46 protein-coding genes and 1 pseudogene (2 of these 47 running past the window's edge) are annotated in these 57,198 nt (G+C 74.7%); 22 read left to right on the forward strand and 25 right to left on the reverse strand.

Annotated elements, in window-relative coordinates; translation table 11 throughout:
* From lanKC to IF30_RS0117965, 3 genes and pseudogenes are all read right to left on the reverse strand, one after another.
* Positions 1-2,144, reverse strand: the 5' portion of a protein-coding gene (gene lanKC, locus IF30_RS0117955; protein WP_030239044.1) for a class III lanthionine synthetase LanKC. The gene continues 394 nt to the left of window position 1, outside the view; 2,144 of the gene's 2,538 nt are visible here — the first part of the coding sequence; the start codon lies at positions 2,142-2,144; its stop codon lies off the left edge, out of view.
* Positions 2,145-2,155: 11 nt separating this feature from the next.
* Positions 2,156-3,452: pseudogene (locus IF30_RS0117960) on the reverse strand (MFS transporter); the annotation flags it as partial.
* 172 nt (positions 3,453-3,624) lie between these two features.
* A complete protein-coding gene (locus tag IF30_RS0117965; protein WP_030239050.1) occupies positions 3,625-3,822 on the reverse strand; it encodes a hypothetical protein in 198 nt (65 codons plus the stop codon).
* 437 nt (positions 3,823-4,259) lie between these two features.
* On the opposite strand from IF30_RS0117965, the gene IF30_RS0117970 reads away from it, so the two are divergent.
* The 3 genes from IF30_RS0117970 to IF30_RS0117980 are packed head-to-tail and all read left to right on the forward strand — an operon-like array spanning position 4,260 to position 8,762.
* Complete coding sequence (locus IF30_RS0117970; protein WP_030239054.1) at positions 4,260-7,373, forward strand: adenylate/guanylate cyclase domain-containing protein; 3,114 nt, start codon at positions 4,260-4,262, stop codon at positions 7,371-7,373.
* On the forward strand, positions 7,370-8,221 hold the full coding sequence (locus tag IF30_RS0117975) for a S8 family peptidase (protein ID WP_030239056.1): 852 nt from the start codon (positions 7,370-7,372) through the stop codon (positions 8,219-8,221). The genes IF30_RS0117970 and IF30_RS0117975 overlap by 4 nt, the downstream gene beginning before the upstream one ends.
* Positions 8,205-8,762 (forward strand): GAF domain-containing protein, encoded by a 558-nt coding sequence (locus IF30_RS0117980; RefSeq protein WP_030239059.1) that lies wholly within the window; start codon positions 8,205-8,207, stop codon positions 8,760-8,762. Before IF30_RS0117975 ends, IF30_RS0117980 begins: the two co-directional genes overlap by 17 nt.
* Here IF30_RS0117980 and IF30_RS0117985 read toward each other — a convergent pair.
* The 6 genes from IF30_RS0117985 to IF30_RS0118010 all read right to left on the reverse strand — a co-directional run bounded on the left by IF30_RS0117985 (position 8,753) and on the right by IF30_RS0118010 (position 14,578).
* The gene (locus IF30_RS0117985; protein WP_030239063.1) at positions 8,753-9,631 is read right to left on the reverse strand and encodes a virginiamycin B lyase; all 879 of its coding nucleotides are present in this window, start codon (positions 9,629-9,631) and stop codon (positions 8,753-8,755) included. The genes IF30_RS0117980 and IF30_RS0117985 overlap by 10 nt on opposite strands.
* A 46-nt stretch (positions 9,632-9,677) precedes the next feature.
* A complete protein-coding gene (locus tag IF30_RS0117990; protein WP_234322740.1) occupies positions 9,678-10,811 on the reverse strand; it encodes an AI-2E family transporter in 1,134 nt (377 codons plus the stop codon).
* Between the two features lie 96 nt (positions 10,812-10,907).
* Positions 10,908-12,074, reverse strand: a complete 1,167-nt coding sequence (locus IF30_RS0117995; protein ID WP_063752685.1) for a winged helix DNA-binding domain-containing protein — start codon at positions 12,072-12,074, stop codon at positions 10,908-10,910.
* Positions 12,071-12,781 carry a glycerophosphodiester phosphodiesterase gene (locus tag IF30_RS0118000; protein ID WP_030239072.1) on the reverse strand — a complete coding sequence of 237 codons (711 nt, stop codon included), beginning with the start codon at positions 12,779-12,781 and terminating at the stop codon, positions 12,071-12,073. Before IF30_RS0118000 ends, IF30_RS0117995 begins: the two co-directional genes overlap by 4 nt.
* A 9-nt stretch (positions 12,782-12,790) precedes the next feature.
* Entirely contained in the window at positions 12,791-13,207 is a 417-nt protein-coding gene (locus IF30_RS0118005) for a TOBE domain-containing protein (protein ID WP_030239076.1), read from the reverse strand.
* A 186-nt stretch (positions 13,208-13,393) separates the two neighbouring features.
* Positions 13,394-14,578: an ROK family transcriptional regulator gene (locus IF30_RS0118010; RefSeq protein WP_030239080.1), complete on the reverse strand. Its 1,185-nt coding sequence runs from the start codon at positions 14,576-14,578 to the stop codon at positions 13,394-13,396.
* A gap of 114 nt (positions 14,579-14,692) precedes the next feature.
* On the opposite strand from IF30_RS0118010, the gene IF30_RS0118015 reads away from it, so the two are divergent.
* The 7 genes from IF30_RS0118015 (at position 14,693) to IF30_RS0118045 (ending at position 21,223) form a co-directional block, all read left to right on the forward strand.
* A complete protein-coding gene (locus tag IF30_RS0118015) occupies positions 14,693-15,934 on the forward strand; it encodes an MFS transporter (protein WP_051710538.1) in 1,242 nt (413 codons plus the stop codon).
* Between the two features lie 232 nt (positions 15,935-16,166).
* On the forward strand, positions 16,167-16,721 hold the full coding sequence (locus tag IF30_RS0118020; RefSeq protein WP_030239085.1) for an RICIN domain-containing protein: 555 nt from the start codon (positions 16,167-16,169) through the stop codon (positions 16,719-16,721).
* A 94-nt stretch (positions 16,722-16,815) separates the two neighbouring features.
* On the forward strand, positions 16,816-17,511 hold the full coding sequence (locus IF30_RS0118025; RefSeq protein ID WP_037900345.1) for a TVP38/TMEM64 family protein: 696 nt from the start codon (positions 16,816-16,818) through the stop codon (positions 17,509-17,511).
* A 127-nt stretch (positions 17,512-17,638) separates the two neighbouring features.
* Positions 17,639-18,154, forward strand: coding sequence for a DinB family protein (locus tag IF30_RS0118030; protein ID WP_030239091.1), 516 nt, complete (start codon positions 17,639-17,641; stop codon positions 18,152-18,154).
* A 282-nt stretch (positions 18,155-18,436) separates the two neighbouring features.
* Positions 18,437-18,829 (forward strand): cell division protein SepF, encoded by a 393-nt coding sequence (locus IF30_RS0118035; RefSeq protein WP_051710541.1) that lies wholly within the window; start codon positions 18,437-18,439, stop codon positions 18,827-18,829.
* 144 nt (positions 18,830-18,973) lie between these two features.
* Positions 18,974-19,669 carry a TetR/AcrR family transcriptional regulator gene (locus tag IF30_RS0118040; protein WP_107054432.1) on the forward strand — a complete coding sequence of 232 codons (696 nt, stop codon included), beginning with the start codon at positions 18,974-18,976 and terminating at the stop codon, positions 19,667-19,669.
* A 3-nt stretch (positions 19,670-19,672) separates the two neighbouring features.
* Positions 19,673-21,223 carry an MFS transporter gene (locus IF30_RS0118045; RefSeq protein ID WP_037900347.1) on the forward strand — a complete coding sequence of 517 codons (1,551 nt, stop codon included), beginning with the start codon at positions 19,673-19,675 and terminating at the stop codon, positions 21,221-21,223.
* A gap of 84 nt (positions 21,224-21,307) precedes the next feature.
* Here IF30_RS0118045 and IF30_RS0118050 read toward each other — a convergent pair whose 3' ends face one another.
* The 3 genes from IF30_RS0118050 to IF30_RS0118060 all read right to left on the reverse strand — a co-directional run bounded on the left by IF30_RS0118050 (position 21,308) and on the right by IF30_RS0118060 (position 26,245).
* On the reverse strand, positions 21,308-23,788 hold the full coding sequence (locus IF30_RS0118050; RefSeq protein ID WP_063752686.1) for a SpoIIE family protein phosphatase: 2,481 nt from the start codon (positions 23,786-23,788) through the stop codon (positions 21,308-21,310).
* Between the two features lie 148 nt (positions 23,789-23,936).
* Positions 23,937-24,557, reverse strand: a complete 621-nt coding sequence (locus IF30_RS0118055) for a TetR/AcrR family transcriptional regulator (protein ID WP_030239107.1) — start codon at positions 24,555-24,557, stop codon at positions 23,937-23,939.
* An 89-nt stretch (positions 24,558-24,646) separates the two neighbouring features.
* The gene (locus tag IF30_RS0118060) at positions 24,647-26,245 is read right to left on the reverse strand and encodes a 4-coumarate--CoA ligase family protein (RefSeq protein WP_030239110.1); all 1,599 of its coding nucleotides are present in this window, start codon (positions 26,243-26,245) and stop codon (positions 24,647-24,649) included.
* A 224-nt stretch (positions 26,246-26,469) separates the two neighbouring features.
* Between IF30_RS0118060 and IF30_RS0118065 the strand changes: the two genes are divergently transcribed.
* Together IF30_RS0118065 and IF30_RS0118070 are read left to right on the forward strand one after the other, a co-directional pair.
* Positions 26,470-27,096 (forward strand): hypothetical protein, encoded by a 627-nt coding sequence (locus tag IF30_RS0118065; protein ID WP_234322741.1) that lies wholly within the window; start codon positions 26,470-26,472, stop codon positions 27,094-27,096.
* Positions 27,083-27,781, forward strand: coding sequence for a class F sortase (locus IF30_RS0118070; protein ID WP_030239115.1), 699 nt, complete (start codon positions 27,083-27,085; stop codon positions 27,779-27,781). Before IF30_RS0118065 ends, IF30_RS0118070 begins: the two co-directional genes overlap by 14 nt.
* 22 nt (positions 27,782-27,803) lie before the next feature.
* Here IF30_RS0118070 and IF30_RS0118075 read toward each other — a convergent pair whose 3' ends face one another.
* From IF30_RS0118075 to IF30_RS0118090, 4 genes are all read right to left on the reverse strand, one after another.
* A complete protein-coding gene (locus IF30_RS0118075; RefSeq protein ID WP_030239118.1) occupies positions 27,804-28,985 on the reverse strand; it encodes an acyl-CoA dehydrogenase family protein in 1,182 nt (393 codons plus the stop codon).
* 13 nt (positions 28,986-28,998) lie between these two features.
* The gene (locus IF30_RS0118080; RefSeq protein WP_030239122.1) at positions 28,999-30,945 is read right to left on the reverse strand and encodes an acetyl/propionyl/methylcrotonyl-CoA carboxylase subunit alpha; all 1,947 of its coding nucleotides are present in this window, start codon (positions 30,943-30,945) and stop codon (positions 28,999-29,001) included.
* Positions 30,946-31,063: 118 nt separating this feature from the next.
* Entirely contained in the window at positions 31,064-32,662 is a 1,599-nt protein-coding gene (locus IF30_RS0118085; RefSeq protein WP_030239124.1) for an acyl-CoA carboxylase subunit beta, read from the reverse strand.
* A complete protein-coding gene (locus tag IF30_RS0118090; protein ID WP_037900353.1) occupies positions 32,659-34,434 on the reverse strand; it encodes an acyclic terpene utilization AtuA family protein in 1,776 nt (591 codons plus the stop codon). Before IF30_RS0118090 ends, IF30_RS0118085 begins: the two co-directional genes overlap by 4 nt.
* Before the next feature lie 232 nt (positions 34,435-34,666).
* Between IF30_RS0118090 and IF30_RS0118095 the strand changes: the two genes are divergently transcribed.
* From IF30_RS0118095 to IF30_RS0118110, 4 genes are all read left to right on the forward strand, one after another.
* Positions 34,667-35,896, forward strand: a complete 1,230-nt coding sequence (locus IF30_RS0118095) for a hypothetical protein (RefSeq protein ID WP_030239130.1) — start codon at positions 34,667-34,669, stop codon at positions 35,894-35,896.
* Positions 35,880-36,650 carry an alpha-ketoglutarate-dependent dioxygenase AlkB gene (locus IF30_RS0118100; protein WP_030239131.1) on the forward strand — a complete coding sequence of 257 codons (771 nt, stop codon included), beginning with the start codon at positions 35,880-35,882 and terminating at the stop codon, positions 36,648-36,650. The genes IF30_RS0118095 and IF30_RS0118100 overlap by 17 nt, the downstream gene beginning before the upstream one ends.
* 115 nt (positions 36,651-36,765) lie before the next feature.
* Positions 36,766-37,179, forward strand: coding sequence for a VOC family protein (locus tag IF30_RS0118105; RefSeq protein ID WP_030239133.1), 414 nt, complete (start codon positions 36,766-36,768; stop codon positions 37,177-37,179).
* 127 nt (positions 37,180-37,306) lie between these two features.
* A complete protein-coding gene (locus tag IF30_RS0118110) occupies positions 37,307-39,694 on the forward strand; it encodes an ATP-binding cassette domain-containing protein (protein WP_030239136.1) in 2,388 nt (795 codons plus the stop codon).
* 62 nt (positions 39,695-39,756) lie between these two features.
* Here the strand turns inward: IF30_RS0118110 and IF30_RS0118115 are convergent, their stop codons facing one another.
* The 4 genes from IF30_RS0118115 to IF30_RS0118130 form a co-directional block, all read right to left on the reverse strand.
* Positions 39,757-40,266 (reverse strand): GNAT family N-acetyltransferase, encoded by a 510-nt coding sequence (locus IF30_RS0118115; protein ID WP_030239140.1) that lies wholly within the window; start codon positions 40,264-40,266, stop codon positions 39,757-39,759.
* Positions 40,267-40,365: 99 nt separating this feature from the next.
* Positions 40,366-42,234 carry an endonuclease/exonuclease/phosphatase family protein gene (locus IF30_RS0118120; RefSeq protein WP_107054433.1) on the reverse strand — a complete coding sequence of 623 codons (1,869 nt, stop codon included), beginning with the start codon at positions 42,232-42,234 and terminating at the stop codon, positions 40,366-40,368.
* A 225-nt stretch (positions 42,235-42,459) separates the two neighbouring features.
* Positions 42,460-43,413, reverse strand: coding sequence for a Gfo/Idh/MocA family protein (locus tag IF30_RS0118125; RefSeq protein WP_030239145.1), 954 nt, complete (start codon positions 43,411-43,413; stop codon positions 42,460-42,462).
* An 81-nt stretch (positions 43,414-43,494) separates the two neighbouring features.
* Entirely contained in the window at positions 43,495-44,037 is a 543-nt protein-coding gene (locus IF30_RS0118130; protein WP_030239148.1) for a TetR/AcrR family transcriptional regulator, read from the reverse strand.
* A 107-nt stretch (positions 44,038-44,144) separates the two neighbouring features.
* Here IF30_RS0118130 and IF30_RS0118135 point away from each other — a divergent pair, with 107 nt between their 5' ends.
* A complete protein-coding gene (locus tag IF30_RS0118135) occupies positions 44,145-44,348 on the forward strand; it encodes a hypothetical protein (protein WP_030239151.1) in 204 nt (67 codons plus the stop codon).
* Between the two features lie 155 nt (positions 44,349-44,503).
* On the opposite strand, the gene IF30_RS0118140 is transcribed toward IF30_RS0118135, so the two are convergent.
* A complete protein-coding gene (locus IF30_RS0118140) occupies positions 44,504-45,415 on the reverse strand; it encodes a LysR family transcriptional regulator (RefSeq protein WP_030239155.1) in 912 nt (303 codons plus the stop codon).
* 264 nt (positions 45,416-45,679) lie between these two features.
* Between IF30_RS0118140 and IF30_RS0118145 the strand changes: the two genes are divergently transcribed.
* Positions 45,680-47,122 carry a PD40 domain-containing protein gene (locus IF30_RS0118145; protein WP_030239158.1) on the forward strand — a complete coding sequence of 481 codons (1,443 nt, stop codon included), beginning with the start codon at positions 45,680-45,682 and terminating at the stop codon, positions 47,120-47,122.
* 365 nt (positions 47,123-47,487) lie between these two features.
* Here IF30_RS0118145 and IF30_RS0118150 read toward each other — a convergent pair whose 3' ends face one another.
* Together IF30_RS0118150 and tdh are read right to left on the reverse strand one after the other, a co-directional pair.
* Positions 47,488-48,681: a glycine C-acetyltransferase gene (locus IF30_RS0118150; RefSeq protein WP_030239161.1), complete on the reverse strand. Its 1,194-nt coding sequence runs from the start codon at positions 48,679-48,681 to the stop codon at positions 47,488-47,490.
* Between the two features lie 30 nt (positions 48,682-48,711).
* A complete protein-coding gene (gene tdh / locus IF30_RS0118155) occupies positions 48,712-49,740 on the reverse strand; it encodes an L-threonine 3-dehydrogenase (protein ID WP_030239164.1) in 1,029 nt (342 codons plus the stop codon).
* Positions 49,741-50,208: 468 nt separating this feature from the next.
* On the opposite strand from tdh, the gene IF30_RS0118160 reads away from it, so the two are divergent.
* Positions 50,209-51,630 carry a serine hydrolase domain-containing protein gene (locus tag IF30_RS0118160; protein WP_078891482.1) on the forward strand — a complete coding sequence of 474 codons (1,422 nt, stop codon included), beginning with the start codon at positions 50,209-50,211 and terminating at the stop codon, positions 51,628-51,630.
* 77 nt (positions 51,631-51,707) lie between these two features.
* Here IF30_RS0118160 and IF30_RS0118165 read toward each other — a convergent pair whose 3' ends face one another.
* Positions 51,708-52,769 (reverse strand): ATP-dependent DNA ligase, encoded by a 1,062-nt coding sequence (locus tag IF30_RS0118165; protein ID WP_030239169.1) that lies wholly within the window; start codon positions 52,767-52,769, stop codon positions 51,708-51,710.
* A 66-nt stretch (positions 52,770-52,835) separates the two neighbouring features.
* Between IF30_RS0118165 and ligD the strand changes: the two genes are divergently transcribed.
* The gene (gene ligD / locus IF30_RS0118170) at positions 52,836-53,843 is read left to right on the forward strand and encodes a non-homologous end-joining DNA ligase (protein WP_030239171.1); all 1,008 of its coding nucleotides are present in this window, start codon (positions 52,836-52,838) and stop codon (positions 53,841-53,843) included.
* Positions 53,844-54,033: 190 nt separating this feature from the next.
* On the forward strand, positions 54,034-54,684 hold the full coding sequence (locus IF30_RS0118180; RefSeq protein ID WP_030239175.1) for a GNAT family N-acetyltransferase: 651 nt from the start codon (positions 54,034-54,036) through the stop codon (positions 54,682-54,684).
* 270 nt (positions 54,685-54,954) lie between these two features.
* On the opposite strand, the gene IF30_RS0118185 is transcribed toward IF30_RS0118180, so the two are convergent.
* Positions 54,955-56,154, reverse strand: a complete 1,200-nt coding sequence (locus tag IF30_RS0118185) for an 8-amino-7-oxononanoate synthase (protein ID WP_051710543.1) — start codon at positions 56,152-56,154, stop codon at positions 54,955-54,957.
* 171 nt (positions 56,155-56,325) lie between these two features.
* Here IF30_RS0118185 and IF30_RS0118190 point away from each other — a divergent pair, with 171 nt between their 5' ends.
* On the forward strand, positions 56,326-57,198 hold the beginning of the coding sequence (locus IF30_RS0118190) for a DEAD/DEAH box helicase (protein WP_420791145.1). Its footprint extends 1,620 nt past the window's final position; the window shows 873 of its 2,493 coding nt (coding positions 1-873); the start codon lies at positions 56,326-56,328; the stop codon falls past the right edge of the window.

Here is a 57,198-nt window from a genome sequence, read left to right on the forward strand (position 1 = left end):
CGCCCCGCCTCCAGCACCTGCACCGAGCCGTCCGGCACCCGCACGCACTGCGCCGTGGCCCGCTCCAGCGCGGTCCGCGCCGAGTCCAGCAGCCACCGCTCGCCGGTCCGCCGGTACAGCCTCAGGTGGAGGAGCGCGATGCCCGCCAGGCCGTACAGCAGGCCGGCCGCGGTCGGCGCGTCCAGCCCGGCCACCGCCTCGCCCCGGACCACCGCCGCCAGCTCGCAGGCGTCGGCCAGCGCGTCCGCCGAGGCCCGCCGGCTGCCCAGCGCCTCCGCCAGCCGCAGCCGGGCGAGCGCGGCACCGGCCCGGCCGCCGAACAACCCGACCCCGCGGGCCGGTCGGGCCCCGCGCGCCCGTTCGAGCAGTTCCTCCGCCGCCTCCGGCCGCCCCACCCGGGCCAGCACCACGGCGGTGCCCAGCGGGCCCTCGTACAGCCCGCCCGTGCCGGGCCGGGCACCGCGCCGGCGCAGCGCCGCGACCAGCCAGTCCGCGTACTCCTGCGGCCAGTCGGCGCCCGCCCGGTGCAGCGCGTACAGCACCCCGGCCGCACCGTGCGCGACGCCCGTCCCGCCGTCGGCGAACCCGGCCACGTCCCCCGGGAAGAGCCGGTCCGGCCGGTCCGGGGTGGCGCCCGCGTGGATCCCCGCGGCCAGTTCCCGCCGCGCCGGCGCCCAGGACGGCCCGGCCAGCAGCTCCCGGCCCCGCCGCTCGCTCACCGACTCCGCCGCCGCCATCGCCGCCGATGTCCCCGGTCGCACCGGCCCCTCCTCCGGTCCGAGCCCGAACCACTCCCGTGCCCGCCGCTCCAGCGCCGGCAGCTTGCCGGGGTCGCGGTCGGCCAGCTCCAGCACCGGCATCAGCAGCATCAGCCACGTGGTCCACAGCATGTGGCGGTCCGCCCCGGCACCGTCGAGCCCGGCCGGGATCCCCGGCCCGCCCGCGCCGGCCGTCGGCACCCGCCGGTCGTCCAGCGGCGCCGCGTACTCGAAGTCCACCAGCACCACCGACCCGTCCGGCCGGAGCACCACGTTGGCCGGGTGCAGGTCCCCGAACCGCACGCCCCGCGCGTGGAGCGCGTCGAGCGCCGTCTCCAGGCCGGCGACCACCCCGCCCACCCAGGCGGCGTACTCGGCACGCTGCTCGGCGGTGCAGTCCTGGTGCACCAGCGGGTAGCGCCGGATCGCCTCGGCGAACAGCTGGACACCCTCGATGTGCTCCTGCACCAGGAAGGTGTGCTCCCACACCGTCCGCACCTCGTGCAGCCGGGGCACGCAGTCCAGCCCGGCGAGCCGCTCCAGCGCCCACCGCTCGCGCCGCAGCCGGGTCAGCGCGTCCGCGCCGGCCGCGTCCAGCCCGGCGTACGGGCGGGCCTCGCGCAGCACCACCCGCTCCCCGGTGTCCCGGCGCTCGGCCAGGTAGATCCCGCCGGCGTTGGAGAACTGCAGCACGTCGAGGATCCGGTACGGCAGCTCCCCGACGGCCGCGTCCCGCGCGGCCAGGTGCGGGCGCAGCGCCTCGGGGAGCCGCACCCACGCCGGCAGCCGGAAGGCCGGCTCGCGCGAGTCCGGCACCAGGGCGCCGGACCGGTCCCGCAGGGCGGGTACCGGCCGACCGGCCCCGTCCTCGCACCACAGTTCGACGAACGCCCCGTAGCGGGCGTACACCGGGGCGGTGCCGATCCGCAGGTCGGTCAACACGTACGGCCCCGGGCGGCCGTCCAGCGCCGTCGACAACTCCCCGGCCAGTTCGAGGAACTGCTCCTCGGAGCCCGGGTACACGGTGACGAACTTGCCACTGCTCCCGCGCCCCGCGAACTTGCCGTTCGCCACCCGCAGCGCCGCCGGGCCGCGCAGGAACTTGAACGCCACCCGCCGCGCGGCACAGATCCGCGCGACCACCTCCAGCGTCTCCTCGGCGCCCTCCTCGACCGCCGACACGTGCAGCTTCCAGCCCTGTTCCGGCTGGTGGACCCCGTCGGGCCGCAGCACCGTCCACAGGCCCCGGTGCTCGCGGCGCCAGCCGTCGGCCGGCTCGCCGAGCCCCAGCGCGTAGCGGCTCGTCCGGTCGCGCAGCCGGCCGGGGGTGTCGTAGTACGTCGGGTCGGCGAGGCAGTACAGCTGGGTCTCGTGGGCGCCGGCCATGGCGCGCCTCCTTCCGGAGCGGTTCGGACGGCCGGCTCGGACGCGGAGTCGGCCGGCTGGGCTCGGACGCGGGGCGGACGGCCGGGCTCAGACCGCCGGCCCCGGCGCCGGTCCGCGCCGCACCGGCGGCGCCCAGGTCACCACCGCCGCGCAGAGCGCGATGGCGAGTGCCAGCAGGGCGAAGGTGCGGGTGCCGCCGACCGAGCCGAGCAGGGTGCCGCCCACCAGCGGGCCGAACGGCTGGACCAGGGTGGAGAGGAAGGCGGCGGCGCTCTGCACCCGGCCGATCCGGTCGGGCGGCGCGGCGAGCAGCATGCCGGAGACGAAGCCGATGCTGGCGACGGTGGACAGGCACATGCAGGCCGCGCAGAGCAGCCCGATCAGCAGGGGCACCCTGGTCAGCACCAGCACGCCGGCCGTCAGCGCGCAGGCCCAGCACGCGAGCGCCACCAGGCTGCCGTCCCGCGCCCGTGCGCCCAGCCTCGGGGCGAGCAGCGCGCCGGCCAGGGCGCCGGCCGCGGTGCAGGAGACCACCGTGCCGCCGCCGACGCCGGAGCGGCCGCCGTCGGAGGCGACGGCCAGGGTGGCGAACATCAGCGCGCTGAACGCGAAGTTCATCCCCAGGCCGAAGACCAGCAGCAGGGTCCGCAGGTAGGGCTGGTGCCAGACGAAGGACAGGCCGGCGGTCAACTCCCGTCTGCTGAAAACCGATCCGCTCTTCTCGCCGGGCGCCGAGCGGGTCCGCATCAGAGCCACGCAGACCGTGGACAGCAGCAGCCCGATGCCCTCGGCGAGGAACGGCAGCACCGGGTGCCAGGCGAACAGCGCGCCGCCGCCGAGCGGTCCGACCAGCCGGGCCGCGGCGCCGCGCGCCTGCATCCGGGACGAGGCCGCGCGGGCCTGTTCGCGCGGCACCACCGCGCGCAGCAGGCCCCCGGCGGCGGGCCCGTAGACGCTGGAGATCAGCGCCCCGGCTGCCGCGACCAGCAGGACCAGCGGCAGCGGGGCGTGCCCCCGCAGCACGGCGACGACCAGGGCGCCGACGGCGAGCAGGCTGACGACGTCGCAGACCCGCATCAGGCGGCGGCGCTCGATCCGGTCGGCGAGCACGCCGCCGGGCAGCATGGTGAGCAGCAGCGCGCCGACCGAGACGGTGCCGACGGCGCCCGCCCGGACGGCCGATCCGGTCTCCCGCAGGACGAGCAACGGCAGGGCGATCGACGCGAGTTGGGAGCCGAGCGAGGCCAGCAGGCCGCCGGCCCAGAGCAGCCGGAAGTCCCGGTTGCGGGCGAGCGGGGTGGGCTCCATGGCCGTCCTCCGTGGTGGGGTGGTGGCGGACCGGGCCGGGGCGGCCCGGCGTCGACGGGCCGCCCGGGAGCCCAGCGCTACGGCCGGCGGCCGGGGCGGTGGTGCGCCCGCCCCGCGCCCGCGCCCGGTCCGGCGGGCGGCCCGGCGGGCGGCCCGGTGACGACCGGCGTCGTCAGGCGGAGGTCTCGGCGCCCGCCACGTAGCTGATCAGGCTGAAGCAGTTGCCGTCGGAGGCCTCGGCGAGCATCTTCATCGACTGCAGGTCCAGGACGTTCGCGGCGTGCGCCTCGACCTCCGGGGTCTCCTCGCCGTTCTCGACGACGTTCTCGCCGACGTTGTGCCCGATGCCCTGGTCGATGTTCTCAGCCATGGTCGAACTCCCCTCCACAGATGGTCCGTTACGGTGGCGGCGAGCCGCTGCCCGCCGTGCCGACCATGGTGTGCGGGGCCGGCTGCGCCTGGCTTCGGAGGCGGTTGGCCCCCGGTATGCCCGCAGGTCGGAGCCCCCTCGACGGCGCCCGCCGGGCCGGGGCGGCCCCCGCCCGGTGCTCCCGCACCCCGCCCAGCTGCGGCCATACCGATCGCCAGGCGCTCCCGAACCGCACTCGAAGCCGCACCCGCGACCCTGGCCCGGAACGCCCGAAGCCGGCGCATCCGCCCCGGCACGCCCGACCCCGCACCCCCAGACCCCCGCACGCCCGACCCCGCACGCCCAGACCCCGCACGCCCGGACTCTGCGCCCGGGCACCCGGAAACGCCCGCGCCCCGTACGCCCCGCACCGCGGAGGACGACCGAAGGACGGCCCCATGCCCTGCCCACTCTGCGCCCAACTCGTCGCCACGAACGACCAGTTCTGCCCCGCCTGCGGCACCCCGCGGGCCGCCGCCCTCGACCTGGCCGCCGAGGAGCGCAAACTGGTCACGGTGGTCTTCTGCGACCTGGTCGACTCCACCGCCCTGTCCGGCGCACTCGACCCGGAGACGCTGCGCGAGGTGATCCTGCGCTACTTCGAGCGGATGCACCGCCGCATCGAGGCGCACGGCGGCACCCTGGAGAAGTTCATCGGCGACGCCGTGATGGCGGTCTTCGGCGTCCCGGTGATCCGCGAGGACGACGCCCACCGGGCGCTGGCAGCCGCCCTCGCCATGCTGGAGGACCTGGAGGACCTCAACACCGAGCTGGATGCCACCCTCGGGGTCCGGCTGGACGTCCGGATCGGTGTCAACACCGGCCAGGTGGTGGCCGGTTCGGACGCGTCGGCGCGCCAGGCACTGATCTCCGGCGAGACGGTGAACATCGCCGCCCGGCTGCAGACCCAGGCCGCCCCGGGCCAGGTGCTGATCGGCGCACAGACGCTGCGCGCGGCCGGCCCGGCCGCCCAGGTGGACGAGGTCGGCCCGCTGCGGCTCAAGGGCAAGGCCGAGCCGGTGACCGCCTACCGCCTGGTGGGTCTGGACGAGGACGACCCGGAGCTGCTGCGCCGTTTCGACGTCCCGCTGGTCGGCCGGGAGCGCGAACTGGCCGGTTTGGACGCCGCGTTGGCCCGGGTGGCGGGCGGCTCGGGCGCCGAGCTGCTGCTGGTGGCCGGCGAGGCGGGGATCGGCAAGACCCGCCTGGTGCGCGACTGGCGCGAGCGGGTGGGCCGGCGCACCGCGCGGTGCGGCACGGCCCGCTGCCGCAGCTTCGGCGAGCAGGGCGTGCTGGCGCCGCTCGCCGAGGCCGTCCGCACCCTGCTGGACGAGCCCGAGGGCGCGGCTCCGGCCGAGGCGCTGGCCCGGCTGGCCGAGGCCACCGCGCCGGGCATCGGCACCGGGCGGTCGCTGGAGCTGCTGGCCGCGATCCTGCGCGGGCGCACCGTCGAGCGCCCCGCCGTGCTGGTCCTGGACGACTGCCAGTGGGCCGGTGCGGCACTGCTGGACGCCGCCGAGCGGCTGATCGGCGCGCTCGGCGCGGCTCCGGTGCTGCTGCTCTGCCTGGGCCGCCCCGAGCTCCGGGCCGCCCGCCCGGAGCTGGCGACGCTTCCGGTCGGCGGCCTCTCCTGGGACGAATCGGCCTTGTTGGCCGCCCAGTTGACGGAGCTGAGCGCCCACCAGGACACGGTTCCCGCCCGGTTGCTGGAGCGCGCCGAGGGCAACCCGCTGCACCTGGAGGAGCTGCTGGCCGCGCTCACCGAGGCCGACGGCCCCGCCCCGGCCGATGAACTCCCGCCCGCCGGGCGGGCGTTGCTCAGTGCCCGGATCGACGGGCTGGAGCGCGACGAGCGCGCCACGCTGGATCTCGCCGCCGTCCTCGGCCGCGCGTTCACGGCCGCGGCGCTGGCCGGACTCGCCCACGGCGGCGCCGACCAGGATGCCTTCGCCGATCCCGAGGACGACGTCTTCACCGGCCCGATCGACGGTCTTCCGGCCGGCCCGGACGCCGCCGACGACACTCCGCCCCGGCTGCACGCCGCGCTGGCCCGGCTGGCCGAGCGGCACCTGGTCGAACCGGCGGGCGCCGGCTACCGGTTCAGCAGCGGCCTGGTCCAGGAGTCGGTCTACCAGTCGATGTCCAAGCGGGCCCGCGCCGAACGCCACGAGCGCGCCGCCGACCTGCCGGCCGTCCGCGCCACCGGGGACGCCGCCGTCGGCGGCCACCTGGAACGCGCCCACCGCTACCGGCTGGAACTCGGCCTGCTGGACGCCCGCACCGACACCCTGCGCAGCCGCGCGGCCACCGCCCTCGGCGCCGCCGGCGCCGGTGCCCTCGCCCGCGCCGAACTCGCCCCCGCCGTCGACCTGCTGGAGCGCGCCGTCCGGCTGCACTACCCCAACGAGCGCGCCGCCGGCCCCACCCTGCGCCGCCTCGGCGAGGCCCGCCTGGCGCTCGGCCGCGCCGACGAGGCCCTGCCCGTGCTCGCCCAGGTCCGGGACTCCGCCGCCGACCCGCTGGACGCCGCGCACGCCCGGCTCGCCCTGGCCGCCCGGGGCCTGCCGCCCGGCCAGGACCAGCCCGCCGCCACCGCCCGCGCGGTGCTGCCGCTGTTCGCCGACACCGGCGACGACCTCGGCCAGGCCCGGGCCCGGCTGCGGCTGGCCGAGGAGCACCTGCTCGCGGGCCGGCACACCGAGGCCGAGCGGCTGCTCGACCAGGCACTCGACCAGGTCTCCCGCACCGACGCCGAGCTGGACCGGGCCGCCGTCCTGGCCGCGCTGGCCGCGTCCCTGCTGGCCGGCCCCGAGCCCGTCCCGAACGCCACCTTCCGGCTGCGGGCCCTGCTCGCCGAGCACGGCCCCGGCCGGCGCGCCGTCCGGGTCGCGCTGAACGGCCCGCTGGCCGTCCTGCTGGCCCTGCGCGACCGCCCGGACGAGGCCGAGCTGCTGCTCGCCGAGGCCAACGGCCTGGCCGGGGAGCTGTCGCTGGCCGAGGCGATGGTGGCGCTGCCGGCGCTGACCGCCCAGGCGGCGGCCGCCACCGGCCAGACCGGCCAGGCCCTGGACCTGCTCGCCGACGCCGCCGGGATCGCCCGCCACCAGGGCAGCGCGGCCCCGCTGCCGCGCCTGGCGCTCACCACCGCCCGCGTCCTGCTGGACACCGACCGCCCGGCCCCGGCCGCCCGCCACCTGGACGGCGTGGACGCGGGCGTCGTGCTGCCGCCGGTGCTCGCGGTCGAACTGGACGCGCTGCGCGGCCGGCTCGCCGCCGCCCGGGGCGAGAGCGCACCGGCCCTGGACCTCACCGCGGCCGCCCAGAGCGCCGCCGAAGCCACCGAGTCGCTGCTGCTCCAGGCGCTGACCGCGCTCGACCGCGCGCACGCCCTGCTGCTGCTGGGCCGCCCGGCCGAGGCCGCCGTGGCCGCCGCCACCGCCCGGGACCGCTTCGCCGCCAAGGGCCACCTGCCGGGCGTGCGGCGGGCCGCACGGCTCGGCGGCACCCGGTGAGCGGCCCGGGCGGGCTCACCTGGAGCCTGCGCGACCGCGCCCCCGCCGAACTCCCGGTGCTCGCCGACCGCTTCACCGACAGCGGCGACGAGGCCGGCGGCACCGGCAAGGGCGTGCGGGTCTGCGTCGTCGACTCCGGCGTCGAACCGGACCACCCGCTGGTCGGCCCGCTGCAGGGCTCCTGGGCGGTGGTCAAGGACCCGGTCACCCGGGAGCTGACCGTCCTCCCGGACACCGCCGGCGACACCTGCGGCCACGGCACCGCCTGCGCCGGGATCATCCGCCGGACCGCCCCGGACTGCGAGCTCTACAGCGTCCGGGTCCTCGGGGAGCGCTTCACCGGCACCGGCGACATGCTGATCGCCGGGCTGCGCTGGGCCGTCCGGCAGGGCTTCGACGTCGTCAACCTCAGCCTGTCCACCACCCGGACCCGCTTCCTGGAGGAGCTGCACGCGATCGCCGACGACGCCTTCTTCGCCCGCACCGCCATCGTCGCCTCGGCCCACAACACGCCGGTGGAGAGCTTCCCCTGGCGGTTCTCCTCGGTCATCTCGGTGGGCAGCCACCAGGAGGACGATCCGGCCCTGCACCTGTACAACCCGGCGCCGCCGGTGGAGTTCTTCGCGCCCGGCCAGAACGTCCGGGTGCCCTGGCTCGGCGGCGCCACGATCCGCACCACCGGCAACAGCTTCGCCACCCCGTACGTGGCCGGGCTCTGCGCCCGCATCCTGTCCCGGCAGCCGAGGCTGACCACCTTCCAGCTGAAGAGCGCGCTCTACCTCACCGCGGCCAACGTGCAGGTCCCGACCACCCCCACCCCGGAGACGCCCGATGACGCTCAGTACTGACCCCGCCGTCGACCCGCTGGCCCGCGAGCTGCTGCAGTCCGTGGTGGACGTCGCCCGGGCGATCTTCGGCGCCCAGGCCGGCTCGGTCTGCCTGCTCGACGAGAGCGCCGGGGAGCTGGTCTTCCAGGCGGTGTCCGGGCGCGGCGAGGAGTCGCTGGTGGGCCGGCGCTTCCCGGCCGGCCGGGGCATCGCCGGCTGGGTCGCCGCGTCGGGCGAGCCGATGGTGGTCGACGACCTGGGCGCGAACCGCACCTTCGACCGGGACTTCGCCGAGTCCACCGCGTACGTCCCGAATGCCCTGATGGCCGCGCCGCTCACGCACGGCAGCCGGGTGCTCGGCGTGCTGGAGGTGCTGGACCCGGCTCCGCAGGCCCGCGCGAGCCTGCCCGAACTGGACCTGCTGGCCATGTTCGCCCGCCAGGCCGCCGCGGCCCTGCGGGTGGTCGCCGAGCGTTCCCCCGCCCCGCGGCCGGCCCCGGACCGGGCTGCCGCCCTTGGCCTGCTCGCCGACCTGGAGGAGCTGCTCCGCCGTCAGGCCTGAGCGGCCAGCCGGGCGATCTGCCCGCGCTCCAGCGCCGCGTAGACGGTTCCGTCCGGGGCGACGGCGATGCCGTGGGGTTCGCTGCCCTCGCCCGGGACGGGGTGCCCGTCGAGGTGCCCGTCCGGGGCGAGCACCCCGATCCGGCCGGCGCCCCACTCGGTGAACCAGAGCCGGCCGTCCGGCCCCGCCGCGATCGCGTGCGGTTTGGCGGCCCGGTCGGCCAGCGGGTGCTCCGTCACCCGGCCGTCCACGGTGATCCGCCCGACCAGGCCGCCGCCGATGCCGACGTACCACAGCGCCCCGTCCGTCCCGGTGGTGATGCCGACCGGAGCGGTGCCCCCGGTCGGCAGCCGGTGGACGGTCACCTCCCCGTCGACGGCGATCCGGGCGACGGCGTCGGCCTGGTTGAGGGTGCACCACAGGGCGCCGTCCGGCCCGGCCGTGATCAGCGAGGGGAACGCCCCGGCGACGGGCAGCGGATGCTCCGTCACCTCGCCGTCCACGGTGATCCGTCCGATCCGGTTCGCGTTCATCTCGGTGAACCACACCGCCCCGTCCGGCCCTGCGGTGATCCCGTACGGCCCGGCGTCCGCCGTCGGCAGCGCGAAGGAGTCCGCCTTGCCGTCCCCGTCGATCCGCCCGATCCGGTGGTCCCGCATCCGGCTGAACCACATCGCCCCGTCGGGGCCGGCCGTGATCACGGCCGGCCCGCACCCGGGCGCGCCCAGCCCGTGCCGCTCCACCGTGCCGTCGGCCGCCAGTCGCCCCACCTCCCCGGAGTGCACCAGCGTGAACCACACGCCCCCGTCGCCTCCGACGGCCACCCCGTACGGTCCGGCCCCCGGCTCGGCCACCTCGAAGAGTTCCATGCCACCCCGTCCCCAGTTATCGCGACTTCTGTCGCATTAGCGATGTTCACACATCGGCCCCCGGCCTGGCAACCGGCTCCTCACCCCCACCGCCCGCCCGCTCCGGCACACCCCGGAGCACCGAGACGATGCCCGTCGCCGCCGCGCAGGCCGGGACGGCGAGGAGGGCGCCGATGATCCCGGCGATGCCCGAGCCGGCCACCACGGCGACCATGATGGTGGCCGGATGCAGTTCGACCGTGCGGCTCTGGATGACCGGCTGGAGGATGTTGCCCTCGATCATCTGCACGGCGAGCACCACGCCGAGGGCCCACAAGGCCGTGCCCAGGCCGCCGTCGGCGAGGGCGACCAGGACGGCGACCGTGCCGGACAGGAAGGCGCCGACGAAGGGGATGTAGGCGCCCATGAAGACCAGGGCGCCGAGCCCGGGCGCGCCGGGCACGCCGAGGGCGAGCAGGCCGATGGTGATGAAGACCGCGTCGATCAGGGCGATCAGGGTGGTGCCGCGCATGAACCCCGCCATCGCGTCGAACGCGCGCTCCGCACAGGCGATCACGGTCTCGGCGCTGCGCTCGGGCAGGTACGAGCGGATGGCGTCGCCGGTGCGGTGGCCGTCGCGGAGGAAGAAGAAGACCAGGGCCAGTGAGAGCACCCCGCCGGCGATCACCTGGGTGAGCAGGCCGAGTCCGGACAGCACGCCGCTGGTGAGGGCGGAGACGAGCGAGTTGGTCTCGCCCTTGGCGTTGTCGAGGGCGTGCCGGATCTTCGCCCCGAGCGGCCCCAGCCACTGGGACAGCCGCTGACCGGACTCCTGCAGCGAGGTCGCGATCTGCGGGGAGCTGTGCACCAGGGAGTTGACCAGCAGCGCGATCACCCCGCCGACCGCGACCACCAGCACCACGCAGGTCAGTCCGGCGGCCAGGCCGCGGCCGACGCCGCGCCGGACCAGCCAGGGCACCACCGGGTGGAGCAGCGAGGCCCCGAGCAGCGCCAGGATGAACGGCACGGTGGCGGCCCGCAGTTCGACCAGCGCGAAGACCACGAGCGAGGCGACGGCGATCAGCAGGATCACGGCCGCCGACCAGGCCGCCGCCTGCCGCAGCGCGGGCGGCAGCATCTGGTCCGGCCTGCGGTGGTCGGGCCGGCCGTCTTTCCCACCGGGCGGGCGCTCCACCGACACGGTCACCTCCGCCGGGGGTCAGGGGTCGAAACCGCCCCAGCTCAGCAGAGCGGCCGACGACGCGCCCGTCGAGTCACCGGCAAGCACCCGAACGGGCTACGGCGGCTCCTCGATCCGGACCGCGCCGCGTTCACCGGCCCCGCCTCCACCGGCCGCGGGCCCGCCCGCGCCGCGTTCGCCGCCGCACCGGCCGGCGAAGGCCGCCACCCGCTCGGCCTCGGCCTCCGCCGCCTGCCGGTCGGCCCGCCGCAGCGGCGCGAACGGCCTGACGACGACGTCCTGGTCGTCCGTCAGCCGCCACGTCCCGGCGACCAGCCCGTCCACCAGCAGCGTCCCGGCCACGAGCCCGTTCGGGGTCATGACCCTCCCCCGGTACTCCTCCGGCAGTACTCGGCTGCGGTCGGCGTGGGAGAGCAGCAGGTTGTCGAACGGGGCGACCAGCCGCACCGGCGCCGGGGTGTCCCCGTCCGGCCGGGGCGCGTCCGGCAGGTCGTACAGCAGCCGGCCCTGCTCGTCCCGGAAGGCGAGCAAGCGGGGTGCGAGCCGCTTCAGCACCGGGCCGAGCCGGCTGAGCCCGGACCACTTCTGCAGGTCGGCGACGGTCGCCGGGCCGAAGGCGGCGAGGTACCGCAGGGTCAGGTCGTCCGGCGAGGGCGCCGGGTCGAGCGGGCGGCCGAGCCAGGCCTCGGCGGTGGTGTGCGCGGCGGGCCCGCCGCGCCCCCACAGGCCGCGCGGTGGCACCTGGACCAGGGGCAGCCGGCTGCGGGCGGCCTGGGCGAGCGCGGCCGGGTGGCGGTCGGGGCGGGTGGCGGCGAGCAGCGCGCCGAGTTGCCGGAAGGTGCGCGGTTCCGCTTCGACCAGGTCCCGGGCCTCGGCGGCCAGCGCGTCGAGGTCGAGCCCGGCGAGCCGTGTGCCGAAGGCGGTGCGCAGGCCGTGGTCGAGGACGGGTTGGAGGAGCGGGCGCAGGGCGAGGCAGTCGTCGGCGGTGACGAGGTGGAGGGTGCCGCGGTGGAGGGCGGTCCGAACCACTGCCCGCTGCTCGATCAGGGTGCTCAGCGGCTCCGGCGTGAAGCCGTCGAGCCGGGCGAGCAGCCCGAGGTAGGGCGGTTGGGGTGCGGCCTGGGCCTGGAGGCCGACGAGGTGGTGGACGAGCTCGGCGGGCGTCCGGCGGGTGCGGGCGAGCAGGTGCTGACGGGCCAGCAGGGCCCGGCCGAGGGCCCGTCGCCCCAGCACCGGCCCGGTCGCGGTGCCGGTCCCGGTCACGGCCGGCTGTCCAGCACCGAGCGCAGGGTGCCGATCCGGTTGGTGGTGATGGCGGCGACCCCCGCGTCGCGCAGTCGGCGCATGGTGCGGCGCAGGTCGGCGGTCCAGGTGGAGACGGCGAGTCCGGCGTCCGCGGCGGCGGCGGTGAGCTCGGGGGTGACGAGGCCGAAGGGCGGGTTGAGGTAGCGCGGGCGCAGGTCGTCGAGGAGGGCGCGGGCCGGCAGCCGGGGCTGTTTCCAGGTGAGCGCGATCTCGGCGTCCGGGGTGAGCTCCCGCACGGCGAGCATGGCGGTGGCGGGGCCGCAGAAGGCGACGCACCGCTCGGCGCCGAGCGAGGTGACCTCGGACCAGGTGGCGGCGGCCGGCCCGGGGTCGTCCAGGTCGATCAGCAGCCGGCGGCCTCCGGCTGCGGCCACGGCCTTGATCGCCTCGGCCAGGGTGGGGACGGCGTGCGGGCCTTGGCGGAGTTCGTCCAGTTGCGCGGCGGTGATCCTGCCGATGGCGCGCGGGTCGCCCCAGAGCCGTTCCAGGGTGCGGTCGTGCAGCAGCACGGGCACCCGGTCGCGGGTGAGCCGGACGTCGACCTCGACGGCGTCGGCTCCGGCGGCGAGCGCGGACTCGACGGAGCGCAGGGTGTTCTCGCGGTGGCGGTACGGGTCGCCTCGGTGGGCGACGGCGAGCACCCGGGGGCTGCGGTCGGTGTTCATCGCTTCCTCTCAGCGCCGTTCGATCATCACATTGGTGGACTTGATGACCGCCGTGGCGGGTGCGCCGGGCACCAGGTTCAGTTCCTCCGCCGACTCCCGGCTGATCAGCGACACCACCCGGAACGGCCCGGCCTGGACCTCCACCTGCGCGGCCACGTCGCCGAGCACCACCTGGGTGACGATGCCGGGGAAGCGGTTGCGGGCCGAGGACGGGCGGCCCTCCGCCTCCGCGGTCTCCGGCCGGGCCAGCTCCCGGGCGAAGGCGGCCAGCTCGGCACCGGGGATGATCCGGTGCCCGTGCTCGTCCCGCGCGGCGGCGACCCGGCCGGCGTCCACCCAGCGCCGCATGGTGTCGGCGCTGACGCCGAGCAGCGCCGCGGCCTCGCCGATGCGGTACGGGTTGGCCGGCACCTCGGGCTGGCCCATGTGCGACTCCTGACGGTGGTTCGAGGGACGTCGGGGAACTTCAGGGGACTTCCGGAAACTGCGGGGAACTCCGGGGAGCTCCACGGAGCAGGGCGGGCGGACGGCCGCCCGTGCCCCCGCCGCCATCCTGCCGCACCGGCGGCGCGACCGGGGAGGCCAGGGCCCCCGCGGCCGGCGCCGGCGCGGCTACGGCTCGCCGAAGAGGTCCCGCCGCACCGCGTCCCCGGCGATCAGCACCGCCCCCGCGAGCACCGCTCCGCCGCCCGCCGTCCCGGCCCGCACCTCGGTGCTCAGCGGGGAGAGCCGGGCCAGCCGGCGCTCGACCCGGCCGGCCAGCGCGGCGCCGCCGGCCCGGCCGGTCTCGCCGCCGAGCACCACGCAGCCGGGGTCGAGCACGACGCAGACGCCGGCCGCGCCGATCGCGATCCGCTCGGCCAGTTCGTCCAGGAACCGCCCGCCCGCCTCGCCCGCGTCCAGGGCGGCGCGGACGGCGGCCTCGGCGGCGGGCGCGTCCCCGGCCGGATCGGCGGGCAGCCCGTGCTCTCGGGCCAGGGCGCAGATCGCCGCGCTGCCGACCAGGCCGTGGAAGCCGCCCTCGCAGCCGTCGGCGCTGGGCAGGCCGACGGTGCCGGGGACGGGCAGGAAGCAGATCTCGCCGGTGCCGCCGGAGGCGCCGCGGCGCAGCCGCCCGTCCAGGATGACGGCGGCGCCGACGCTGTGGCCCAGCCACATCAGCACGAAGGTGTCGCGGTCACGGGCGGCGCCGATCCGGTGTTCGGCCCGCCCGGCGAGGTTGACCTCGTTCTCAAGGATGACCTCGGTGCCGGGCAGTTCCGTCAGTGCCGCGTGGAGTTCGGCGTGCCAGGCGGGGAGCTTGCCGGTGCTCCGCAGCCGCCCGGTGGCGGGGTCGACCAGTCCGGGGGCGCCGACCGCGACGGTGTGCAGCCGTTCGACGCCGACTCCCTGCGCGGTCTCCAGCAGGGTGGCGGTGACGGCGGCGGCGGTGCCGGGCGTCCCGCCGCCCTCGACCGGCACCTCGGCGGTGGCGAGGGTCCGCCCGGCGAGGTCGGCGACGACGAGGGAGACGCCGCCGGAGCGGACGTCGAAGGCGGCGATGTGCGCCCGGGAGGCGGCCAGGCCGTAGAGCCGGGCGTTGGGGCCGCGCCGCTGTTCGCCGCGTTCGCCGACGAGGGCCACCAGGCCGGTGCGCTGGAGGCGTTCGAGCAGGTCGGCGACGGTCGGCCGGGACAGGCCGGTGAGGTCGCGCAGCTCGGTCGCGGTCAGGGGGCCCTGTTCGAGCAGGAGGTTGAGCGCCAGCCGGTCGTTGATCGCCCGGGCGGTGCTCGGCGTGGCCGTACGCGCGCTGGTCATGGCCGCTCATCTTTCCAGAGTGTTTCTATCAGGATCCCTTCCTGATAGTTTATCGAACCGTCCACCCACCGGGCACCGTCGCGCCCCGCACCGCGCGACCGGGAGGGAACCCCGATGAGCCACACCACCGCACCACCACCGCAACCGCCGGCCACCCCGCGCCGGGCCCGGGCGAGCATCGCCCTCGTCTTCGGCGTGCACGGCGCCGTCAGCGGCAGCTTCGTCACCCGCATCCCCTGGATCCAGGACCGCCTCGACCTCTCCGCCGGCCAGCTCGGCCTGGCCCTGGTCATGCCCGCCATCGGCTCCTCGCTCGCCATGCCCCTCGCCGGGCGCGTCGTCCACCGCCACGGCGGGCGGGCGGCGGTCCGCGGGCTGATCTCCCTCTGGTGCCTGGCCCTGGCGCTGCCCGCCCTCGCCCCCTCCCTGCCGGTGCTGTGCGCGGCCCTGCTCGCGTACGGGGCCACGGCCGGGATGGCGGACGTCGCGATGAACGCGCAGGGCGTGGAGATCGAGGAACGGCTCGGCCGCTCGATCATGTCCGGCCTGCACGGGATGTGGAGCGCCGGCGGCCTGCTCGCCTCCGGGTTCGGGATCCTCGCCGCCCACCTGGACCTCGACGCCCGGCTGCAGCTGGCCGGCACCGCCCTGGTCCTGCTCGCACTCGCCCAGCCGGTCTGCCGGGGCCTGCCGGACCTGCGGGCCCGGGAGGGCGCGCAGGAGCCGCCGCGCTTCGCGCTGCCGCCGCGCAGCTCGCTGGTGATCGGGCTGGTCGGCTTCTGCGCGGTCTTCGCCGAGGGCGCGTCGATGGACTGGAGCGGCGTCTACCTGCGGGACGTCACCGGCGCCTCGACCACCCTCGCGGCCGCGTCGTACACCGCCTTCTCGCTGACCATGGCGGTCAGCCGCCTCGCCGGGGACGCCGCGATCCGCCGCCTCGGCGCCGTCCGCGCCACCCGGCTCGGCGGTGCCGTCGCCACCGCCGGGGGCCTGCTGGTGGTCGCCGCCGACAGCCCCGCCCTGGCCATCCCCGGCTTCGCGCTCATCGGCATCGGCATCGCCGTCATCGTCCCGCTCGCCTTCGCCGCCGCCGGCCGGATCGGCACCGACGCCAGCCAGGCCATCGCAGGGGTCGCCACCGTCACCTACACCTCCGGCCTGATCGCGCCCGCGGTGATCGGCGCCCTCGCCCAGGCCACCTCGCTGACCGTCTCCTTCGGGCTGGTCACCGCCCTCGCCTTCGCGCTGCTGCTGAGCGCCGGGGCGTTGCGCCGGGCCGAACCGAACTCCACCGCCGTCGCCGCGACCGCGCCGGGAGCGGAGAACCGCGCCGGAAAGGACCTCTCCGCGATATGACGGGGAACTCCTGAGCGGCTCGGCCGCGGGCCTCGCCGACCGCCGGGCGCAGCCGCGCCCGGCGGCGGCACTCCCCACCGGCCACCCCGGGACTTTCCTCACCTCCGGGACGCCCCGCACAACCTCTCCGCGCCCCCGGCCGTCGAACACTGCGTCGCGGCCCGGGACTCCCGGCAACCCTGCCGGGTCTCCTCGCCGGTCCGCGCCGAACGGACCCACGGAGGTCGACCCGATGACCCGTCGCACGCGGCCCGCCGCCGCCACCGCCCTCCTCGCCGCCGCCGCGGTGGCCCTCACCGCCCCGCCCGCCCCGGCGGCACCCGCGACCCCGGCCGCGGCCACGGACTTCGGCCCCGCCGAGATCCGCACCGGGATGTACCCCGGGACGAACGACCTCTGCCTGGAGGTCGCCGACTGGCGCACCGACGACGGCGCCCCGGTCCGGATCTGGACCTGCACCGGCGGCGACAACCAGAAGTGGACCCAGACCGCCGACGGCTGGATCAACCTGCACAGCGGCAAGTGCCTGGAGATCCCCGCCTACGGCACCGACTGGGGCACCCAGGCCGACCAGTGGACCTGCGACGGGGGCTCCAACCAGAAGTGGAGCGACCCGCCCGCGAGCCACCCCGGCACCCCGCGCCGCATCGTGAACGCCTACAGCGGCCTCGTCCTCGACGTCGCCGGCGGCGCCCTGGCCGACGGCACCCCGGTGATCCAGTGGGGGTACCACGCCGGAGCCAACCAGTTCTGGCACTACGACCCCGCGAAGGACCCGTACAGCTGAGCCCGCCGCCAGGCGGGGGCGGACGCCGGGCGGGGGCGGACGCCGGGCGGGGGCGGACGCCGGGGCGCCCCGGCGCACCGGTTACGCTCGGGCGGTGTCCCCGCCCGTTGCCGCCCCCGCACCCCCCGCCGCACCCCGTTCGGCCTGGTGGCGGTTCGCGCTGCTGATCGCGCTGCTCGGCGCGGCCGGCGGCTCGCTGCTGCTGTGGAGCCCGACGGACCTGCTGTCCGGCGGCCTGGCGGACCGGCTGCCGGGGTACTGGTTCGGACCGCTGTTCGCCGTGGTCTACGCGGTGGGGACGCTCGCGTTCGTCCCCCGGCCGGCCCTGAACGCGGCCGCCGGGCTGCTGCTCGGCATCCAGCAGGGCGTCGCGCTGGCGGTCCTCGGCACCACGGTGGGCGCGGCCCTGGCCTTCGGGCTCGGCCGGACGCTCGGGCGCGAGGCGCTCCGCCCCCACCTGCGCGGGAAGGTGCTCGGCGCCCTGGACCGGCGGTTCACCGAGCAGGGCTTCCGCAGTGTGCTGGTGCTGCGGCTGCTGCCCGGCATGCCGTTCCAGGCGGCCAACTACGGTGCGGCCTTCTCCGGCGTCCGCTTCCTGCCGTTCCTGCTCGCCACCGCGATCGGCGTGGTGCCGACCACGGCGGTGTACGTCACGGCGGCGGCCAGCGCGGACCGGCCGGGATCGGCGGCCTTCCTGCTGTCGGCGGGCGTGATCGCCCTGCTCGGGCTGGGCACGCTGGTCGGGCTCTGGCGTACGGCCAAGGGCCGCCGCCGGGCGACGGTCGGCTGAGCGGCCGGGCCCCACGGACCGGACCGGACGGACCGGGCCCCACGGACCGGGCCCTACCGACCGGGCTTCGGCGGCCGGCCGAACAAATCGGTCGCCCACCCCGGCGCCGGGCGCCAGGATGGCGGACATGACCGAAACGAACCCGCGCGTGGACCCGCCGATGGCCGCCGACGAGGCCGCCACCCTCACCGCCTTCCTCGACTTCCACCGCAGCACCCTCGCCGTCAAGTGCGAGGGCCTGAGCGACGACCAGCTGCGGCTGCGGTCCGTCCCGCCGTCCGGCCTCTCACTGCTCGGCCTGGTCCGGCACATGGCCGAGGTCGAGCGCTACTGGTTCCAGGAGATCCTGCTCGGCAAGCAGTTCACCGCCGGCCACTACTGGAGCGAGGCCGACCCGGACGGCGACTTCGACAACGTCGGGACCGCCGACGTCGCCGCCGACTTCGCCACCTGGCGCGCCGAGATCGCGGCCGCCCGCCGCGCCGCCGACGGCCTGCCGCTGGACACCGTCGGCAAGCGGCTGCGCCACGGCCGGGAAGTGACGCTCCGCTGGATCCTCGCCCACATGGTCGAGGAGTACGCGCGGCACAACGGCCACGCGGATCTTCTGCGCGAATCGGTGGACGGCGAGACCGGCGAGTGAACCGCCGGGTGAAATCGTTTCCGCATTGTTGACAGAAGGTCAATTACGCGGCGACCGCTACCGATATGGTCTACGCGCGCAACCGTACGGCGCTGCGCCGCGTCTGCTGTGTGTGCCGGGTCCGCGCAGGTTTCCGGCACGGCACGACGCGTACGCGGGCCGCGAGCGGGCACGGGACCGGTGAACAGTGCGATACTCGGACAGTTCCGACGAGTGGATGACGTGTCAACAACGGCACGCGGCCCCGGGGGACCAGGACGGGACGAGGCAGGGAGGCGCGGCATGGGAGCACTTCGCGACGAGCACCACAACGGGTGGCTGATGCCCTCGGGGAACTACCCGGCCGCGGTGTACGACGACGAGTGGGTCGAGCAGGAGACGGTTCCGGCCGTCGCCGCGCCCGCGAAGATCGTCTCCCTGCGGCCGACGGGCTTCGAGGCGGCCCGGACGGTCGGTGAGCACATCCGGGCGAGCATCCCGGTGGTCATGGACCTCACCGAGATGGACGAGGCCGAGGCCAAGCGCATGGTCGACTTCGCCTCCGGGCTGATCTTCGGCACCCAGGGCGGCATCGAGCGGATCGCCCGCCGGGTCTTCCTGCTCACCCCGGCCGAGGTCGAGGTGATGGTGATCGACCGCCCGCTCGACGACACCGGGTTCTACAACCAGAGCTGAGCCGCCACACCGCGGCACCCCGACCGGGGACGGCACCCGCCGTCTCCGGTTTTTTGCTGCCCCGCGACCGAGGCCCCGCGGATCACCTGAGACTCCGGAATTAATTCTGAGACACCAATGTCTCATGTGAACTACACTCGATTCATGGCCACCGACCGCGACACCGTCCTCGAAGCCGCCGTCAGCGTGCTCTCCCGCCGCCCGACCGCCCACCTGGACGAGATCGCGCGCGCCGCCGGCATCAGCCGCGCCACCCTGCACCGGCTGTTCCCGGGGCGCGAGGCGCTGATCCGCGAGGTCGGCCTGCTCGGCCTGCGCCGGTTCGCCGCCGCGCTGGACACCGCCGGGGTCGAGGACGGCGACGCGGAGGCGGCGCTGCGCCGCCTGGTGGACGCCTCCGTGCCCGACGCCGCACTCTGCGCCTTCCTGGCCGGCGAGAACCAGCTCTACGAGAACGACGACATCAACGACCTCTGGGAGCTCCAGATCGCCCGGCTGCACGCGCTGTTCCTGCGCGGCCAGCAGCAGGGCGCGTTCCGCATCGAGCTGAGCGCCGCCTGGCTGAGCGAGGCCTTCTTCGACCTGGTCGCCGGCGTCGGCTGGTCCATCCAGGACGGCCGGCTCGCCCCGCGCGACGCCGCCTTCTCCCTCACCGAGCTCTTCCTCGGCGGCGCGCTGCGCAGACCGCCCGCCCCGAGCCCCACCACCGGCAGCCCCACCACCGGCAGCGCCACCACCGGCAGCCCCGCCACCGGCGGTCCCACCAGCGACAGTCCCACTGCCCACAGCCCCGCGGACCCCAGCACCCCGGACCGCAGACCGCAGACCGGACACCGATAAGCCATGAGCACCCCGACCGCCCGCCAGCGCTGGACCGGCCTCGCCGTCCTCGTCCTGGCCGTGACCGTGGTCGCCCTCGACGCGACCGTCCTCTCCCTCGCCATCCCGTCGATCAGCGAGACGCTGCGCCCCACCGGCACCCAGCTGCTCTGGATCGGCGACTCCTACTCCTTCGTGCTCGCCGGCCTGCTGGTCAGCATGGGCGCGCTGAGCGACCGCATCGGCCGCAAGCGGCTGCTGCTGGCCGGTTCCGCGGCCTTCGGCGCGGCCTCGCTGCTGGCCGCCTACGCGCCGGGCCCGGGCTGGCTGATCCTCGCCCGCGCGCTGCTCGGCGTGGCCGGCGCGACGATCATGCCCTCCACCCTCTCGCTGATCCGCGGCCTCTTCCCGGACGACCGGGAGCGGGCCACCGCGATCGGCATCTGGGGTGCGGCCGCCACCGCCGGCGCCGCGCTCGGTCCGGTGGTCGGCGGGGCGCTGCTGGAGCACTTCTGGTGGGGCTCGGTGTTCCTGATGAACATCCCCGTGCTGGTCCTGCTGCTGGGCCTCGGCGCCTGGCTGCTGCCGGAGTCCAAGGACCCGAAGCCCGGCCGGTGGGACGTGCCGAGCGTCGTCCTGTCGTTGGCCGGGGTGATCGGCGTGGTGTACGCGGTCAAGGAGGCCGCCGCGCACGGCGTCGGCCGATGGGACGTCCCGGTCGCCTTCCTGCTGGGCGCCGCCGCGCTCACCGGCTTCGTCCGCCGCCAGCTGCGGCTGGAGACCCCGCTGCTCGACGTCCGGCTGTTCCGCGACCGGCGGTTCACCGCGGCCGTGTCGGCCTCGCTGATCTCCCTGGTCGGCCTCTCCGGCGTGATCTTCGTGGTCTCGCAGTACCTCCAGCTGGTCCGGGGCTACCAGCCGCTCCAGGCGGGCCTGGCCGAGCTGCCGGCCTTCGCGGGCTCGGTGGTCGGCGGCCTGCTGACCGCCCGGTTCGCCCGGCGCTTCGGCGCCCGGGCGGCGCTGACCGCCTGCCTGCTGGCGATGGGCCTGGGCGTCGGCGCGCTCGGCTTCCTGCAGCAGGACACCACCTACCTGCTGCTGGCGGCGTCGTTCCTGCTGGTCGGTACGGCCGAGGGCGTGGTCTACACGCTCGGCGCCGACCTGGTGCTGGGAGCCGCGCCCGCCGACAAGGCCGGCGCCGCCTCGGCGGTCTCGGAGACGGCGTACGAGCTGGGCACCGCGCTCGGCATCGCGCTGGTCGGCTCGGTGGTCGGCTCGATCTATGCCGACGGGCTCTCCGTCCCGGCCGGGACGGACCCGGCCGCGGCCGCCCGGGCCGGCGAGTCGCTGGGCGCGGCCGTCGAGACGGCGCGGGGGCTGGCGCCGGAGGTGGCGCAGCCGCTGCTGTCGAGCGCGAAGGAGGCCTTCGTCGGCGGCATGAACAGCGCCGGGCTGCTGGCCGCCGTCCTGCTGGTCGGCGCCGCGGTGACGGCCTGGCGGCTGCTGCGCGGGTCGGCCGGGCCCGGCGCGGCCGCCGAGGAGCCGGCGGAGGTGTCGGAGCAGGTCCCCGTGTGACCGGCCTCGCCGACCGCCGTGACGGCCGCCGTGGAACGGCCGTTCTCCTTTCGAGAACGGCCGTTCCCGCGTTCCGGCGCCCTGCTACTTGGCCCCGAACGGCAGCTCCAGTTCGGCCCAGACCACCTTGCCGTCCCGGGTGAGCCGGCTGCCCCAGCGCTGTGCCAGCTCGCTGACCAGGAACATCCCGCGGCCGCCCTCGTCCTGCTCGGCGAACGGGCGCAGCTGCGGCGTCTGCCCGCCGGCGTCGGCGACCTCGACGGTGAGCACCCGGTCACGGAACAACCTCAGCCGGCGCGGGGCGTCGGCGTGCAGCAGGGCGTTCGTCACCAGTTCGCTGACCAGCAGTTCGGCGTAGTCGGTGAGCGCGGTCAGGCCCCAGGCCTCCAGGGTGGCCCGGGTGAACCGACGGGCCTTGCCCGGCAGCCGGCCGCCGCCGGTGAGCGGCAGGGTGGCGATCCGGTCCGCGGGCAGCGGCAGCACCCGCGCCATGATCATCGCTATGTCGTCCTCCGTGCCGTCGGTGACCAGGGCCCCGAGGACCGCGTCGCAGCTCTCCTCCAGGGTGCGGCCCGGCCCGGCCAGGGTGCGGGCGAGCAGGTCGATCCCGGCGTCCAGGTCCTGGCCGCGCCGTTCGACCAGGCCGTCGGTGTAGAGCGCGACCATGCCGCCCTCGGGGATGGTGAACTCGATCGACTCGAAGCCCACCCCGCCGACGCCCAGCGGCACGCCGGGCGGCACCTCGACCATCTGCGCGGTGCCGTCGGGGGCGACCCGCACCGGCGGCAGGTGGCCGGCCGAGGCGACCTGGAGGGTGCGCTCCAGCGGGTCGTAGACCGCGCAGATGCAGGTGGCGAACTGGCCCTCGCCGATTCCCGAGGCGGTCTCGTCCAGCCGGGTGAGGACCTGCTCGGGCGGCATGTCGAGGGTCGCGAGGGTCCGGGCGACGGTGCGCAGCTGGCCCATCGTGGCGGCGGCGCGGATGCCGTGGCCCATCACGTCGCCCACCACCAGGGCCACCCGCCCGCAGGACAGCGGGACGACGTCGAACCAGTCGCCGCCGACCTCGCTGACGACACTGCTGGGCAGGTAGCGGTAGGCGATCTCCAGGCCGAGGGTGCGGTGCACCTCCTGCGGCAGCAGGCTGCGCTGCAGGGTCAGGGCGGTCTCGCGCTCGCGCCGGTAGAGCCGGGCGTTGTCCAGGGCCAGTGCGGTGCGGGCGACGAGTTCCTCGGCGAGGGCGACGTCGGCGGCGGTGAAGGGCTCGGGGTTGCGCATCCTGATGAACTCGGAGCCGCCGAGCACCATGCCCCGGGCGGTGATCGGCACCATCAGGTACGAGTGGATGCCCGCCGCCATCCCGGGCGCCACCCGGTCCTCGCTGGAGACCAGCCCGCGCAGGACGTCCTCGTCCACGTGGGCGCGCACCAGCGGCTTCCCGCTGCGCAGGCACTGGGTGTAGCTGCGGTCGGGGGCGTACTCGGAGGTCTCGCCGACCACGTCCACGGCGTGCACCAGGCCGGATTCGTAGGACTCCCCGACGGCGACGGCGCGTAGCGTGACGGTCCGGTCGGAGGGGATCGCGCTGGGTTCGGAGCCGCGCAGCACCGGCTCCAGCAGGTCGACGGTGGCGAAGTCGGCGAACCGGGGGACGACGGCCTCGATCAGTTCCTCGGCGGTGCGCTGGAGGTCGAGGGTGGTGCCGATCCGCGCGGTCGCCTCGGCGATGGTGGCCAGGCGTTCCTGGGCGCGGGCGGCGCGGGCCTCGGCCTGGAAGCGCTCGGTGACGTCGGTGATCGAGGAACAGACTCCGAACACCCGGCCGGTGGAGTCCTCCAGCCGGAAGTAGGAGGCGGACCAGGCGCGGTCCCGCTTTGGGTCGCCGGGGACGCGGCCGTGCGAGCGGGCGTCCACGACGGGCCTGCCGGTCGTCAGGACCTGTCTTATGGTCTGCTCGATCTCGGCGCTGTTGAGTCCGGGCAGCACGGCGGATATCCGGCGGCCGAGGTGGGCGGCGACCGGCACGCCGTTCATCCGGGCGAGCGCCTCGTTGAGCCGCACGTAGCGCAGGTCCGAGTCGTAGACGGCCATGCCGATCGGCGAGCGGCCGAAGATGCCGTCCAGCACCGCGAGGTCGGCCTCGATGGCGTGCAGCGCGCGGGTGTCGGAGGCGGTGGCGAGCAGCAGCAGGGTGCCGGCCGGGCCGGCGATCGGGTAGGTGCGGAACTCCAGGTCGACCTTGTGGCCGTCGCGGTGGCGGACCGGGAAGACGCCGGACCAGCCGGTGCCGCCCATGATCCGTTCGAAGAGCTCCAGCACCTCCGCGCGGTCGCCGCCGTCGGTGAGCAGCTGGGCGGCGTAGCTGCCGACGGCCTCGTCGGCGGTGTAGCCGAGCAGGGCCTCGGCGTCCTCGCTCCAGTGCAGGATCAGGCCGTCGCCCTGGAGCAGGGCCGTCGCGAGCGGGACGAGCCGGTGGCCTTCGGGGCGGGTGCCCTCGGGGCGTGCCGGGGGGCCGCCCGGTGCCGGGTCGGCGGCGTCGGTAGCGTCCCACTCGTGTCCGTGCATGATCAGGCAGCACCCCGGTTCGGCTCGTGCCCGGCCGGGCGGGCCTCGCGGTCCGTGCCGGCCGGGATTCTTCTCCAGACTGCACGGACATCGGCCGCCCGGCGACCCCTTGGTCAGGAGTCGTCCGGCCGTTCCCGGTGCACGGGCGTCATGGGCGTACCGGCCGCAGCGTACTCTCCAGAACGCCCGCCCACTGCCGGATCACTCCGGATCGTCGGAGGCTGTCGTCGGTGAGCAGGTTGGCCAGGCCCAGTCCGCGGGCGAGGTCCAGGGTGGCCTGTACGGATTCGCGCACGCCGGGGTGGCTCTCGTCGGTGCCGAGGAACTCCACGGCGGCCCGGTGGGCCTCCCGGCCGACGTGGCCCTCCAGGGCGACGATCCGCTCGCGCAGCCCCTCCTCGGTGGCGGCGGCGGTCCACAGGTGGAGGGCGGCGCGGAACAGCGGGCCGGTGTAGAGGCGCACGATCATGTCGACCACGGCCAGGGTGCGGTCGGGGCCGACGGCCGGCAGCTCGTCCGCGTGGGCGCGGACGGCTGCCAGCCGCTCGGCGGTGACGTGCTCGACGGCCGCGGTGAAGAGGTCCTCGCGGGTCGGGAAGTGGTGCTGGGCGGCGCCCCGGGAGACACCGGCGCGCTCGGCGACCACGGTGACGGTGGAGCCGTTCCAGCCGAGTTCGGCCAGGCAGTCCACGGCCGCCGCGAGCAGCCGGGCCCTGGTCGCGCGGCTGCGGTCCTGCTGGGGGGTGCGGGCGGCGGGGTGGCTGGCCATGGCTGCTGGCGGCTCCTGTTCCGGTGCGGGCGCGGCGGGTCGATCCTCACAGACGGGCGCCGGTCGCCGCCCGCCGGGGGCCTGCGGGCTCAGTGGGCGGCGGCGCGCGCGGCCTCGCGGGCGCGCAGTTCGCGGCGGAGGATCTTGCCGGCCGCGGACTTGGGGACGGCGTCGACGAACTCCACCGCGCGGACCTTCTTGTACGGCGCGACCTGCCCGGCGACGTACCAGATCACCTCCTCGGCGGTCAGCCGGCTGCCCGGGGTGCGGACCACGAAGGCCTTGGGGCACTCGGTGCCCTCCGCGTCCGGGACGCCGATCACGGCCGCGTCGGCGATCTGCGGGTGGCCGAGCAGGACGGCCTCCAGCTCTGCGGGCGCGACCTGGTAGCCCTTGTACTTGATCAGTTCCTTCACCCGGTCGACGATGTGCAGGTAGCCGCGCTCGTCGACGTAGCCGACGTCGCCGGTGTGCAGCCAGCCGTCGGCGTCGATCACGGCGGCGGTCTCGCGGGGGCGGCCGAGGTAGCCCTTCATCACCTGGGGGCCGCGGATCAGCAGCTCGCCGCGCTCGCCGGGCCCGAGGTCGTCACCGGAGCCGTCCAGGGCGGCGATCCGCAGCTCGGTGGAGGGGACCATCCGGCCGACCGAGCCGCGCGGGGGGTCGCCCTCCCGGGGGGAGACCACGTGGGTGACCGGGGAGAGCTCCGTCATGCCGTAGCCCTGGAGCAGGTGCGGCAGGCCGAGGCGCCGGGCGCAGGCGTCGGCCAGCTCGCGGTCCAGCGGGGCGGCGGCGCACAGCAGGTACTCGACGGAGGAGAGGTCGTAGCGCTCCACGACCGGGTGCTTGGCCAGGGCGAGCGCGATCGGCGGGGCCACCACCAGGGCCTGCACCCGGTGCTCCTCGACGGCGCGGCAGAACTGCTCCAGGTCGAAGCGGGGCAGCACGACCACGGTGGCGCCGCAGCGCAGCGGCTGGTTGAGCAGCGCGGCCAGGCCGTAGATGTGGAAGAAGGGCAGGACGGCGAGCACCCGCTCGCCCTCGGCGGGGCGGTAGAGGGCGTCGCACTGGGCGAGGTTGGTGGCGATCGAGCGGTGGGTGAGCATCACGCCCTTGGGCAGGCCGGTGGTGCCGCTGGAGTACGGCAGCACGGCGATGTCCTCGCCCGGGTCGATGGCGACCTCGGGGGCGGGGCCGGGGGTGGCGAGCAGGTCGGCGAGCGAGCGGTGGCCGTCGGCGCCGTCCAGGACGAGGACCTCGGCCAGCGGGCGGCCCTGCTCGGCGAGCAGGGCGGCGGCGGCCTCGGCGGTCGGCAGGAACGGGGAGACGGTGACCAGCCGGCGGGCGCCGCTGTCGCGGAGCTGGCCGGCGAGTTCGGCGGGCGTGGCCAGTGAGGACACGGTGGTCACGGTGGCGCCGGCCCGGGTGGCGCCGTAGTAGGCCATCGGGTAGGCGATCGAGTTGGGGCTGAAGAGGGCGATGACGTCTCCCCGGCGCACCCCTGATCCGGCCAGGCCGGCGGCGACCCGCTCGACGGCGGCGGCGAGCTGCGCGTAGCTGACCCGCTCGCCGGTGAGGCCGTCGATCAGGGCGGGCCGGTCGCCGTACCGGGCCGCGTCGCCGAGCACTGCCTCGTGGACCGGCAGGTCGGCCACGGGGACGTCCGGGAATTCGCTTCGGAACACCAAGGTAAGCCTCCAGTAAGGAAGTTGACGCAGCAACAAAACCGGCGGTGGATCGCTTCGGGGCGCGTTCAGGAGCATACGGACAGTCAGGGGGGAGGCTGGGCCATTGTGGGGAACCGGAGGCGGCGTGCGCGTGGCGCAGTTGCCCCGGAGGGCGCCCCCACGGACGGTGTTGGACCACGGCCGCCCGCCCCCGGGTGCGGCCCCGGACCCTGGAGCACCCCACCGTGAGCACGACCTCCCCTCCCTTGCCCCCGACCCGCCGACTCCTCGCCGCCGCCGGCGCCGCCCTCGCGCTCACCCTCGGCGCGGGCCCCGCCGCGTTCGCCGCGCCGGGCGACAACGGCGACGTCAAGGTGCACGACAGCACCACGCCGGTGGACAGCCAGAACGACGACCCGAAGGTCTGCCGGTTCTACCTGGACGCCTTCAACTTCGACACCGTCCAGCTGGTCAGCTGGACCATCTCGCAGCAGCCGCCGACCGGCACCGCGCAGGTGCTCGCCGGGACGATCGTGCTGGCCAACGGCACCGGCGCGACCCAGACGTACAGCCTTCCGGACGGGCACTACAAGCTCGACTGGACGTTCGTGGGCGAGAGCGGCAGCGCGAAGCACAAGGTCTTCGACGTCTCCTGCGCCACCTCGTCGCCGTCCCCCTCCGGATCGCCGTCGCACTCCTCCCCCGGCGGATCGCCGAGCGGCGGGCCGCACGGCGGGGTGGGCACCGGTGGCGGCGGCACCTCCGGCTCCGATGCCGCCGAGGTGGTGGGCGGCGTCGCGCTGGTCGTCGGCGCGGGCGGGATCGCCCTCCGCTCGATGCGCCGCCGTCCCGGACGCAATGCCGAGTCCTGACCGGCGCACCCGTGCGCGGCGCGGCGGCCCCCGTCCCTGGCGGGCGGGGGTCGCCGCGCTGGCGCTCGCGACGGGCGGCGCCTGGCTCGTGCACGACGGCACCGCCGACCGGGGCGGCCCGCCGCTGCCGCCCGAGCCCCCGGCGACCGCCGCGCCGCCGGCCGCCGCACCCGCCGCCACGCCTGTCCCGGCGCCCGCACCGGCAGCGGTCGCCGCGCCGCCGGTGCCGGCCTCGCCCCCCACCAGGATCCGGATCCCCTCGATCAAGGTCGACGCCCCGGTGACCGGCCTCGGCCTGACCGCCTCGGGGCAGCTGGGCACCCCGCCCATGGAGCAGCGCAACCTCACCGGCTGGTACCGGGACGGCGCCGCGCCCGGCGCCGCCGGGGCCGCCATCGTCGTCGGGCACGCCGACAACCGCAGCGGGCCGGCGGTCTTCTACCGGCTCGGGCTGCTCCGCCCGGGCGACACCGTCGAGGTGGTCCGCAAGGACCGGCGCACCGCGGTGTTCACCGTGGACTCCGTACGGGTCTTCCCGAAGAAGGACTTCCCGGACGCCCTGGTGTACGGCGGCGGCGCCGGCCGGGCCGAGCTGCGGCTGATCACCTGCGGCGGGAAGTTCGACCGCAAGACCGGCTACGAGGCCAACACCGTGGTGTTCGCCCACCTGTCCTCGGCGCGGTGAGCGGCGCTCGCGCACGCCCGGCTCAGTACGACCTGGGCAGGCCCAGGGTGTGCTGGGCGACGTAGTTGAGCACCATCTCCCGGCTGACCGGGGCGACCCGGCCGACCCGGGTCGCGGCCAGCAGCGCGCCCAGCCCGTACTCCTGGGTGAGGCCGTTGCCGCCGAGGGTCTGCACCGCCTGGTCGACCGTACGGGCGGCGGCCTCCCCGGCCGCGTACTTGGCCATGTTGGCGGCCTCCCCCGCGGCCGCGTCCTCGCCCGCGTCGTAGAGCAGCCCGGCCTTCTGGGTCATCAGCCGGGCCAGCTCGATCTCCACCGCGCACTGGGCCAGCGGATGGGCCAGCCCCTGGTGGGCGCCGATCGGGGTCGACCAGACGGTGCGGGTCTTCGCGTACTCGACGGCCTTGCCGAGGGCCTGGCGGGCGAGGCCGAGCGAGAAGGCGGCGGTGAGGATCCGCTCGGGGTTGAGGCCGGCGAAGAGCTGCAGCAGGCCCGCGTCCTCGTCCCCGACCAGGGCGTCGGCGGGCAGCCGGACGTCGTCCAGGAAGACCTGGAACTGCTTCTCGGGGGCGACGAGTTCCATCGGGATCGGCCGGAACTCGAAGCCGGGGGTGTCGCGGGGGACGACGAACAGGCAGGGCTTGAGCCTGCGGCCGCCCGCGGTGTCCGCGGCCTCGGTGCGGGCGACGAACAGCACGGCGTCGGAGTGGTCGATGCCGGACACGAAGACCTTGCGACCGGTCAGCAGCCAGTCCTCGCCGTCCCGGCGGGCCACGGTGGAGATCCGGTGCGCGTTGGAGCCCGCGTCCGGCTCGGTGATGCCGAAGGCCATCCTGCGGCTGCCGTCGGCGAGCCCGGGCAGCCAGCACCGCTTCTGCTCCTCGGTGCCGAAGCGGGCGATCACGGTGCCGCAGATCGCCGGCGAGACGATGAGCAGCAGCAGCGGGCAGCCGGCGGTGCCCAGCTCCTCGAGGACGATCGCGAGGTCGGTGATGCCGCCGCCCCCGCCGCCGTACTCGGCGGGCAGGTTGACGCCGAGGTAGCCGGCCTTGCCGGCCTCCGCCCACAGTTCGTCGGCGGGCTCGCCGGCCCGGGCCTTGGCGAGGTAGTAGGCGGAGCCGTAGCGGCGCCCGAGGTCGCCGACGGCCTGGCGCAGGGCACGGCGTTCGGGGGTTTCGAGGAGCTGACTGCCGATGGCGGACATGCGGGGTCCTTCCTCAGACGGTGGCGGGGTCGGCCGGTTGCACGACGGCGAGCAGGGTGCCGAGCTCCACCTGCCGACCCGGGGTGGCGCGCAGTTCGACGAGGACGCCGTCGGCGGGGGCGGTGACGCGGTGCTCCATCTTCATCGCCTCCAGCACGAGCAGCGGCTGGCCGGCGGTGACGGTGTCGCCCACGGCGGCGGTGGTGCGGACGACGGTGCCGGGCATCGGGGCGAGCAGTGCCCCCGGCTCGGTGCGGGCGGCGGGGTCGGGGAAGCGCGGGAGGGCGGTGAGCGCGGTGCTGCCGAGCGGCGAGTCCACGTACACCCGGTCGCCGTAGCGGGCGACGCGGTAGCTGCGCCGCACCTCGCCCTCGCGCAGGACGACCAGCTCGGGGGTGGCCTCGATCAGCCCGGTCTCGGGATGTCCCTCGGCCTCGAGGCCCGCGCGGGTCAGGCGGTAGCGGACCTGCGACTCGGCGCCGTCGGCCGACCGGTAGCGCTTTAGCTGCGGCTGGGAGGGCAGGTTGCGCCAGCCGGACGGGAGCGCGGTGCGCCGGGCGGCGGCGTCGGCGAGGGCGGCGGCCAGGGCGGCCCGCCCGGCGCCCCGGGCGTCCGGAGCGGTGAGTTCGGCCCCGTGCTCCGTCAGGAAGCCGGTGTGCAGGCGCTCGGCCAGGAAGTCCGGGTGCCGCAGCGCCCGGACCAGCAACTCCCGGTTGGTGGACGGGCCGTGGATCCGGGCACGGGCCAGTGCGTCGGCCAGGCGGCGGGCGGCGGCGGCGCGGGTCGGCGCCCAGGCGATCACCTTGGCGAGCATCGCGTCGTAGTGCGGGGTGATCTCGGCGCCGTCCGCGACACCGGAGTCCAGCCGCACCCCCCGGCCGGTGAACTCCTCGTACGGAACGGTGAGTTCGAGCCGGCGCAGGGTGCCCGTGGCGGGCTGCCACTGCCTGGCCGGGTCCTCCGCGTACAGTCGGGCCTCGATCGCGTGGCCGCTCGGCGCGGGCGGCTCCGGCGGCAGCTCCGCCCCTTCGGCGACGGCGAGTTGGAGGGCGACCAGGTCCAGTCCGGTGACCGCCTCGGTGACCGGGTGTTCGACCTGCAGGCGGGTGTTCATCTCCAGGAACCAGAATCCGCCGTCCTCGGCGAGCAGGAACTCCGCGGTGCCCGCGCCGACGTAGCCGATCGCCCGGGCCGCGCTCACCGCCGCGGCGTGCAGCTCGGCCCGCACCCGCGCCGGAACGCCCGGGGCGGGCGCCTCCTCGATCACCTTCTGGTGCCGCCGCTGCAGCGAGCAGTCCCGGTCGCCGACCGCCCAGACCGTGCCGTGCGCGTCGGCCAGCAACTGGACCTCGACGTGCCGCCCGGCGGGCAGGTAGCGCTCGCAGAACACCTCGTCCGAGCCGAAAGCCTTGGCGGCCTCGGCGCGGGCGGCCGCCAGTTCGCCGGGCAGCTCCGCGAGGCTGCGCACCACCCGCATGCCGCGGCCGCCGCCGCCCGCCGCCGCCTTGACCAGGACCGGCAGATCGGCCTCGGCCGGCTCGGCGAGCGCGCCGAGGACGGGCACGCCGGCCGCGGCCATCAGCCGCTTGGCGGCCGTCTTGGAGCCCATCGCGGCGATCGCGGCCGGCGGCGGGCCCACCCAGACCAGGCCCGCGTCCAGCACGGCCTGCGCGAACTCGGCGTTCTCGGACAGGAATCCGTAGCCGGGGTGGACGGCGTCGGCCCCGGCGGCGAGCGCGGCACGGATGATCAGGTCCGCGCGCAGGTAGGTGTCGGCGGGCGCCGCCCCGGGCAGCCGGACCGCCGTGTCGGCCTCGCGCACGTGCGGGGCGTCCGCGTCCGGATCGGAGTGGACGGCGGTCGTCGCGATGCCGAGCTCCCGGCAGGTGCGGAAGACCCGGCGGGCGATCTCGCCCCGGTTGGCGACCAGCAGGTTGCCGATCGACGCCGTCGACGGCATCGGTGCGGTGGAGGCCGCGGACGTCGCGGATGCGGTGGACGCTGTGGATGTCGTGGATGTCGTGGATGTCGTGGATGTCGCGGATGTCGCGGATGTCGTCGACCTCATGGTTTGCCCCTCACATCCGGAAGACGCCGTAGCCGCGCGCGCCCTCGACGGGCGCGTTGTGGATCGCGGACAGGCACAGGCCGAGCACCGTCCGGGTGTCGCGCGGGTCGATCACGCCGTCGTCGTAGAGCCGCCCGGACAGGAACACCGGCAGCGACTCGGCCTCGATCTGCTCCTCGACCATCGCGCGGATCGCCGCGTCCGCGTCCTCGTCGTACGGCTGCCCCTTCGCCGCGGCCGACTGCCGGGCGACGATCGAGAGCACCCCGGCGAGCTGCTGCGGGCCCATCACGGCGGACTTGGCGCTCGGCCAGGAGAACAGGAAGCGCGGCTCGTAGGCCCGGCCGCACATGCCGTAGTGGCCGGCCCCGTACGAGGCGCCCATCAGCACCGACAGGTGCGGCACCCGGGAGTTGGCGACGGCGTTGATCATCATCGCGCCGTGCTTGATGATGCCGCCCTGTTCGTAGTCCCTGCCGACCATGTAGCCGGTGGTGTTGTGCAGGAACAGCAGCGGGGTGCTCCGCTGGTTCGCCAGCTGGATGAACTGGGCGGCCTTCTGGGACTCCGCGCTGAACAGCACGCCCTGCGCGTTGGCGAGCACGCCGACGGGGTAGCCGTGCAGGCGGGCCCAGCCGGTGGCCAGGCTGGTGCCGTAGAGCGGCTTGAACTCGTCGAAGTCGGAGGCGTCGACCAGCCGGGCGATCACCTCGCGCGGGTCGAAGGGCACCTTGAGGTCGCCCGGGACGATGCCCAGCAGCTCCTCCTCGTCGTACCTCGGCGGCTCGGCGAGCGGGTCGGGCGCGGGGCCTGGCTTGCGGTGGTCGAGCCGGGCGACGATCCGGCGGGCCAGCCGCAGCGCGTCCGCCTCGTCCGTCGCGAAGTGGTCGGCCAGGCCGGAGGTGCGGGCGTGCATCTCGGCGCCGCCGAGCGACTCGTCGTCCGACTCCTCGCCGGTGGCCATCCTGACCAGCGGCGGGCCGCCGAGGAAGACCTTGGCCCGTTCCTTCACCAGCACGGTGTGGTCCGACATGCCGGGCACGTACGCGCCGCCGGCCGTCGAATTGCCGAACACCACGGCCACGGTGGGCACGCCGGCGGCGGACAGCCGGGTGAGGTCGCGGAAGAGGGCGCCGCCGGGGATGAAGATCTCCTTCTGGCTGGGCAGGTCGGCGCCGCCGGACTCCACCAGGTTCACCAGCGGGAGGCGGTTGTGCAGCGCGATCTCGTTGGCCCGCAGGGCCTTGCGCAGCGTCCAGGGGTTGCTGGCCCCACCGCGCACGGTCGGGTCGTTGGCGGTGATCACGCATTCCACGCCCTCGACCACGCCGATGCCGGTGACCAGCGCGGCGCCCACCGGGTAGTCGCTGCCCCAGGCGGCCAGCGGGGACAGCTCCAGGAACGGCGAGTCCGGGTCGACCAGCAGCTCGATCCGCTCGCGGGCCGGCAGCTTGCCGCGCTCGCGGTGGCGCGCCACGTACCGGGGGCCGCCGCCGGCCAACGCCTTGGCGTGCTCGGCGTCCAGCTCGGCGAGCTTGGCGAGCATCGCGGCGCGGTGCTCGGCGTACTCGGGCCCGGCCGGGTCGACGCGGGTGGGCAGGACGGTCACAGCGGCCTCTCCGTGGTGTCGGGGAGCGGCTCCGGGGCCAGGAGCCGCTCCGGAATGTCCAGGTGGCGGGAGCGCAGCCACTCCCCGAGCGCCTTGGCCTGCGGGTCGAAGCGGTGCCGGGCGGCGACGCCCTCGCCGAGCAGCCCGGTGAGGGTGAAGTTGACGGCGCGCAGGTTCGGGAGGAGGTGCCGGGTGACGGGCAGGTCCGCCGTCTCGGGGAGGAGTTCCCGCAGCCGCTCCACCGTGAGGGCGTGCGCGAGCCAGCGCCAGCCGTCGTCGGTGCGGGCCCAGACGCCGAGGTTGGCGTCGCCGCCCTTGTCTCCGCTGCGGGCACCGGCCACCAGGCCGAGCGGAGCCCGCCGGGTCGGTCCGGCCGGCAGCGGTTCGGCCGGCAGCGGTTCGGCCGGCAGCGGTTCGGGGGGCCGGCGCACTGCGGCACGGGGCTGCCCGGTGGTCGGCACGGGGGGAACGGCGATCCGGCGGCCGTCCGGCAGGACGGCGGTGTGCTCGACGGCCTCGGCGTCGACGGACGCGGCGGTGAACACCCCGTACGGCGTGCCCGGCCCGGGCGGGGCGGTGAGGTGGAAACCGGGGTAGCCGGCGAGACCCAGCTCCACGGCGGCCCTGCCGACCTCCCGTCCGACCTTGGCCGGGTCGGCATCGCGGACGGCCAGCCGCAGGAGGGCGGAGGCGGCCTCCTCGGTCGACGCGTCCGGGTGGTCCGTCCTGGCGAGCGTCCAGCGCAGTTCCGCCGGGCGGGCCTCGGGCGGCAGGGCCCCGGCGAACTGCCGTTGCACCAGGGCGGACTTCGCTTCGATGTCGAGGCCGGTGAGGACGAACACCACCTCGTTGTGGTGGCCGCCGAGCCGGTTGAGGCCCACCTTCAGCGTGGGCGGCGGGGCCTCGCCCCGTACGCCGTCGATCCGGATCCGGTCCGGGCCCTCCTCGGTGAGCCGGACGGTGTCCAGCCGGGCGGTGACGTCCGGCCCGAGGTAGTGCGGTCCGCCGGTCTCGTACAGGAGTTGGGCGGTGACGGTGCCGACGGTGACGGCACCGCCGGTGCCCGGGTGCTTGGTGATCACGCTGGAGCCGTCGGCGTGCAGTTCGGCGATCGGGAAGCCGGGCCGGGTCACGTCGTGCTCGCGGAAGAAGGCGTAGTTGCCGCCCGTCGCCTGGGCGCCGCACTCCAGGACGTGTCCGGCGACCACCGCCCCGGCCAGGGCGTCGAGGTCGTCCGGAGCCCAGCCGAAGCGGGCGATCCCGGGCCCGACGACCAGCGCCGCATCCGTCACCCGGCCGGTGACCACCACGTCCGCGCCCTCGGTCAGGCAGGTCGCGACGCCGAAGGCCCCGAGATAGGCGTTGGCCGCCAACAGTCCGTCGGGAAGGCCCAGTTCGGCCCGGCGCGGCAGCAGGTCGTCGCCCTCGACATGAGCGACGGCGGCCTCGACGCCCAGGCGCCGGGCCAGTTCGCGCAGTTCGCCGGCGAGCCGGGCCGGGTTGAGGCCGCCCGCGTTCACCACGATCTTCACGTCCCGCTCGCGGGCCAGGCCCAGGCACTCCTCCATCTGGCGCAGGAACGTCCGGGCGTAGCCGAGCGACGGGTCCTTCAGCCGGTCCCGCGCCAGGATGAGCATGGTCAACTCGGCCAGGTAGTCCCCGGTGAGCACGTCGATCGGCCCGCCGGTGAGCATCTCCCGCATCGCGGTGAACCGGTCGCCGTAGAAGCCCGATCCGTTGCCGATCCGCAGTACCGTGCCGTCGCGCGCCAATGCGCCTCCCCTGCCGGTGAGTTGGCGGCGCCCCAGCACGAGCGCCGTCGGGCAGCAGCGTGGCACCGCTCCGAGAAAAAAGCAATCACGCCTGCTTGTTTCCCTGAGCGGAACAGCCGGGCGGCAACTGCCCGCCACGACCGGAACCGCCGGCGGACGCCGGCCGTTGGCAGGTCGACGGCTGTGAACCATCCACCGGGATCCGGGATCCGCGAATGACAGGTACCGCTTGATGCACACGACAGAGCCGGCAGAAGCCCGGATCGAGGACACGGGCAACGTCCTGGTCGCGCCCTCGACGCTGCACGACGACGACGCGGTCAGGGACTTCTTCGGGACCACGATCACGCCGGAGGCCCTTGCCTCCGCCCCGCCCGACCTGGCGCACCGGACCGTCTACCTGTGCGGCGACGTATCGGGGCTCAGTGGCCGCCAACTGCGTTCGGCCGCGCGGGTGTTCGTCGTCCGGGAGCTGTCCCGGGGGTACCACGGGGACGCCGACCGGCCGTGGACCGTCGTCGACCGCGGACGGGTGCCCGTCCGCGTGCACGGCGTCGGCGTGTACTACCGCCGCTTCTTCGACCTCGGCGACGACCACTTCGGGCGGATCCGCGCGGAGCACGCGTTCCAGTCCCTGACGGAGTCCACCAAACCCGGCACGGCGCACCGCAGCGGAATCTACCTGACGCCCGTCACACGACACGGCGACGAACTGCGCTTCCGCCTGCTCCGGTGCTCCACCAACCTCTCGGGGCCGACCGAGAACTTCGGCCCGACCGACACCCGCATCGTGGCGGACCTGAACCGCGAGGCCGCCGCCGTCTTCCGGCACCACGCACCGCTGAACCACGTCCTCGCCCAGACCTACCACAACACCGCTGCCACGGCCGGGCGCAAGCAGTCCAAGGCCAGGATCGCGGCCCACGCCGACAAGACCAAGGACATGCCCGCCAACGGCATCATGGCCTTCTGCACCTTCTACGACCGGCTCGACGAACTGCAGCCACTGGCCGAGGACGCCTTCGACTACGGCGTGAAGGGTGCCAGCGGGCTGACCAGGCTCCGCTTCCGCCTCAAGGAGCCGGTCGGGGAACGCGGCGGGGGCGCGCTGCCCCAGCAGTTCGAGCTGACCCTCTATCCCGGCTCCGTGTTCTTCATGCCGCTGTCCACCAACCGCCTGTACACGCACGAGATCCGGCCCTCCATGGTGGACGCCGAACTGCTCCCGACCCGCCTGGGCTACGTGGTGCGCTGTTCCGACACCGAAGCCGTCCACAAGGACGGCCGCACCTTCCTCGACGTGGCCGGAGACCTGGTGGAGCTGGGGCCGCCCACACCGGCCGGCATGGACGAGCTGCGCAGGCTGTACGCCGAGGAGAACAGGACCTCGTCCGCGATCGACTACGGCGACCGATTCCGCTTCAGCATGAACTCGGGAGACTACCTTGCCCCCCGGATCTAGGATCTCGGACGACATCATCTCGGGCACCTTGCCGGCCGAGGGGGATCCCTTTGCCGAGCTGTCGGCATCGGCCCGCCTCGAAGACGTGGGAAAGGGCCGGCGGGGCGCCGTCCTCACCAGGATCGACGAGGCGGGCGGCGTACCCCTCGTGCGCACCACCACCCGGTACGGCAGCCCCGCGCAGCGCTTCCGGGCGGTGCACGAACGCCTGGCGCAACGGATCCGGGAGCACCTGGGGCTTCCGGTCGGCTTCGACAACGCCCTCATCGAGAGCTACACCAACGCCTACACCACCATGGGCGGCCATTCCGACCAGGCCCTCGATCTGGCCGACGGCTCGTTCATCGCCGTCTTCTCCTGCTACCTGCACGCCGAGGCGGGCCCGCCCAGGCAGCTGATCTTCGAATCGAAGGAGTCGGCGGGCGAGACCTTCGCGATCCCCCTCGCCCACAACGGTGTCGTCGCGTTCTCCGTCGACACGAATCGGCGGCTCAGACACCGAATCGTCCTGGAAAAGGCCGCCCGAACAGCGGAGAACCAATGGCTGGGCGTGACCTTCCGGACGTCGAAGACCCTCCTACGGTTCCGCGACGGGCTCCCGTACCTGCCGCACGGTGCACGGCTCGTCGCGGCCGACGACGAGCAGCGGCAGGAGTTCTACCGACTGCGGCGCCGCGAGAACGAGGAAACGGACTTCGGCTACCCGCCGCTGACGTACACCGTCAGCGAGAGCGACCTGATGCCGCCCGTCTGACCCTGCAGGACCACGAACGGTCGCGGTCCGTCACCGGGCGCCGCGCGGAGCGGCCGGGCGGACCGATCAGGATTCGAGAAGCGCCCGGCCCGGGGGCGCGCCTAGCGTTGCAGCCATGAACGACATCAGCATTCACTGGACCTTCCTCCCGCACACCGACCCCGAGGCCTCCCTGGCCTTCTACCGCGACCTGCTCGGCTTCGAGGTCCGCAACGACGTCGGCGGCGGCCCGATGCGCTGGATCACCCTCGGGGCGCCCGGCCAGCCCGGCGTCTCGGTGGTGCTGGAGCCGCCGGCCGCCGACCCCGGGGTGACGGAGGAGGAGCGCAGGACCATCACCGAGATGATGGCCAAGGGCACCTACGCCCGGCTCGTCCTGGCCACCACCGACCTGGACGGCACCTACGACCGGCTGAAGTCCGGCGGCGCCGAACTGGTGCAGGAGCCCACCGAGCAGCCGTGGGGCCAGCGCGACTGCGCCTTCCGTGACCCGGCCGGCAACATGATCCGCTTCAACGAGGTGCGCTGAGCCACCCGGCCACCGCACACCCGGCCACCGCACACCCGACGACCGCAACACCCGGCCACCGCAACACCCGACGGGCCCGCCCCCACGTGGGACGGGCCCGACCGACCGACAGGGAGAGACGAGAACCATGTCCAAGAGGACGGACGCGCACCGGCCCGAGCCGCACGCCGCCGACGGCCACGACCTGATCCGCGTCCACGGCGCGCGCGAGAACAACCTCAAGGACGTGAGCGTCGACCTCCCCAAGCGCCGCCTGACGGTGTTCACCGGCGTGTCCGGCTCCGGCAAGAGCTCGCTCGTCTTCGACACCATCGCCGCCGAGTCCCAGCGGCTGATCAACGAGACCTACAGCGCCTTCGTCCAGGGCTTCATGCCCACCCTGGCCCGCCCCGAGGTGGACGTCCTCGAAGGCCTGACCACCGCGATCATCGTCGACCAGCAGCGGATGGGCGCCGACCCACGGTCCACCGTCGGCACCGCCACCGACGCCAACGCGATGCTGCGCATCCTCTTCAGCCGCCTCGGCACCCCGCACATCGGCTCCCCCAAGGCCTTCTCCTTCAACGTCCCCTCGATCAGCGGGGCGGGCGCGGTCACCGTCGAGCGCGGCGGCAAGACCGTCAAGGAGCGGCGCAGCTTCAGCATCACCGGCGGCATGTGCCCGCGCTGCGAGGGTCGGGGCAGCGTCTCCGACATCGACCTCACCCAGCTCTACGACGCCTCCAAGTCGATCTCCGAGGGTGCGATCACCATCCCCGGCTGGAAGGTCGACAGCTGGTGGACGGTCGGCGTCTACGCCAACTCGGGCTTCCTCGACCCGGACAAGCCGATCCGCGACTACACCGCGAAGGAACTCCAGGACTTCCTCCACCGGGAGCCGACCAAGGTCAAGGTCAACGGCGTCAACCTCACCTACGAGGGCCTGATCCCCAAGATCCAGAAGTCGATGCTCTCCAAGGACAAGGACGCGCTGCAGCCGCACGTCCGCGCCTTCGTGGAGCGCGCCGTCACCTTCACCGCCTGCCCGGACTGCGAGGGCACCCGGCTCAGCGCGGCCGCCCGCTCCTCCAGGATCGCCGGGATCAGCATCGCCGACGCCTGCGCGATGCAGATCAGCGACCTCGCCGCCTGGGTCCGCGCCCTCGACGAGCCCTCGGTGGCCCCGCTGCTCACCACGCTGCAGCAGGCCCTCGACTCCTTCGTGGAGATCGGCCTCGGCTACCTCTCGCTCGACCGCCCGTCCGGCACGCTCTCCGGCGGCGAGGCGCAGCGGGTCAAGATGATCCGCCACCTCGGCTCCTCGCTCACCGACACCACGTACGTCTTCGACGAACCCACCACCGGCCTGCACCCGCACGACATCGACCGGATGAACAAGCTGCTGCTGCGCCTGCGCGACAAGGGCAACACCGTGCTGGTGGTGGAGCACAAGCCGCAGACCATCGCGATCGCCGACCACGTCGTCGACCTCGGCCCCGGCGCCGGCACGGCGGGCGGCACGGTCTGCTACCAGGGCGGCGTCGAGGGGCTGCGGAGCAGCGGCACCGTCACCGGCCGCCATCTGGGCGACCGGGCGCCGCTGCGGGCGGAGGTGCGCAGGCCCACCGGGCAGTTGGAGATCCGGGGTGCGAACACCCACAACCTGCGGGACGTGGACGTGGACGTCCCGCTCGGGGTGCTCACCGTGGTGACCGGGGTGGCGGGCTCCGGCAAGAGTTCGCTGATCCACGGTTCGATCGCGCCGGGTGCCGGCGTGGTCTCGGTCGACCAGGGCGCGATCCGCGGCTCCCGGCGCAGCAACCCGGCCACCTACACCGGGCTGCTCGAACCGATCCGCAAGGCCTTCGCCAAGGCCAACGACGTGAAGCCGGCCCTGTTCAGCGCCAACTCCGAGGGCGCCTGCCCGACCTGCAACGGCGCGGGCGTGGTCTTCACCGACCTGGCGATGATGGCCGGGGTGGCCACCACGTGCGAGGACTGCGAGGGCAAGCGGTACCAGCCCGCCGTGCTGGAGTACCGGCTGGGCGGCCGGGACATCGCCGAGGTGCTAGCGATGTCGGTGACCGAGGCCGAGGAGTTCTTCGGCTCGGGCGAGGCCAGGCTGCCGGCCGCGCACCGGATCCTGGAGCGGCTGGCGGACGTCGGGCTCGGCTACGTCAGCCTCGGGCAGCCGCTCACCACGCTCTCCGGGGGCGAGCGGCAGCGGCTCAAGCTGGCCACCCACATGGCGGACCAGGGCGGCGTCTACGTCCTGGACGAGCCGACCACCGGCCTGCACCTGGCCGATGTCGAGCAGTTGCTCGGGCTGCTGGACCGGCTGGTGGATTCCGGCAAGTCGGTCGTCGTGATCGAGCACCACCCGGCGGTCATGGCGCATGCCGACTGGATCATCGACCTCGGCCCGGGCGCGGGCCACGACGGCGGCCGGGTGGTCTTCGAGGGCACCCCGGCCGAACTGGTCGCCGACCGCTCCACGCTGACGGGTGAGGCGCTGGCCGAGTACGTCGGCCGGTGAGCCCGGGCCCTCCCGCCCGGGCGGACGGCCGGCGGGAGGGCCGTCGTCCTGAGGCGTCCGCGTCAGCCCAGCGGGAGGGACATCTCCAGGATCCGGGCCGAGGCGTCCAGCACGTACGGCGTCGCGCCCCCGGTGTACGTGAACCCGCGCCGCAGGTAGAAGGCGGCGGCGCGGGGGTTCGCCTCGTGCACCCCGAGCAGCATCCGCCCGGCGCCCCGGCCGCGGGCCCAGGCGAGCACCGCGTCCAGCAGGGCGTCCGCGACGCCGAGTTCGCGGCCTCGGTGCGCCGGGTCCACCCAGACGCCGATCAGGTCGACGGCGTCGGCCCGGTCGGCGTTCGGCACGGACAGCATCGTGCCGACCCACTCCCCGTCGGCGTCCACCGCGACCAGGCCGATCCTGCCGGGCTCGTCGACCCAGTTCGTCCGGGCCCGCCAGTTGCCCTCGCCCTGGTGGCTCGCGTACTCGTGGGTCTCGCCGAACGCCAGGGGTGTGTCGAGGAGTTGGGCCAGCCGCACCTTCCGCAGGCGCTGCCAGTCCTCGCGGCCGATCCGCTCGATCCGGTACTCCATCGTCTCCCCGTCTCCTCCCTGCCACACGGCGCTGCCTCCGCCGCCGGGGATCACCGGCGGCGGAGGCAGGGTACGGAGGCAGGATAGCCGCGGCTCACGTCACGGCTTGATGCGGACCACCTGGGGGTCGTGGTCGCTCGCCTGCTGGGCGAACTCGGAGTTGATGTGCACCACGTCGTACTTGGCGTAGCCGACCTCGGGGCTGACCAGGATGTGGTCCAGCACCTGCGAGTTGCCCTGGTAGACGTAGGAGTACTGCTCGGTCTCGGGCAGCTCGTTCACCAGGTCGCGCAGGACGCCGCCCTTGGTGAGCGCGGCCAGCGCGGGCGAGAACTGGTAGTCGTTGAAGTCGCCGAGGGAGACGACCCTGGCCTCCTTGTCGGCGGCGAGCAGCTGCGCGACGAAGGCCTGCTCGACCGTCGCCTGCCTGGTCCGCTGCACTTCGGAGCTGCGGGTCGGCTGCTGGAAGCGGCTGTCGATGCCCTGGTCGCCGCCCTTGCTGTTGAAGTGGTTGGCGATCACGAAGACCTTCTGGCCGCGGAACGAGAACTGCCCGACCAGGGGCTTGCGGCTGTTGGTCCAGGCCTCGTCGTCGGGCTCGATCCGGCCGGGCGAGGCGGTGAGCGCGGTGGTGGCGCCGGTGCCGGTGACGCCGACGGCGGTGGTGGCGCCGCCGCCCGCGATGTCGGTGAAGGAGACCCGCTGCGGGTTGAACAGGAAGACCTGGCGGATGTTGCCGCCGGGCTCGCCGCCGTCCTTGCCGTCCTGCGGGTCGATCGAGCGCCAGTCGTAGGCCGGGCCGCCGGCCGCCTTGATCGCGGCGATGAACTTGGCGACGGTCTGGCTCGCGTCCACCGTGCCGTCGTTCTTGCTGCCGTTGTCGTCCTGGATCTCCTCCAGGGCGACGACGTCGGGCGAGCGCAGGTTGGTGACGACGCCCTGGGCGAGCTCGGCGAACTTGGCGTCCGGGTTGTTCGGGGCCAGGTTCTCCACGTTGTAGGTGGCGAGGGTGAGTTCGCGGTCGCTCGGCTGGGCGGTCACCTCGCGCTGGAGGTGGTTGTCCTTGAGGGCGCCCACGGTGCCGGCGACGAGCGTGTAGCCGCCGAACTGGTTGTAGTCCAGCGGGCCGGTGGTGGTGCCGGTCAGCTCGTCGCCGACGTTGGCCACCGGGAACGGCTGCTGCGAGGCCGCCGCCTGCTGCTGCACCATCAGGCGGCCCACGTTGGGCTCGCGGTAGGACTCGTACAGCACGCCGCCGCGCTTGCTGCGCTGGTCCTGGCGGTCGGCGGCGACCCAGAGCTCGTTGTACTTGTCGGTCGCCTGGATCACCCGGACGTCCTTGACCTGGACGAGCATGCCCTCCAGGGACTCGTAGAAGTCCAGGGCGTACTTCTCCGGGTCGAGCCGGACGGCGTCGATGGTGCCGTCGGGGCCGGCCGCCGGGGCGTAGGTGCCGGGGATGTTGCGGGTGTCCACGACCACCGGGGCGGGCAGCGGGTTGCCCGAGGAGACGACCGTGACGCCCGGGGCGGAGATCTCGGTGACGGACTGCGAGCCGCCGGAGTAGCTCGGGTAGTACTCGGTGACCTTGCCGCTCACCAGCACGGAGTCGCCGACCTTCACGGTCGGGTTGCCGCCGGTGAAGACGAAGATGCCCTCGCTGGTGGCCGGGTCGGCGTCGGGGTTCGGGTCCTGGATCCAGAAGCCCTTGGAACTGCCGTACGCGCGCACGCCGGTGACGGTCCCGGGGACGCCGGTGACGGGCTTGCCGGCCTGCGGGGATATCCGGGTGGTGCCCTGGACGTCGTGGATCCGCAGCGGGCCGGCCTCGGTCGGGGCGGGGGTGGCGGCAGCGGCGGCGTTCGCCACCGGCAGGGGGACGAGCACCAGCGAGGCGGCCAGCGAGGCCGGGATCAGGGCGGCGCGCAGCAGGGCTCTGCGGGGGCGTGGTGCGGGAGCGGTGGTCACCGGGGCAGGACTCCTAGCTCCGCCGTGCGGCACGGTCGTGGCACGGCGGTCGGGGCGGAGGCGCGCTTCGGGCGCGCGCTACTCGCGTAGCGAAGGAGCGGGAGGCGGACGACCGCCCCCCGCGGCGCCCCTCAAGATACGCGCGTAGAAAATGCCCCGACAAGACCTCGTCGATGAACTGTCGGTTCTGCTCCGATGACTTGACGGGCGGTCAGCCCAGCCTTCTCACAGCCCGCTCCCAGTGGACTCCCAGGAACCCTCGATCCGCTCCACGACCAGCTCGCACAGCTCGTGGGTGCGCAGCGCGTCGTGGGCGTCGACGGTGCGCCCGGCGCGGACGGCGTCCAGGAAGGCGAGGACGCACTGCTCGATGCCGCGCTGCCGGGCGACCGGCACCCAGTCGCCGCGCCGGCGGACGGTGGGCTGGCCGCGGTGGTCGATCACCTCGGCCAGGTTGCGCACCTCCCGCTTGGAGTCGGCGCCGGAGACCTCCAGGACCTCCTCGGTCGAACCGGACAGCCGGTTCATGATCCCCAGCGCGGTGAAGCCCTGGCCGCCCAGGGTGAGCACCACGTGCTCGACCAGGCCGTCCCGGCTGCGGGACCGGACGTCCACGTGCTCGATCTCGCCGGGGGCGAGGAAGCGGAGCAGGTCCACGACGTGGATGAAGTCGTCGTAGACCAGGGTGCGGGCGGCCTCCGGCAGCCCCTCGCGGTTCTTCTGCAGCACGATCAGGTCGCGCGGGCGCTCCTTGGCCTGCACGTAGCCGGGCGCGTGGCGGCGGTTGAAGCCGACCATCAGCGAGCGGCCGGTGCGGTCGGCCAGGCCGACCAGGCGACGGGCGCCGTCCAGGGTGTTGTCGAGCGGCTTGTCCACGTAGACGTCCACGCCGGCGGTGAGCAGCTGCTCGACGATCGGGACGTGCTGGTCGGTGGCGGCGTGCACGAACGCGGCGCGGATGCCGCTGCCGATCAGCGCGCCGAGGTCGGTGAACCGGTGCTCGGGCGCGATCCGGTGGGCCTCGCCGATCCGGTCGAGCTTGGCCGCGTCCCGGGTCATCAGCCGCAGGTCGAGTCCGGGCAGCGCGGTGAGCACGGGCAGGTAGGCCTTCTGCGCGATGTCGCCGAGTCCGATCACCCCGACCGGGAGGCGGTGGTCGGTCGCTGCGGTCTCGCTCATGGGGCCCCTCGGGATGGTCGGGATGTCCGGGCTGTACGGACGGTCATCGGTCCCACCCTATGCGTGCGGCTGCGCGGCGGCTCAGGCGGCCAGCAGGGCCTGCGCGATGCCGCGGGCCCGCCAGGCGGCGTCCGGGGTGCCCTCGCGCAGGGCGGTGACGATGGCGCCGTCCATCAGCAGGGCGAGCTGCCTCGCACGACAGGCGGGTTCGGGGATGCCGGCGTCCCGCAGGAGCTGCTCGACCAGCTCGATGACGCGTCTCTTGTGGAGGGCCGCCATCTCCCGGGCGGGGCTGGTGCGGTCGGCGATCTCGGTCATCGTGTTGATGGCGACGCACCCGCGGTAGTCCTGCGCCGCGAACCGTTCGGCCAGGGCGTCGAAGACGTGGAGCGGGTGGCCGCCGTGGGCCGCGACCCGTTCGGCCAGCCAGGCGCGCCACCGCGCGTCCCGGCCTTCCAGGACGGCCGTCACCAGGGCCTCCTTGCCGGCGAAGTGCCGGTAGAAGGAGGCCCGGCCCACACCGGACTCGGAGAGGATGCGCTCCACGCCGACCGCGTGGATCCCGTGTGCGTAGAAGAGGGATTCGGCCGTGCTCAGCAGGCGCGCCCGTGCGTTGACTGCCATGGGACGGATCCTAACCACTCTTGACGCCAAACGGTACCGATCGGTACCGTCCTGCAGGCGGTACCGATCGGTACCGTTTCTGGGGGCAGTCGTACACGGGGGGACACATGAACGAGGACTGGGCCGAAGCCGCCGTCGAACTGGTCGACGGCTACACGGTGGTGAACGCCGACGGCTGGGTGGTCTCCTCGGTGCCCCGGGCGTCGGTGGCCTTCCAGGGCGGCTTCGTCAAGCTGCGCCTGCCCGGCACCACGGCGGTGCAGGTCGTCTCCGCACCCGCCGTCCGCCTGATCACCCTCACGGACGGGTGACCCCGGCGGTCGGACCCCCCGACCGCCCACACGGACCAGCGGCTGCACGGCCGCCCGGGCCGGGACGCCACGCCACCGGCACGACGGCGCGGCCGCCCGACCCGGGACGCCGAGCAGCCGCAAAACCGTTTCCGGACGTCCGGACACCCGCAGCGCTACGCGCTCGCGGCGGCCGCCTCGGCGAGGGTGTCGAGGACCGGCCGGATCAGCGGGTGGCCGTCGGCCCCGGCCCGGACGGCCGCGAAGACCCGGCGGGTGGCGAGTTCGCTGTCGACCGGCCGCACCGCGACCCGGCTCAGGTCGACGCCGCGCAGCGCCGACCGCGGCACCAGGGCGACCCCGACACCCGCCGAAGCCAGGGCCACGACGGCGCGGAAGTCGTCCGAGGAGTGCACCAGCCGGGGCTGGAACCCGGCGTGCTCGCAGGCCAGCAGGACCACGTCGTGACACGGGTTGCCCGGGTACGGCCCGATCCACGGCTCGTCGGCGAGCGCGGCGACGGCCAGCGGGCCGGCTTCCGCCGCCAGCCGGTGGTCCAACGGCAGGACGGCCTCGAACGGCTCGGCGTACAGCGGCACCCTGGTCAGGCGGGCATCGTCGGCGCGCGGGGCGCCGCGGTACTCGACGGCCACCGCGAGATCGGCCCGGCCCTCCAGGACCATCGGCAGACTGGCATCGCCCTCGGCGTCCAGCACCTTGAGCCGCACCCCCGGCGCGTGCGCGGCGAGCAGTCCGATCGCGGGGGCGAGCACGAAGGCGATGCCGGTGGCGAAGGAGGCGACGGTGACCTCCCCGGAGACGCCCGCGCGGTACGCGGCGAGGTCGGCCTCGGCGCGCTCCAGCTGGGCGAGCACGACGTCGGCGTGGCCGAGCAGGATCTCCCCGGCGGCCGTCAGCCGCACGCCCCGGCCCTCGCGGGCGAGCAGGTGGTGCCCGGTCTCCTGCTCCAGGGCGGCCAGCTGCTGGGAGACCGCGGAGGGGGTCAGGTAGAGGGCGGCCGCGGCGGCGGTCACGGTGCGGTGGTCCGCCACGGCCCGCAGGGTCCGCAGCCGTCGTGCGTCGATCACAGGCCAATTCTGCCAGCGAGGCGGAGCGAACCGGACCCAGCGGGGACCGGGCGGGCGCCGGGTGGGCGGCGCGGCAGCCGGGCGGGAGGCGCGGACCGCCCCCGCCGGGGGCGGCCGGGTCTGCGGCAGGAGGTACGACCGGTGGCGTATTTCCGGACGAGATCGCCGCCCTCCGTTGACCGCCGGGCCGTCCGGCGCTTGGCTCGTGCCCAACCGGGCCGCGGGGGTCGAGGGCCCGGCACCGTCATCTGGGGAGGATGATCGATGACCACCGCACGCACCCGCCGCCGCCTGGCCCGTACCGCCTGCGTCGTGGCCGCCGCCACCGCGGTCGGCGCCGCGGTGCCCGCCGCCCAGGCCCGGCCGCCCAGGGGTGACACCGCCAGGGTCAGCGAGGACCCCAAGGGCGGGCAGCTCGACGGCGACTCCTACGGGATCGGGCTGACCTCCGACGGCCGCTCGCTGCTGTTCAGCTCCACCGCGACCGGCCTCGTACCCGGCCACACCGACGCCGCCGAGGGACTCTACGTCAAGGACCTCCGCAACGGGCACGTCGAACAGGTCGACCTGGCCGACGACGGCTCCCGCCTGGACGCGAGCGTCTACGACGCCTCGATCAGCGGCGACGGCCGGTACGTGGCGTTCAGCACCGCGGCGGACAACGTCGTGCCCGGCCAGCAGAAGCACGCGTACGACGTCTTCGTCCGCGACCGCCGGACCGGCCGCACCGAGCTGATCAGCGCCGGCACCGGCTCCACCGCCGACGACCAGTCGATCCGCCGGGCCGTCAACCCCAGCCTGAGCTGGGACGGCCGCTACGTGGCCTTCGCCTCCGACCGGACCGACCTCGGCGCGGCGGTCAGGCGCGGCAGGACGAACATCTATGTCACCGACCGCTGGACCGGCACCACCCGGCTGGTCACGGTGGGGGCCGACGGCACGCCGGCCGACCAGAACTCCTTCACACCGAGCCTCAGCGCGGACGGCAGGACCGTCGGCTTCACCTCCCGCGCGAGCAACCTGCTCCCGCCCGCACAGGGCCCGGCCGACACCTCCACCGGCACCTCCGCCGGCCCGGCCGACGACCCGGCCGACGACGCCACCGCGGCGGCGCCCGCCCCCGCCACCGGCGTGCGGCCGCGGCTGGCGGTGCCCAGGTTCTACCCCTTCTACGTCTGGGACGCCCGCACCGGCCGGATCAGCGGCGCCAGCTACGACGAGACCGGCGCGTTCCGGGCCTCCGGCCAGGACGGCCGGATCAGCCCCGACGGCCGCCACGCCGTCTACAGCGTCCCCCAGCCCGGCGGTCGGCCCGGCTCGCACGGGATCCACCTGGTCGTCTACGTCCGCGAGTTGACCACCGGCACCGTCACCCAGGTCAGCACCCCGCTCCCCGGCACCACCACCGACCTCTCGTCGACGGAGGGCGTCATGACCTACGACAGCCGCTGGGTGTACTTCACCTCCGACGTCGAGACCCTCGTGCCCGACGACACCAACCAGCAGACGGACGTCTTCCGCCGCGACCTGTGGACCGGCCGGACCGAGCGGGTGAGCCTCACCCAGGACGGTTCCCAGAGCACGGCCTCGTCGTTCACCCCGCTCGTGGACGCCCTGGGGGGCACCGTGGTCTTCGACGCCACGGACGGCAACCTCGTCCCGGGCGACACCAACAACGTCACGGACGTCTTCCGGCGCCGCCTCTGACGGCCTGGTCCGCCGCCCCGGACGGCCCGGTCGGCTCTCCCGGAGTCCGTCGCCGGGGAACCCCGGCCGGGCGATCACCCGGGGGGACGAACCCCACGGCACGCGGCACCCGTACCGCCCGTGAACGGCCGCCGCCTGGCCCCGCCGTCCGCCCCGGGAAACCGCGAACGGGGGCGGGAGGCCGGTCGGGCCGGCGTCCCGCCCCCGTGGCGGGAGGGTGCGGCAGGTGGTCGGCGGCCGTGCGGCGCGGGCGCGTCGATGCGCCTCACCGCACGGCGGTCGTGGGCCCGTGGGCCGGTCCGGTTCCGAGCGGTCCGGCCCACGGGCAGCCTGTGCGGGCCCCTGCCGGGCCCGACGAAGGGGGCTTACTCCCCCAGTGCGGCGCGCGCGTCCACGAAGGCCGCGACGGCGCGCTCGACGTCCTCGGTGGAGTGCGCCGCGGACAGCTGCACCCGGATCCGGGCCTGGCCGTGCGGGACCACCGGGTAGGAGAAGCCGATCACGTACACGCCGCGCTCCAGGAGCAGTTCGGCGAGCCGGCCGGCCTTGGCCGCGTCGCCGATCATCACCGGAGCGATCGCGTGGTCGCCGGGCAGGATCTCGAACCCGGCCTCGGTCATCCGGCTGCGGAACAGCGCGGTGTTGGCCGCCAGCCGCTCCCGCAGCTCGTTGGACTGCTCGACCAGGTCGAGCACCTTCAGCGAGGCGGCCGCGATCACCGGGGCCAGCGAGTTGGAGAACAGGTACGGGCGGGAGCGCTGGCGCAGCAGGGCGACGATCTCCCGGCGCGCGGCGACGTAGCCGCCGGACGCGCCGCCGAGGGCCTTGCCGAGGGTGCCGGTGATGATGTCCACCCGGTCCATCACGCCGTGCAGTTCGGGGGTGCCGCGGCCGCCCGCGCCGACGAAGCCGACGGCGTGCGAGTCGTCCACCATGACCATGGCGTCATAGCGCTCGGCCAGGTCGCAGATCTCCCGCAGCGGGGCGACGTAGCCGTCCATGGAGAAGACGCCGTCGGTGACGATCAGGCGGCGGCGGGCGTCCTGGGTCTCCTTGAGCTGCTTCTCCAGGTCGGCCATGTCGCGGTTGGCGTAGCGGTGGCGGCGGGCCTTGCTGAGCCGGATGCCGTCGATGATGCTGGCGTGGTTGAGCGCGTCGGAGATGACGGCGTCACGGTCGTCGAGCAGGGTCTCGAAGACTCCGCCGTTGGCGTCGAAGCAGGACGAGTAGAGGATCGTGTCCTCCTGGCCGAGGAAGGCCGAGAGGCGGTCCTCCAGCTCCTTGTGCACGTCCTGGGTGCCGCAGATGAAGCGCACCGAGGCCATCCCGTAGCCCCAGCGGTCGAGGGCGTCCTTGGCGGCGGCCAGCACCTCGGGGTGGTCGGCCAGGCCGAGGTAGTTGTTGGCGCAGAAGTTCAGCACCTCGCCGGGCTTGCCCCCGCCGGTGACGGTGACCGCGGCGCTCTGCGGGGATCCGATCACCCGCTCGGGCTTGAACAGGCCGGCCTCGCGGATCTCGTCGAGGGTGGCGGCGAGGTCGGCGCGCACGTTGTCGAACACGACAGGCTCCTTCTGTGTCGGCGGGGTGGCTCAGGCGGTCCAGTCGAGGATGATCTTGCCGCAGTTGCCGCCGGCGGCGTCGTCGAATGCGGCCTCGAAGTCGGCGGCGGGGTAGCGGCCGGTGATCACCGGGCTGAGGTCCAGGCCGCCCTCCAGCAGCACGGACATCGCGTACCAGGTCTCGAACATCTCGCGGCCGTAGATGCCCTTGATGGTGATCATCGAGGTGACGATCGAGGCCCAGTCAACCGGGAACTGCTCGGCGGGCAGGCCGAGCATGGCGATCTTCCCGCCGTGGGTCATGTTGGCGATCATCGACTGCATCGCCTCGGGACGGCCGGACATCTCCAGGCCGACGTCGAAGCCCTCGCGCAGGCCCAGCTTCTGCTGGCCCTCCTCGATGGTGTGCTCGGCGACGTTCAGCGCCAGCGTCACCCCGACCTCGCGGGCCAGGTCGAGGCGGTACGGGGACACGTCGGTGATCATCACGTTGCGGGCGCCGGCGTGCTTGGCGACGGCGGCGGCCATGATGCCGATCGGGCCGGCGCCGGTGACCAGCACGTCCTCGCCGACCAGCGGGAAGGACAGCGCGGTGTGCACGGCGTTGCCGAACGGATCGAAGATCGCGGCGACGTCCAGGTCGACCGGCACCCGGTGCACCCAGACGTTGGAGGCGGGCAGGGCCACGTACTCGGCGAACGCGCCGTCGCGGTTGACGCCCAGGCCGACGGTGTTGCGGCACAGGTGGCGGCGGCCGGCCAGGCAGTTGCGGCACTTGCCGCAGACCAGGTGGCCCTCGCCGCTGACCAGGTCGCCGACCGCGATGTCCGCGACACCGGCGCCGAGCTCGGCGACCTCGCCGACGAACTCGTGGCCGAGGACGAGCGGGGTCCTGATGGTCTGCTGCGCCCAGCCGTCCCACTTGCGGATGTGCAGGTCGGTGCCGCAGATGCCGGTCCGCAGCACCTTGATCAGCACCTCGCCGGGGCCGATCTCGGGCTTCGGGACGTCGATCATCCAGAGGCCGGGCGCGGCCTGCTGCTTGACGAGTGCCTTCACGGGCGACGGCTCCTGACGTGCGGGTGGGACGGCCTTCGAGGGTCGGGCAGGCCGAGGGGCCCGGTTCGACCGCTTCCGACGGGCGCACTCCGGGCAGGCAGCAATCTGCCTGGTGGGAGCGGGTGCGGTCCATCGAGGAATTCTTAAGGGCGGCCACAGCTGGGCTGAACGATCGTGCCCGAGCAGCGGCCGGCGGCGGGCGCGGCGTGCCGGTGCTCACCCGTCCGGGCGACCGCGGAGCCGCCGCCCCGACCCCGACCGACGGGCCGGCCGGCCCGTCGGTCGGGGTGCTTGACTGCCGCATCCGGCTGACCGCGGGCCCGTTCGGATCAGCCGGGAGCCGACCCGCGCGCGGCCGCGCGGCCCCGGTGCTTACGGTGGCGTCGCTCCCCCCGCGGCCCCGTGGAGCAGCGCTCCGGGGCCCTTCGCCACGGGGCCGTCCACCCCAGAGAGGCGCTACCCGACACCATGACCACGACCCGACGGCCGCGTCCGGCCGCCCCCCGCTCGGTCGGCCGCGCGACCGCCGCCGCCCTCGCCCTGACCGGCCTGCTCGTCACGGCGGCCTGCTCCGGCGACTCCGAGCCCGCCCCGCAGTCCGGCGGCGCGGCCGTCAACGCCGAACCGGCCGCGCTCAGCCCGTCCGCCACCGCCTCGGCGAGCGTCTCCTCCGGCGCGGTGGTTCCGCTGACCCCCGACGTCACGTCCCGGTTGGACGCCGCGATCCAGCGGGTGATGACCCAGGCCTCCGTGCCCGGCGTCTCGGTCGGGCTCATCACGCCCGGCGGCACGTACCAGAAGTCCTTCGGCGTCGCCGACAAGAGCTCCGGGGCGACGATGGACCCCGGGCTCTACTCGCGGATCGGCAGCGAGACCAAGACCTTCACCGCGACCGCCGTGCTGCAGCTGGTGGACCAGGGCAAGGTCGGCCTGGACGACCCGATCTCCAAGTACGTGGACGGCGTCCCCGGCGGCGACGGGATCAGCGTCCGCCAGCTCGGCGAGATGCGCAGCGGCCTGTTCCCGTACAGCTCCGACCCGGACTTCGTGAACACCCTGATCGGCGATCCCAACCACGTCTTCACCCCGGACCAACTGCTCGCCTACGGGTACAAGCACCCCGCCGTGTCCCCGCCCGGCACGCAGTTCCAGTACAACAACAGCAACTACATCATCCTGGGCAAGCTGATCGAGAAGGTCGGCGGCAAGACCGCCGGAGAGTTCCTCAAGGACCAGGTGTTCACGCCCGCCTCGCTCGGCAGGACGAGCTTCCCCGTCGACGGGTCGATCCCCGACCCGCACGCGCACGGCTACACCAACCAGACGCCCGACGGCTCCGTCGTCGACGCCACCAACTGGAACCCGTCCTGGGCCTGGACCGCCGGGGCCGTCATCTCCACCCTCGCCGACCTGGAGAGCTGGGCCAAGACCATGGCCACCGGCGCCCTGCTGAAGCCGGCCACCCAGGCCGAACGGCTGAAGACCCTGCCGACGGGGGATCCCGGCGTCACCTACGGCTTCGGGCTGTTCAACAACAACGGGTGGATCGGTCACAACGGCTCGCTGCCGGGCTACGAGAGCGTGGCGGTGTACCTTCCGGCGGCCCAGAGCACGCTGGCGATCCTGCTCAACACGGATGTGCTGTACCAGGGTTCGGAGCCGTCCTCGCTGTTCGCGAACGAGATCACCAAGATCGTGTCGCCGAAGAACGTCTACTCGATCCCCCCGGCGACGGCCGCGCCGTCGGCCCCGGGCTCGGCGTCCGGCTCGGCTTCCGGTTCCGGCCCGGCTTCCGGATCCGCCTCGGGATCCGCCTCCTCGGGCAACTCGCCGTCCGGCGGCTCCTCCTCCGTCCCGGCCGGCAACTCGCCCTCCACCGTGCGGGCCTGACGCCCGCCCGACCCGCAGCAGGGGCCCGACCCGGTTCACCGGATCGGGCCCCGTGGCGTTCCGTCAGGCACCCGCCCTCAGGCCCCCAGCACCCGCTGCAGATCGTACGAGACCGGCTCCTCCAGCTGCGCGTAGGTGCAGCTCTCCGGCGTGCGGTCCGGCCGCCAGCGGCGGAACTGCGCGGTGTGCCGGAAGCGGGTGCCCTCCATGTGGTCGTAGGCGACCTCGACCACCCGCTCGGGGCGCAGCGCGATCCACGACAGGTCCTTGCCGCCGGTCCAGCGGCTGACGGCACCGGGCAGCCTGCCCTCGGCGTGCGCGGCCTCCTCCGCCCAGGCGCCCCACGGGTGGCGGGAGAGGTCGTCCATCCGCAGCGACGCCAACTCCTCGACCAGTTCACGGCGGCGGGCCATCGAGAAGGCCGCGCAGACGCCGACGTGCTGGAGCCTGCCCGCCGCGTCGTTGATGCCGAGCAGCAGGGAGCCGACCACCGGGCCGCTCTTGTGCTCGCGGTAACCGGCCACCACGCAGTCGGCGGTGCGCTCGTGCTTGATCTTGTACATGGTCCGCTCACCCGGGCGGTACGGCTGGTCCAGCGGCTTGGCCACCACGCCGTCCAGCCCGGCGCCCTCGTACTCGGCGAACCAGCTGTGCGCCAGATCGAGATCGGTGGAGGCGGGAGCGGTGAACACCGGATCGACGGCGCCCGCCAGCGCGGCCTCCAACGCCGGGCGGCGCACCGACAGCGGCTCGTCCGCCAGGCTGTCGTCCCCCAGGGCGAGCAGGTCGAAGGCCACGAAGGAGGCCGGGGTGCGTTCGGCCAGCAGCTTCACCCGGCTCGCCGCCGGATGGATCCGCTCCAACAACTCCTCGAAGCGCAGCCGGCCGTCCCGGGCGATCACCACCTCGCCGTCCAGCACGCAGCGCGGCGGCACCTCGCGCCGCAGCGCCTCGACCAGCTCGGGGAAGTACCGGGTCAGCGGCTTGCCGGTACGGCTGCCGAGCTCGACCTCGTCCCCGTCACGGAACACGATGGTGCGAAAACCGTCCCACTTCGCCTCGTACTGCATGCCGGGCGGGATCTTGGCCACCGACTTGGCGAGCATCGGCGCCACCGGCGGCATCACGGGCAGGTCCATGCGTCCGATCCTCACCCCGATGCGCTCGGGGCGCGCGCCGGGCGCACGGCGCTTAGCGTGAAGGGCATGGGCTCAGCCGTCGAACTGGAAGTCGCCGGGCGCACCGTCCGGCTGTCCAACCCGGACAAGGTGTACTACCCCGAGCGCGGCTTCACCAAGCTGGACGTCGCCCAGTACTACCTGGCCGTCGCCGACGGGGTGCTGCGCGGCCTGCGCGACCGCCCGACCACCCTGCAGCGCTTCCCGGACGGCGTGGACGGCGAGTTCTTCTACCAGAAGCGCGCCCCCAAGAGCCTGCCGGACTGGCTGTCCACCGCCCGGATCAACTTCCCCAGCGGCCGCTCCGCCGACGAGATCTGCCCCGCCGAGCCCGCCGCCGTGCTCTGGGCCGCCAACCTGGGCTGCCTCACCTTCCACCCCTGGCCGGTGCGGCGCTCCGACACCGACCACGTCGACGAACTGCGCATCGACCTCGACCCGCAGCCCGGCACCGACTTCCACGACGCCGTCCGCGCCGCCCACGAGCTGCGCGCCCTCCTGGAGGAGTACGGCCTGCGCGGCTGGCCAAAGTCCTCCGGCGGGCGCGGACTGCACGTCTACGTGCCCCTGGTGCCCGAGTGGACCTTCACCGACGGGCGGCACGCGGTGATCGCCCTCGGCCGGGCCCTGGAACAGCGGATGCCCGGACGCGTCACCACCGCCTGGTGGAAGGAGGAACGCGGCGAGCGGATCTTCGTCGACTACAACCAGATGGCCCGCGACCGCACCATCGCCTCCGCCTACTCCCTGCGCGCCCGCCCCCGCGCCACCGCCTCCACCCCCCTGCGCTGGGACGAACTCGACGACGCCGCCCCGGAGGACTTCGACCTGCGCACCGTCCCCGCCCGCTTCGCCGAACTCGGCGACCTCAACGCGGAGATGGACGGCCAGGCGTACCGGCTGGAAAGCCTGCTGGAGCTGTACGAGAAGCAGCTCCACGACGAGGGCCTCGGCGAACTCCCCTACCCGCCCGACCACCCCAAGGCGGCCGGCGAGCCCACCCGGGTGCAGCCGAGCCGGGCCCGCAAGAAGTGACGTAGCGGGCTCCGGCATCACGGCTCGATGCCGTTCGACCACAACGGGTACGCGGCCGAGCACCTGCCGGGCGCCACACTGCGGCGGCTGCTGTTCTGGCGGTACCTGCTCGTCCACCGCGCCCACCGGGACCACCGGGCGGCGTAGGCTGACGGCCGTCGACCGGTGGGGACTCGAACGGGGGGCTCGGATGGGCGTGCGGGAGCTGGCGGAGATCCTGGCGGACGCGGCGGGCGGCGTGTTCCCGCCACCGGACGGATCCGTCACGGTGGTGCCGCAGCCCTCACCGCGCGACACCGGGGTGGTGTCCTTCGCCGCGCACGCGGTCGTCTTCACCGACGAGGACCCTGCCTGGGTGCACGCGACGCTCGCCGCCGACCCCGGCGACCCGCTGTCCGCGCCGCTCTGCCCGCCCTTCCTGACCGCCTTCGCCCGACGCGCCGGGCGGGCGGTCAACAACATCGACCTGCTGTCGGTCGCCGACCGCCTCCCGGGCGAGCCGCCGCTGCCGCTGGTGGAGGTCGAGGACCGCGGACACCCCCGGGTCGTACGGGCACTGCACCACCGCGAGGACGTCCGGGTCTTCACCGCGGGCGGCGGGGTGCTGATCCTCGGGCGCGGCGTGGCCGGCCGCTGGGAGTGCGCCGTCGAAGTCGATCCGCGCTCCCGGGGTCGTGGCCTCGGCCGCGCCCTCGCCACCGCGGCCCGCCACCTCCTGCCGGAGGGCGCCGTCGTCTGGGCGCAGCAGGCCCCCGGCAACGCCCCCAGCGTCCGCGCCTTCCAGGCCGCGGGCTACCGCCCGGTCGGTGCCGAGGCCCTCCTGGTGCCGGGCCGGCCGTAGGGCTCCCGGCCTCCGCGCCGCATGGCCGGGCCGGCCGGGGTCGCGACGCACGGAGCGGCCCCGGGAGGAACCAGGGAGCGGCCCGCGATGTACTCGGACGCCCGGCCCCGCTCCACGACCGGGACGAGCCCGGCCGACCGGTCCGCCGCCGTGCCATCGATGAACATCGGGCCGGGACGGCCCGCCGGACGGACCGAGCAGCCACGCGAGGCCCCGGAGCGGATCAGCCGTGCCGCCGTCCCGCAGAGGGGAACGCCAGCCGGCGAGTGGTCATTCGCCCCGTGCGCGCGCCGGGGCCAGCTCCGCGATGAGGCGGACGGCGTCGACGATCTGGCCGTCCGTCAGGTCGGCCCGGGCCGTCAGGCGCAGGCGGGAGATGCCGTCGGGGACGGACGGCGGCCGGAAGCAGCCGACGGCGAGGCCGGCGCGGCGGCAGTCGGCGGCCCAGGCGACGGCGGCTTCCGGGCCCGGGGCGCGGACGGAGACCACCGCGGCCTCCGGTTCGCAGGCGTGCAGGCCGGCCGCGGTGAGCCGGCGGGCGAGCGTGCGGGCGACCTCGCGGGCGCGTTCGGCGCGGGCGGGTTCGGCGCGCAGGAGGCGCAGGGCGGCGAGGGCGGCGCCGGCGGCGGCCGGGGCGAGGCCGGTGTCGAAGATGAAGGTGCGGGCCGTCTCGGTGAGGTGGCGGATCACCCGGCGCGGGCCGAGGACGGCGCCGCCCTGGGCGCCGAGCGACTTGGAGAGGGTGGCGGTGGCGACGGTGTCGGGCCGCCCGGCGAGGCCGGCCGCCGCGAGGGCGCCGGTGCCGCCCGGGCCGAGGACGCCCAGCCCGTGCGCGTCGTCGACCAGCAGGGCGGCGCCGTGCGCGCGGGCGGCGGCGGAGAGTCCGGCCAGCGGGGCGGCGTCGCCGTCCACCGAGAACACCGAGTCGGTGACCACCAGCGCCCGCCGCTGCGCCCGCCCGGCGAGCACCGCGGCCACCGCCGCCGGGTCGCTGTGCGGGGCGCGGTGGATGTCCGCGCGGGAGAGCCGGCAGCCGTCGATCAGCGAGGCGTGGTTGTAGGCGTCGGACACGATCAGGGTGTCCGGGTCGGTGAGCGCGGTGAGCGCGGCCAGGTTCGCCGTGTACCCGGAGGAGAACACCAGCGCCGCCTCGGCGCCGCAGAACTCGGCGAGCTCGTCCTCCAGTTCGGTGTGCAGCGCCGTCGTACCGGTCACCAGCCGCGAGCCCGTCGATCCGCCGCCCCACCGCAGCGCGGCCTCCGCCGCCGCCCGCGTCACTTCCGGGTGCCGGGTGAGCCCCAGGTAGTCGTTCCCGGCGAGGTCCAGCACCGGGTCGTCGGCCGTCCGGCTGCGCAGGGTCCGGGTCAGTCCGGCGTCGGCCCGCAGTGCGGCGGCCTCGTCGAGCCAGTCGAAGACGTGCGCGGGCGCGAGTTCGTCGGTGTGCGGTTCGGACGCGAGGGGCTGGCTCATGCCCGGCACTCTGGCACGCCGCCCGAAGCGGGATCAATGTGCCGCTCGGCACATGATCAGCGCACCCGGCGGCCCGGCCGGCCCGAGCAGGCCGTGCCGTCCCGTCGGCCCCGGGCTTTGCCGGGGGTGGCGGCGAGCAGGCAAGATAGCCGGGTGACCCTCCTTGAGCTGATGCCGAAGCCCGCCACTCCCGATGCGCTGTACGAGACGTTCGCAGCCTGGTCGGAGGAGCGGGGGATCACGCTGTACCCGGCGCAGGAGGAGGCGCTGATCGAGCTGGTGTCGGGGAACAACGTGATCCTGGCGACGCCGACCGGCTCGGGGAAGAGCCTGGTGGCGGCGGGGGCGCACTTCGCGGCGCTGGCGGACGGGCAGCGCACGTTCTACACCGCCCCGATCAAGGCGCTGGTGTCGGAGAAGTTCTTCGACCTGGTGAAGATGTTCGGCACCGAGCAGGTCGGCATGATGACCGGCGACGCGAGCGTGAACCCGACCGCGCCGATCATCTGCTGCACCGCCGAGGTGCTGGCCCAGATCGCGCTGCGCGACGGCGCCCGGGCGGACATCGGCCAGGTGGTCATGGACGAGTTCCACTTCTACGCGGAGCCGGACCGCGGCTGGGCCTGGCAGATCCCGCTGCTGGAGCTGCCGCAGGTGCAGTTCCTGCTGATGTCCGCGACGCTCGGCGACGTGCGCCGCTTCGAGGAGGACCTGACCCGCCGGACGGGCCGTCCGACCACGGTGGTCCGCAACGCGACCCGCCCGGTGCCGCTGTTCTACGAGTACCGCCGCACCACGATGCACGACACCCTGGAGGAGCTGCTGCAGACCGGTCAGGCCCCGGTCTACGTCGTGCACTTCACCCAGAAGGAGGCGGTGGAGCGGGCGCAGTCGCTGATGAGCATCAACATGTGCTCGAAGGCGGAGAAGGAGGCCATCGCCGACCTGATCGGCAACTTCCGCTTCACCACCAAGTTCGGCCGCAACCTGTCCCGTTACGTGCGCCACGGCATCGGCGTGCACCACGCGGGCATGCTGCCGAAG

The sequence above is a fragment of the Streptomyces sp. NRRL S-350 genome (genome assembly GCF_000719705.1).
In the GTDB taxonomy this organism is placed as follows: Bacteria; Actinomycetota; Actinomycetes; order Streptomycetales; family Streptomycetaceae; genus Kitasatospora.

What these genes read in the sequence shown, in the direction of transcription:
- IF30_RS0117965 (WP_030239050.1), bottom strand. Translation starts at nt 3,822, where the DNA reads ATGGCTGAGAACATCGACCAGGGCATCGGGCACAACGTCGGCGAGAAC.
- IF30_RS0117970 (WP_030239054.1), top strand. Translation starts at nt 4,260, where the DNA reads ATGCCCTGCCCACTCTGCGCCCAACTCGTCGCCACGAACGACCAGTTC.
- IF30_RS0117980 (WP_030239059.1), top strand. Translation starts at nt 8,205, where the DNA reads ATGACGCTCAGTACTGACCCCGCCGTCGACCCGCTGGCCCGCGAGCTG.
- IF30_RS0117985 (WP_030239063.1), bottom strand. Translation starts at nt 9,631, where the DNA reads ATGGAACTCTTCGAGGTGGCCGAGCCGGGGGCCGGACCGTACGGGGTG.
- IF30_RS0118000 (WP_030239072.1), bottom strand. Translation starts at nt 12,781, where the DNA reads ATGAACACCGACCGCAGCCCCCGGGTGCTCGCCGTCGCCCACCGAGGC.
- IF30_RS0118005 (WP_030239076.1), bottom strand. Translation starts at nt 13,207, where the DNA reads ATGGGCCAGCCCGAGGTGCCGGCCAACCCGTACCGCATCGGCGAGGCC.
- IF30_RS0118010 (WP_030239080.1), bottom strand. Translation starts at nt 14,578, where the DNA reads ATGACCAGCGCGCGTACGGCCACGCCGAGCACCGCCCGGGCGATCAAC.
- IF30_RS0118015 (WP_051710538.1), top strand. Translation starts at nt 14,693, where the DNA reads ATGAGCCACACCACCGCACCACCACCGCAACCGCCGGCCACCCCGCGC.
- IF30_RS0118020 (WP_030239085.1), top strand. Translation starts at nt 16,167, where the DNA reads ATGACCCGTCGCACGCGGCCCGCCGCCGCCACCGCCCTCCTCGCCGCC.
- IF30_RS0118030 (WP_030239091.1), top strand. Translation starts at nt 17,639, where the DNA reads ATGACCGAAACGAACCCGCGCGTGGACCCGCCGATGGCCGCCGACGAG.
- IF30_RS0118035 (WP_051710541.1), top strand. Translation starts at nt 18,437, where the DNA reads ATGGGAGCACTTCGCGACGAGCACCACAACGGGTGGCTGATGCCCTCG.
- IF30_RS0118040 (WP_107054432.1), top strand. Translation starts at nt 18,974, where the DNA reads ATGGCCACCGACCGCGACACCGTCCTCGAAGCCGCCGTCAGCGTGCTC.
- IF30_RS0118045 (WP_037900347.1), top strand. Translation starts at nt 19,673, where the DNA reads ATGAGCACCCCGACCGCCCGCCAGCGCTGGACCGGCCTCGCCGTCCTC.
- IF30_RS0118050 (WP_063752686.1), bottom strand. Translation starts at nt 23,788, where the DNA reads ATGCACGGACACGAGTGGGACGCTACCGACGCCGCCGACCCGGCACCG.
- IF30_RS0118055 (WP_030239107.1), bottom strand. Translation starts at nt 24,557, where the DNA reads ATGGCCAGCCACCCCGCCGCCCGCACCCCCCAGCAGGACCGCAGCCGC.
- IF30_RS0118070 (WP_030239115.1), top strand. Translation starts at nt 27,083, where the DNA reads ATGCCGAGTCCTGACCGGCGCACCCGTGCGCGGCGCGGCGGCCCCCGT.
- IF30_RS0118075 (WP_030239118.1), bottom strand. Translation starts at nt 28,985, where the DNA reads ATGTCCGCCATCGGCAGTCAGCTCCTCGAAACCCCCGAACGCCGTGCC.
- IF30_RS0118080 (WP_030239122.1), bottom strand. Translation starts at nt 30,945, where the DNA reads ATGCCGTCGACGGCGTCGATCGGCAACCTGCTGGTCGCCAACCGGGGC.
- IF30_RS0118095 (WP_030239130.1), top strand. Translation starts at nt 34,667, where the DNA reads ATGCACACGACAGAGCCGGCAGAAGCCCGGATCGAGGACACGGGCAAC.
- IF30_RS0118105 (WP_030239133.1), top strand. Translation starts at nt 36,766, where the DNA reads ATGAACGACATCAGCATTCACTGGACCTTCCTCCCGCACACCGACCCC.
- IF30_RS0118110 (WP_030239136.1), top strand. Translation starts at nt 37,307, where the DNA reads ATGTCCAAGAGGACGGACGCGCACCGGCCCGAGCCGCACGCCGCCGAC.
- IF30_RS0118115 (WP_030239140.1), bottom strand. Translation starts at nt 40,266, where the DNA reads ATGGAGTACCGGATCGAGCGGATCGGCCGCGAGGACTGGCAGCGCCTG.
- IF30_RS0118125 (WP_030239145.1), bottom strand. Translation starts at nt 43,413, where the DNA reads ATGAGCGAGACCGCAGCGACCGACCACCGCCTCCCGGTCGGGGTGATC.
- IF30_RS0118130 (WP_030239148.1), bottom strand. Translation starts at nt 44,037, where the DNA reads ATGGCAGTCAACGCACGGGCGCGCCTGCTGAGCACGGCCGAATCCCTC.
- IF30_RS0118135 (WP_030239151.1), top strand. Translation starts at nt 44,145, where the DNA reads ATGAACGAGGACTGGGCCGAAGCCGCCGTCGAACTGGTCGACGGCTAC.
- IF30_RS0118145 (WP_030239158.1), top strand. Translation starts at nt 45,680, where the DNA reads ATGACCACCGCACGCACCCGCCGCCGCCTGGCCCGTACCGCCTGCGTC.
- IF30_RS0118160 (WP_078891482.1), top strand. Translation starts at nt 50,209, where the DNA reads ATGACCACGACCCGACGGCCGCGTCCGGCCGCCCCCCGCTCGGTCGGC.
- IF30_RS0118165 (WP_030239169.1), bottom strand. Translation starts at nt 52,769, where the DNA reads ATGGACCTGCCCGTGATGCCGCCGGTGGCGCCGATGCTCGCCAAGTCG.
- ligD (WP_030239171.1), top strand. Translation starts at nt 52,836, where the DNA reads ATGGGCTCAGCCGTCGAACTGGAAGTCGCCGGGCGCACCGTCCGGCTG.
- IF30_RS0118180 (WP_030239175.1), top strand. Translation starts at nt 54,034, where the DNA reads ATGGGCGTGCGGGAGCTGGCGGAGATCCTGGCGGACGCGGCGGGCGGC.
- IF30_RS0118185 (WP_051710543.1), bottom strand. Translation starts at nt 56,154, where the DNA reads ATGAGCCAGCCCCTCGCGTCCGAACCGCACACCGACGAACTCGCGCCC.